General features: G+C 65.0%; 55 protein-coding genes, 2 tRNA genes and 1 riboswitch (2 of these 58 only partly in view). Of the genes, 24 read left to right on the forward strand and 33 right to left on the reverse strand.

The window, feature by feature from the left end:
- From AB7Z56_RS01295 to AB7Z56_RS01325, 7 genes are all read right to left on the reverse strand, one after another.
- Positions 1 to 999, reverse strand: the 5' portion of a protein-coding gene (locus AB7Z56_RS01295) for an ammonium transporter (RefSeq protein ID WP_063980294.1). 450 nt of this gene lie to the left of the window's left edge; the window shows 999 of its 1449 coding nt (coding positions 1-999); it begins with the start codon at positions 997 to 999; its stop codon lies beyond the left edge, outside the window.
- Positions 1000 to 1036: 37 nt separating this feature from the next.
- Positions 1037 to 1375, reverse strand: coding sequence for a P-II family nitrogen regulator (locus AB7Z56_RS01300; protein ID WP_008142813.1), 339 nt, complete (start codon positions 1373 to 1375; stop codon positions 1037 to 1039).
- 392 nt (positions 1376 to 1767) lie between these two features.
- Positions 1768 to 2370 (reverse strand): ATP-dependent Clp protease proteolytic subunit, encoded by a 603-nt coding sequence (locus AB7Z56_RS01305; RefSeq protein ID WP_038932646.1) that lies wholly within the window; start codon positions 2368 to 2370, stop codon positions 1768 to 1770.
- A gap of 42 nt (positions 2371 to 2412) precedes the next feature.
- Positions 2413 to 2769, reverse strand: a complete 357-nt coding sequence (locus AB7Z56_RS01310) for an SRPBCC family protein (protein ID WP_063980295.1) — start codon at positions 2767 to 2769, stop codon at positions 2413 to 2415.
- Positions 2766 to 3080, reverse strand: a complete 315-nt coding sequence (locus tag AB7Z56_RS01315) for an ArsR/SmtB family transcription factor (protein WP_014490770.1) — start codon at positions 3078 to 3080, stop codon at positions 2766 to 2768. Before AB7Z56_RS01315 ends, AB7Z56_RS01310 begins: the two co-directional genes overlap by 4 nt.
- A 43-nt stretch (positions 3081 to 3123) precedes the next feature.
- On the reverse strand, positions 3124 to 4425 hold the full coding sequence (locus tag AB7Z56_RS01320) for an ammonium transporter (RefSeq protein ID WP_063980296.1): 1302 nt from the start codon (positions 4423 to 4425) through the stop codon (positions 3124 to 3126).
- Between the two features lie 133 nt (positions 4426 to 4558).
- Positions 4559 to 4897: a P-II family nitrogen regulator gene (locus AB7Z56_RS01325; protein ID WP_008142802.1), complete on the reverse strand. Its 339-nt coding sequence runs from the start codon at positions 4895 to 4897 to the stop codon at positions 4559 to 4561.
- A 239-nt stretch (positions 4898 to 5136) separates the two neighbouring features.
- On the opposite strand from AB7Z56_RS01325, the gene AB7Z56_RS01330 reads away from it, so the two are divergent.
- On the forward strand, positions 5137 to 6048 hold the full coding sequence (locus AB7Z56_RS01330; RefSeq protein ID WP_063980297.1) for a DUF4339 domain-containing protein: 912 nt from the start codon (positions 5137 to 5139) through the stop codon (positions 6046 to 6048).
- 37 nt (positions 6049 to 6085) lie between these two features.
- Here AB7Z56_RS01330 and tesB read toward each other — a convergent pair whose 3' ends face one another.
- Entirely contained in the window at positions 6086 to 6949 is an 864-nt protein-coding gene (gene tesB / locus AB7Z56_RS01335; protein WP_063985977.1) for an acyl-CoA thioesterase II, read from the reverse strand.
- A gap of 216 nt (positions 6950 to 7165) precedes the next feature.
- Between tesB and AB7Z56_RS01340 the strand changes: the two genes are divergently transcribed.
- Positions 7166 to 8386, forward strand: coding sequence for a ubiquinone biosynthesis hydroxylase (locus tag AB7Z56_RS01340; RefSeq protein ID WP_063980298.1), 1221 nt, complete (start codon positions 7166 to 7168; stop codon positions 8384 to 8386).
- A 138-nt stretch (positions 8387 to 8524) separates the two neighbouring features.
- Here the strand turns inward: AB7Z56_RS01340 and AB7Z56_RS01345 are convergent, their stop codons facing one another.
- Positions 8525 to 8722 carry a Trm112 family protein gene (locus AB7Z56_RS01345; protein ID WP_011083431.1) on the reverse strand — a complete coding sequence of 66 codons (198 nt, stop codon included), beginning with the start codon at positions 8720 to 8722 and terminating at the stop codon, positions 8525 to 8527.
- 122 nt (positions 8723 to 8844) lie between these two features.
- Positions 8845 to 9375 (reverse strand): TetR/AcrR family transcriptional regulator, encoded by a 531-nt coding sequence (locus AB7Z56_RS01350; RefSeq protein WP_063980299.1) that lies wholly within the window; start codon positions 9373 to 9375, stop codon positions 8845 to 8847.
- 106 nt (positions 9376 to 9481) lie between these two features.
- Between AB7Z56_RS01350 and AB7Z56_RS01355 the strand changes: the two genes are divergently transcribed.
- The 3 genes from AB7Z56_RS01355 (at position 9482) to AB7Z56_RS01365 (ending at position 10965) form a co-directional block, all read left to right on the forward strand.
- A complete protein-coding gene (locus tag AB7Z56_RS01355; RefSeq protein WP_063980300.1) occupies positions 9482 to 9832 on the forward strand; it encodes a hypothetical protein in 351 nt (116 codons plus the stop codon).
- Between the two features lie 216 nt (positions 9833 to 10048).
- Positions 10049 to 10327 (forward strand): PepSY domain-containing protein, encoded by a 279-nt coding sequence (locus AB7Z56_RS01360; RefSeq protein ID WP_028150199.1) that lies wholly within the window; start codon positions 10049 to 10051, stop codon positions 10325 to 10327.
- Between the two features lie 44 nt (positions 10328 to 10371).
- Positions 10372 to 10965, forward strand: a complete 594-nt coding sequence (locus AB7Z56_RS01365; protein ID WP_084794915.1) for a cytochrome b/b6 domain-containing protein — start codon at positions 10372 to 10374, stop codon at positions 10963 to 10965.
- A gap of 168 nt (positions 10966 to 11133) precedes the next feature.
- On the opposite strand, the gene AB7Z56_RS01370 is transcribed toward AB7Z56_RS01365, so the two are convergent.
- Together AB7Z56_RS01370 and trxA are read right to left on the reverse strand one after the other, a co-directional pair.
- Entirely contained in the window at positions 11134 to 11811 is a 678-nt protein-coding gene (locus AB7Z56_RS01370) for an LON peptidase substrate-binding domain-containing protein (RefSeq protein ID WP_063980301.1), read from the reverse strand.
- A gap of 103 nt (positions 11812 to 11914) precedes the next feature.
- Positions 11915 to 12838 (reverse strand): thioredoxin, encoded by a 924-nt coding sequence (gene trxA, locus AB7Z56_RS01375; protein WP_063980302.1) that lies wholly within the window; start codon positions 12836 to 12838, stop codon positions 11915 to 11917.
- A gap of 274 nt (positions 12839 to 13112) precedes the next feature.
- Between trxA and AB7Z56_RS01380 the strand changes: the two genes are divergently transcribed.
- From AB7Z56_RS01380 to AB7Z56_RS01395, 4 genes are all read left to right on the forward strand, one after another.
- A tRNA-Gly gene (locus AB7Z56_RS01380) sits at positions 13113 to 13187 on the forward strand.
- 76 nt (positions 13188 to 13263) lie between these two features.
- On the forward strand, positions 13264 to 14250 hold the full coding sequence (locus AB7Z56_RS01385) for an NAD-dependent epimerase/dehydratase family protein (protein WP_063980303.1): 987 nt from the start codon (positions 13264 to 13266) through the stop codon (positions 14248 to 14250).
- A gap of 381 nt (positions 14251 to 14631) precedes the next feature.
- Positions 14632 to 15912 (forward strand): PQQ-dependent sugar dehydrogenase, encoded by a 1281-nt coding sequence (locus tag AB7Z56_RS01390; RefSeq protein ID WP_166104978.1) that lies wholly within the window; start codon positions 14632 to 14634, stop codon positions 15910 to 15912.
- A gap of 202 nt (positions 15913 to 16114) precedes the next feature.
- On the forward strand, positions 16115 to 16708 hold the full coding sequence (locus AB7Z56_RS01395; RefSeq protein ID WP_063980305.1) for a c-type cytochrome: 594 nt from the start codon (positions 16115 to 16117) through the stop codon (positions 16706 to 16708).
- 80 nt (positions 16709 to 16788) lie between these two features.
- On the opposite strand, the gene panE is transcribed toward AB7Z56_RS01395, so the two are convergent.
- The 4 genes from panE to AB7Z56_RS01415 form a co-directional block, all read right to left on the reverse strand.
- Positions 16789 to 17712: a 2-dehydropantoate 2-reductase gene (panE, locus tag AB7Z56_RS01400; protein WP_063980306.1), complete on the reverse strand. Its 924-nt coding sequence runs from the start codon at positions 17710 to 17712 to the stop codon at positions 16789 to 16791.
- A 122-nt stretch (positions 17713 to 17834) separates the two neighbouring features.
- Positions 17835 to 18443 (reverse strand): 2-hydroxychromene-2-carboxylate isomerase, encoded by a 609-nt coding sequence (locus tag AB7Z56_RS01405; protein WP_441256140.1) that lies wholly within the window; start codon positions 18441 to 18443, stop codon positions 17835 to 17837.
- Positions 18444 to 18550: 107 nt separating this feature from the next.
- On the reverse strand, positions 18551 to 19900 hold the full coding sequence (locus AB7Z56_RS01410) for an MATE family efflux transporter (RefSeq protein ID WP_187387856.1): 1350 nt from the start codon (positions 19898 to 19900) through the stop codon (positions 18551 to 18553).
- Positions 19901 to 19989: 89 nt separating this feature from the next.
- On the reverse strand, positions 19990 to 20571 hold the full coding sequence (locus tag AB7Z56_RS01415) for a DUF2239 family protein (RefSeq protein ID WP_063980309.1): 582 nt from the start codon (positions 20569 to 20571) through the stop codon (positions 19990 to 19992).
- A gap of 165 nt (positions 20572 to 20736) precedes the next feature.
- Here AB7Z56_RS01415 and AB7Z56_RS01420 point away from each other — a divergent pair, with 165 nt between their 5' ends.
- Positions 20737 to 21402 (forward strand): glutathione S-transferase family protein, encoded by a 666-nt coding sequence (locus AB7Z56_RS01420; RefSeq protein ID WP_063980310.1) that lies wholly within the window; start codon positions 20737 to 20739, stop codon positions 21400 to 21402.
- Positions 21403 to 21435: 33 nt separating this feature from the next.
- On the opposite strand, the gene AB7Z56_RS01425 is transcribed toward AB7Z56_RS01420, so the two are convergent.
- Both AB7Z56_RS01425 and ggt read right to left on the reverse strand, forming a co-directional pair.
- On the reverse strand, positions 21436 to 22731 hold the full coding sequence (locus tag AB7Z56_RS01425) for an MFS transporter (RefSeq protein WP_063980311.1): 1296 nt from the start codon (positions 22729 to 22731) through the stop codon (positions 21436 to 21438).
- Positions 22732 to 22828: 97 nt separating this feature from the next.
- On the reverse strand, positions 22829 to 24580 hold the full coding sequence (gene ggt / locus AB7Z56_RS01430; protein WP_231143752.1) for a gamma-glutamyltransferase: 1752 nt from the start codon (positions 24578 to 24580) through the stop codon (positions 22829 to 22831).
- A gap of 100 nt (positions 24581 to 24680) precedes the next feature.
- Here ggt and AB7Z56_RS01435 point away from each other — a divergent pair, with 100 nt between their 5' ends.
- Positions 24681 to 26066 carry an MFS transporter gene (locus AB7Z56_RS01435; RefSeq protein ID WP_063980313.1) on the forward strand — a complete coding sequence of 462 codons (1386 nt, stop codon included), beginning with the start codon at positions 24681 to 24683 and terminating at the stop codon, positions 26064 to 26066.
- 99 nt (positions 26067 to 26165) lie between these two features.
- On the opposite strand, the gene purH is transcribed toward AB7Z56_RS01435, so the two are convergent.
- The 3 genes from purH to AB7Z56_RS01450 form a co-directional block, all read right to left on the reverse strand.
- Positions 26166 to 27758, reverse strand: coding sequence for a bifunctional phosphoribosylaminoimidazolecarboxamide formyltransferase/IMP cyclohydrolase (purH, locus tag AB7Z56_RS01440; RefSeq protein ID WP_283017910.1), 1593 nt, complete (start codon positions 27756 to 27758; stop codon positions 26166 to 26168).
- 25 nt (positions 27759 to 27783) lie between these two features.
- Positions 27784 to 27865, reverse strand: a riboswitch (ZMP/ZTP riboswitch).
- A 59-nt stretch (positions 27866 to 27924) separates the two neighbouring features.
- Entirely contained in the window at positions 27925 to 29643 is a 1719-nt protein-coding gene (locus AB7Z56_RS01445; RefSeq protein ID WP_231145448.1) for a heparinase II/III family protein, read from the reverse strand.
- A gap of 155 nt (positions 29644 to 29798) precedes the next feature.
- The gene (locus AB7Z56_RS01450; RefSeq protein ID WP_063980316.1) at positions 29799 to 31145 is read right to left on the reverse strand and encodes an RsmB/NOP family class I SAM-dependent RNA methyltransferase; all 1347 of its coding nucleotides are present in this window, start codon (positions 31143 to 31145) and stop codon (positions 29799 to 29801) included.
- Positions 31146 to 31332: 187 nt separating this feature from the next.
- On the opposite strand from AB7Z56_RS01450, the gene AB7Z56_RS01455 reads away from it, so the two are divergent.
- Both AB7Z56_RS01455 and AB7Z56_RS01460 read left to right on the forward strand, forming a co-directional pair.
- The gene (locus tag AB7Z56_RS01455; RefSeq protein WP_063980317.1) at positions 31333 to 31530 is read left to right on the forward strand and encodes a DUF1674 domain-containing protein; all 198 of its coding nucleotides are present in this window, start codon (positions 31333 to 31335) and stop codon (positions 31528 to 31530) included.
- A gap of 56 nt (positions 31531 to 31586) precedes the next feature.
- Positions 31587 to 32174 carry a thermonuclease family protein gene (locus AB7Z56_RS01460; RefSeq protein ID WP_084794916.1) on the forward strand — a complete coding sequence of 196 codons (588 nt, stop codon included), beginning with the start codon at positions 31587 to 31589 and terminating at the stop codon, positions 32172 to 32174.
- 54 nt (positions 32175 to 32228) lie between these two features.
- Here the strand turns inward: AB7Z56_RS01460 and AB7Z56_RS01465 are convergent, their stop codons facing one another.
- Entirely contained in the window at positions 32229 to 32744 is a 516-nt protein-coding gene (locus AB7Z56_RS01465; RefSeq protein WP_063985979.1) for a L,D-transpeptidase, read from the reverse strand.
- Positions 32745 to 33157: 413 nt separating this feature from the next.
- Entirely contained in the window at positions 33158 to 35104 is a 1947-nt protein-coding gene (gene acs, locus AB7Z56_RS01470; protein WP_441256141.1) for an acetate--CoA ligase, read from the reverse strand.
- Positions 35105 to 35514: 410 nt separating this feature from the next.
- Here acs and AB7Z56_RS01475 point away from each other — a divergent pair, with 410 nt between their 5' ends.
- A complete protein-coding gene (locus AB7Z56_RS01475; RefSeq protein WP_063980320.1) occupies positions 35515 to 36684 on the forward strand; it encodes a DNA topoisomerase IB in 1170 nt (389 codons plus the stop codon).
- A 108-nt stretch (positions 36685 to 36792) separates the two neighbouring features.
- Here AB7Z56_RS01475 and AB7Z56_RS01480 read toward each other — a convergent pair whose 3' ends face one another.
- Positions 36793 to 37248, reverse strand: a complete 456-nt coding sequence (locus tag AB7Z56_RS01480; RefSeq protein WP_063980321.1) for an SRPBCC family protein — start codon at positions 37246 to 37248, stop codon at positions 36793 to 36795.
- A gap of 102 nt (positions 37249 to 37350) precedes the next feature.
- On the opposite strand from AB7Z56_RS01480, the gene AB7Z56_RS01485 reads away from it, so the two are divergent.
- Positions 37351 to 38445, forward strand: coding sequence for an adenylate/guanylate cyclase domain-containing protein (locus tag AB7Z56_RS01485; protein ID WP_283018948.1), 1095 nt, complete (start codon positions 37351 to 37353; stop codon positions 38443 to 38445).
- Between the two features lie 115 nt (positions 38446 to 38560).
- Here AB7Z56_RS01485 and AB7Z56_RS01490 read toward each other — a convergent pair whose 3' ends face one another.
- The 3 genes from AB7Z56_RS01490 to tsaD all read right to left on the reverse strand — a co-directional run bounded on the left by AB7Z56_RS01490 (position 38561) and on the right by tsaD (position 41147).
- Positions 38561 to 38974 carry an EVE domain-containing protein gene (locus AB7Z56_RS01490; RefSeq protein ID WP_063985980.1) on the reverse strand — a complete coding sequence of 138 codons (414 nt, stop codon included), beginning with the start codon at positions 38972 to 38974 and terminating at the stop codon, positions 38561 to 38563.
- 116 nt (positions 38975 to 39090) lie between these two features.
- Complete coding sequence (locus tag AB7Z56_RS01495; protein WP_063980323.1) at positions 39091 to 40071, reverse strand: NAD(P)H-dependent glycerol-3-phosphate dehydrogenase; 981 nt, start codon at positions 40069 to 40071, stop codon at positions 39091 to 39093.
- 2 nt (positions 40072 to 40073) lie between these two features.
- Positions 40074 to 41147 carry a tRNA (adenosine(37)-N6)-threonylcarbamoyltransferase complex transferase subunit TsaD gene (gene tsaD, locus AB7Z56_RS01500; RefSeq protein ID WP_063980324.1) on the reverse strand — a complete coding sequence of 358 codons (1074 nt, stop codon included), beginning with the start codon at positions 41145 to 41147 and terminating at the stop codon, positions 40074 to 40076.
- A 151-nt stretch (positions 41148 to 41298) separates the two neighbouring features.
- On the opposite strand from tsaD, the gene AB7Z56_RS01505 reads away from it, so the two are divergent.
- The 4 genes from AB7Z56_RS01505 (at position 41299) to AB7Z56_RS01520 (ending at position 45350) form a co-directional block, all read left to right on the forward strand.
- Positions 41299 to 42060 (forward strand): uroporphyrinogen-III synthase, encoded by a 762-nt coding sequence (locus AB7Z56_RS01505; RefSeq protein ID WP_063980325.1) that lies wholly within the window; start codon positions 41299 to 41301, stop codon positions 42058 to 42060.
- Positions 42061 to 42125: 65 nt separating this feature from the next.
- A complete protein-coding gene (locus tag AB7Z56_RS01510; protein ID WP_354124615.1) occupies positions 42126 to 43361 on the forward strand; it encodes a hypothetical protein in 1236 nt (411 codons plus the stop codon).
- Between the two features lie 37 nt (positions 43362 to 43398).
- Positions 43399 to 45174: a heme biosynthesis HemY N-terminal domain-containing protein gene (locus AB7Z56_RS01515; RefSeq protein ID WP_063980327.1), complete on the forward strand. Its 1776-nt coding sequence runs from the start codon at positions 43399 to 43401 to the stop codon at positions 45172 to 45174.
- Between the two features lie 100 nt (positions 45175 to 45274).
- A tRNA-Thr gene (locus tag AB7Z56_RS01520) sits at positions 45275 to 45350 on the forward strand.
- Between the two features lie 43 nt (positions 45351 to 45393).
- Here the strand turns inward: AB7Z56_RS01520 and AB7Z56_RS01525 are convergent.
- The 4 genes from AB7Z56_RS01525 to AB7Z56_RS01540 all read right to left on the reverse strand — a co-directional run bounded on the left by AB7Z56_RS01525 (position 45394) and on the right by AB7Z56_RS01540 (position 47922).
- The gene (locus tag AB7Z56_RS01525) at positions 45394 to 46578 is read right to left on the reverse strand and encodes an integrase core domain-containing protein (RefSeq protein ID WP_441256142.1); all 1185 of its coding nucleotides are present in this window, start codon (positions 46576 to 46578) and stop codon (positions 45394 to 45396) included.
- Positions 46579 to 46736: 158 nt separating this feature from the next.
- Entirely contained in the window at positions 46737 to 47240 is a 504-nt protein-coding gene (locus AB7Z56_RS01530; RefSeq protein WP_354122526.1) for a class I SAM-dependent methyltransferase, read from the reverse strand.
- A 48-nt stretch (positions 47241 to 47288) separates the two neighbouring features.
- The gene (locus AB7Z56_RS01535; protein ID WP_187387858.1) at positions 47289 to 47471 is read right to left on the reverse strand and encodes a hypothetical protein; all 183 of its coding nucleotides are present in this window, start codon (positions 47469 to 47471) and stop codon (positions 47289 to 47291) included.
- Positions 47472 to 47493: 22 nt separating this feature from the next.
- On the reverse strand, positions 47494 to 47922 hold the full coding sequence (locus AB7Z56_RS01540; protein ID WP_441256143.1) for a hypothetical protein: 429 nt from the start codon (positions 47920 to 47922) through the stop codon (positions 47494 to 47496).
- 445 nt (positions 47923 to 48367) lie between these two features.
- Between AB7Z56_RS01540 and AB7Z56_RS01545 the strand changes: the two genes are divergently transcribed.
- The gene (locus AB7Z56_RS01545) at positions 48368 to 48733 is read left to right on the forward strand and encodes a hypothetical protein (RefSeq protein WP_063980331.1); all 366 of its coding nucleotides are present in this window, start codon (positions 48368 to 48370) and stop codon (positions 48731 to 48733) included.
- A 74-nt stretch (positions 48734 to 48807) separates the two neighbouring features.
- Here AB7Z56_RS01545 and AB7Z56_RS01550 read toward each other — a convergent pair whose 3' ends face one another.
- Positions 48808 to 49863 (reverse strand): polysaccharide deacetylase family protein, encoded by a 1056-nt coding sequence (locus AB7Z56_RS01550; protein WP_063980332.1) that lies wholly within the window; start codon positions 49861 to 49863, stop codon positions 48808 to 48810.
- 253 nt (positions 49864 to 50116) lie between these two features.
- On the opposite strand from AB7Z56_RS01550, the gene AB7Z56_RS01555 reads away from it, so the two are divergent.
- Entirely contained in the window at positions 50117 to 50440 is a 324-nt protein-coding gene (locus AB7Z56_RS01555) for a hypothetical protein (protein WP_063980333.1), read from the forward strand.
- A 162-nt stretch (positions 50441 to 50602) separates the two neighbouring features.
- Complete coding sequence (locus AB7Z56_RS01560; RefSeq protein WP_063980334.1) at positions 50603 to 50818, forward strand: hypothetical protein; 216 nt, start codon at positions 50603 to 50605, stop codon at positions 50816 to 50818.
- A 100-nt stretch (positions 50819 to 50918) separates the two neighbouring features.
- Here the strand turns inward: AB7Z56_RS01560 and AB7Z56_RS01565 are convergent, their stop codons facing one another.
- Entirely contained in the window at positions 50919 to 52607 is a 1689-nt protein-coding gene (locus AB7Z56_RS01565) for an MFS transporter (RefSeq protein WP_063980335.1), read from the reverse strand.
- A 148-nt stretch (positions 52608 to 52755) separates the two neighbouring features.
- Between AB7Z56_RS01565 and AB7Z56_RS01570 the strand changes: the two genes are divergently transcribed.
- Together AB7Z56_RS01570 and AB7Z56_RS01575 are read left to right on the forward strand one after the other, a co-directional pair.
- Positions 52756 to 54126 carry a hypothetical protein gene (locus AB7Z56_RS01570; RefSeq protein ID WP_063980336.1) on the forward strand — a complete coding sequence of 457 codons (1371 nt, stop codon included), beginning with the start codon at positions 52756 to 52758 and terminating at the stop codon, positions 54124 to 54126.
- 34 nt (positions 54127 to 54160) lie between these two features.
- Positions 54161 to 54822, forward strand: the 5' end (the start) of a protein-coding gene (locus AB7Z56_RS01575; RefSeq protein ID WP_063980337.1) for a cytochrome P450. 706 nt of this gene lie beyond the right edge of the window; the window shows 662 of its 1368 coding nt (coding positions 1-662); it begins with the start codon at positions 54161 to 54163; the stop codon falls past the right edge of the window.

A 54822-nucleotide genomic window follows, 5' to 3' on the forward strand; every position in this document is an offset into this window, starting at 1 on the left:
GACAGCGCCGGAGATGACGCCGAGCACCGACGGGTGACCCTTCACGATCCACTCCGCGAACATCCACGACAGCGCGGCGGCCGCGGTGGCGACGAAGGAGTTGGTCATGGCGAGGGCTGCGCCGCCGTTGGCTTCGAGGTTGGAGCCGGCGTTGAAGCCGAACCAGCCGACCCAGAGCAGCGAGGCGCCGATCATCGACATGGTCAGCGAGTGCGGAGCCATCAGCTCCTTGCCGTAGCCGACGCGCTTGCCGATCAGCAGAGCGCCGACGAGACCTGCGATGCCGGCGTTGATGTGCACCACGGTGCCGCCAGCGAAGTCGATCGCGCCCTTCTTGAAGATCCAGCCGGCGTCGGCGTTGATCTCGTCGAGCTTGGCCTGCGCCGCGGTCTTCGCAGCCGCATCAGTGGCAGCAGCGAGTGCCTTGGCAGCGTCCTGGATCATGTCCGGGCCGGGCCAGTACCAGACCATGTGCGCGATCGGGAAGTAGATCAGCGTGACCCAGAGCGGGATGAAGAGCGCGATTGCCGCGAACTTCATGCGCTCGGCGAAGGCGCCGACGATGAGGGCCGGCGTGATCGCCGCGAAGGTCATCTGGAAGCACATATAGATGAGCTCCGAGATGTTGGCGTCGACCGAGAAGGTCGCGGCCTTCGAGTCGGTGGTGACGCCCATCATGAAGGCCTTGGAGAAGCCGCCGATGAAGTCGGAGCCGCCGGTGAAGGTGAGGCTGTAGCCGTACACGGCCCAGATTACCGTGACGACGCAGACGGTGTAGAACACCTGCATCAGCACGGAGAGCATGTTCTTGGAACGGACAAGACCGCCGTAGAACAGCGCGAGGCCGGGGATCGTCATCAACAGCACGAGCACTGTCGATGTCAGCATCCAGGCGTTGTCTCCCTTGTTGACCGTTGGCTCGGCATAGGCCGCGGTCGCAGCGAACATGCCGACTGCGAGAGCCGCCAATCCCGCGCCATAGGGACGCTTAAACGTCATTTTATTCACTCCTGATTGGTAAAGGTTGAGCGCGAAATCAAAGGGCCGCGGCATCGGCCTCGCCGGTGCGGATGCGAACCGCATGGTCGAGGTTGATGACGAAGATCTTGCCGTCGCCGATCTGCCCGGTTTTCGCGGCGGACGTGATGGCGTCGATGGTCTTGTCGACCTGGTCGGAGGCGACAGCGACCTCGATCTTGATCTTGGGCAGGAAGCTCACGGCGTATTCGGCACCGCGATAGATTTCCGTATGGCCTTTCTGGCGGCCATATCCCTTGACTTCCGTCACCGTGAGACCGTGAACGCCGATGGCGGTCAGGGCGTCACGGACTTCTTCCAGCTTGAATGGCTTGATAATCGCCATAACAATTTTCATGGGTCCTATCCCCGCTTGGCCCGGTCCGGACGTGGCCGGGCGTTTCTCGACTGGTTCGCCACGAGGGAGAAGTTCACTACGCGGGCACAGCCAGCACCCTTAGAATCAAATGCCGTGCCAGATCGGGCGCGTTGCCTAACGGACTATGAAAACGGGTGTTTTCGCGTTTGACGCGTGCTGCGGTGCAGTGCGCTAATACGTCGCGCTCAAAACGTGGTCACGCCTGATCAAAAAGCGGGCACGACAGGCTGTCGACACAATTGCTGCTCACGTGTCGGGCAGCAAGAAGGTATTTTATTACAGAAGGGGCCCGGCAAAGGGCCCCGCCGCCCTGCGAAATATCGAACCGGCCCTCGGCGTGCTCACGGGATGCGCGCAACCGGCCTGAATCGTCAGGCGGCCTCGCGCTCCGCAAAGACCCGGTCGATCAATCCCCACTCGACCCCCTGCTGCGCGGTCATGAAGTGGTCGCGGTCCAGGGTCCGTTCCACCTCCGCCTCGGTGCGCCCGCAATGCTGCGCGTAGAGCCGGGTGATGCGCCGCTTGGTCTCCTGCATTTCGTTGGCATGGATCAGGATGTCGGACGCCTGGCCCTGGAAGCCGCCGAGCGGCTGATGCACGTGAAGGCTCGCATTGGGCAGCGCGGCGCGGTGACCTGGCTCGCCGGCCATCAGCAGGAACGAGCCCATCGAGCGCGCGGTGCCCATGCACAGCGTATGAACCGGCGCCTTGATGAACTGCATGGTGTCGTACATGGCGAGACCAGAGGTGACCACGCCGCCATAGGAGTTGATGTAGAGATTGATCGGCCTGTTCGGATTCTCCGCCTCCAGGAACAACAATTGCGCGCACACCAGTCCGGACATCGCATCATTGACCTCGCCGTTGAGGAAGATGATGCGCTCGCGCAGGAGCCGCGAATAGATGTCGAAGGATCGCTCGCCGCGGGCGGATTGCTCGACAACCATAGGGACGAGCTGAAGCATGTCGCGCATTGGCGACCTCCATGTTTGCAGGTGACGAAGTCTTGTTGGTGTTTAAGCCGCCGCGCGCATCAGGCAGCAATTGCTGTTGGCCGGCTGCGGCAGCTTTGTTCGCTCTTCGCAGGCTTGCTGGATGATGCGGAAGCGCGTGCCGCCGTCCTCGTTCGGCTCGATCCGGAAGATGACGTGGCTCTCGCGAAACGGCGGCTCTGAATCGCGAAGCCGGTAGCGCACCTCTTCGCCTGCGATCGTTGATTCAGGCTCGGCGCCTGCAAGGTCGCAATCCGGCAACCAGCGCTCGCGCAAGGCCGGAATGGTGACGGCGCGCCAGACCTTTGCTGGCGGCGCGTCGAATTCATATTCGAGCACCAGTTTTGCGTCGGAGGGATCAGGTTTCGCTGCGTCGCTCATTGATCCATGTCCTTGAGGAGATCGGCGAGTGCTTCCATGCGCTTCGGCCAGTAGGCACGGTAGCGCGCAAGCCATGTGCCGATGGCCACGATTCCGTCCGGGTCGACTTCGTAGTTCACGAAGCGGCCCTGCCGCTGTTCGCGTACGAGGCCTGCCGCGCGCAGCACCGAAAGATGCTGCGACATCGCCGGCTGGCTGATCTCCAAACCGTCGCGCAAAGCGCTGGCATTCAGGCTTCCGCCGGCGAGCTTCTCAAAGACCTTTCGGCGCGTCGGGTCGGCCAGTGCCTTGAAGATGTCGGCTTCGATCATGCCAATACATAAGCATGTGCTTATGTGTCGCGCAAGCCCCCGATTACTGAAGCGCTTCTCCGTGCTGCGAAATATCCAGTCCCTCCAGCTCGTGCTCACGGGATACGCGCAAGGGCACGAACAGGGAGACCAGCTTGAGCAGGACGAAACTCACGCCGGCCGCCCAGACGAAGGTGACGGCGACCCCGTAGAGCTGGATCAGCAATTGCTGCGGATGGCCCTCGATCAGGCCGGCGGTGCCGCCGATCGCGGAAGTCGCGAACACGCCGGCCAGCAGCGTGCCGGTCAGGCCGCCGATGCCGTGGACGCCGAACACGTCGAGGGAATCGTCATAGTTGAAGCGGTGCTTGAGCCAGGTGCAGGCCCAGTAGCAGACGGCGCCGGCGACAATACCGATGACGATGCCATGCCAGGGCGCGACGAAGCCCGAAGCCGGCGTGATCGTGCCGAGCCCGGCGACCGCGCCGGAGATCATGCCGAGCACCGACGGCTTGCGCCGGGTCGACCATTCGATCGCGCCCCAGGTCAGCGCGCCGGAGCAGGCCGCAAGATGCGTCGCGATGATCGCCAGCACCGCGCGCGAATTGGCTGCGCCCGCCGAGCCGCCGTTGAAGCCGAACCAGCCGACCCACAACAGGCCGGTGCCCATCACCGCGAGCGACAGATCGAACGGCGACAGATTTTCGGTGCCGTAGCCGTGGCGGCGGCCCATCACCTTGGCGGCGACGAGGCCGGCGGTGCCGGCCGACAGATGCACGACGAGGCCGCCGGCGAAATCCAGCACGCCCATGCTGGCGAGGAAGCCGCCGCCCCACACCCAATGCGCCAGCGGAATGTAGACGAAAATGAACCAGGCGACCGAGAACACCAGATAGGCGGAGAATCGCATCCGGTCGGCGACCGAGCCCGCGACCAGCGCCACCGTGATGATGGCAAAGGTCATCTGGTACAGCATGAACAGCGCTTCCGGGATCGTCTTCGCCGCCGGGTTGACGCTGTCCATCGTCATGCCCGCGAGGAACCAGCGGTCGAGCGTTCCGATCCAAGGCCCGTCGCCGACGAAGCAGAGCGAATAGCCGAACGCCACCCAGAGGATCGAGATCATCGTCACCGCGGCGAGGCTCTGCGCCATGGTGGCGAGCACGTTCTTCTTGCGCACCATGCCGGAATAGAACAGCGCCAAGCCGGGGATCGTCATCATCAGCACCAGCGCGGTGGCGACGATCATCCAGGCGGTGTCGGCGGTGTTGATCTCAGAGCCCGCGGCGTATGCGGGCGCCGCAACGAACGTCACAAATCCGAGCGGCGCAGCCATAGCAGCTGCGCGGCGCAACAATCCCGCCATGTCATTCCCCCCGGCATCAATTGGCGTCGCACGCTGTGGCGTCGTTGCCCGGTGCGATCGAAGAAGGATCAAAGCGTTTTCGAGCGAAGTGGATACCGGTTCGCGTGAAGAAAACGCGTCAAAACAAAAAGCCTTAAAGCGCGTCGCTGTCGGTTTCGCCGGTGCGGATGCGCAGCGCGTGGTCGATCGGCGTGACGAAGATCTTGCCGTCGCCGATCTGCCCGGTGCGCGCCGTCGCGGTGATCACGGCGACCGCCTTGTCGGCGACGTCGGAGGCGACCGCGATCTCGATCCGCAGCTTCGGCAGGAAGTTCACGACATATTCCGCGCCGCGATAGATCTCGGTATGACCCTTCTGGCGGCCGTAGCCTTTCACCTCGGTCACGGTCATGCCGTGGACGCCGATCGCGGTCAGCGCCTGGCGGACTTCATCGAGCTTGAAGGGTTTGATGATCGCGACGACGAGTTTCATGGTCAGGCCTATTCCCCGGGGATGCGCCACGCCGTATGTCCCCGGCGCAGCGTCAATCTGGCATCTTTCCGGGCAAATGGCATAAAAAACTTGCAGACTGAAGCGGAAAAACGTTTGGCCATGTGAACCGCCGCCTCTGTACAGGGCATCCGTTCATCCTTCACAATGCGTTTTTGGCATGGATGCGGTGAACCGAAGCGTCCCGGCCGGTACAAAAGTATGTTTGAGGGGGACGCTTCATGGCGAGTTGGTTCTACGCATCCGAGGGCAAGCAACAGGGACCCTATCCGGAAGGGCAATTCCGCGACCTGGTCGCGCAGGGAGTTGTGCGCCCGGATACGCTGGTGTGGTCCGAGGGCATGGCCGGCTGGCAGAAGGCCGCCGAAATTCCCGGCCTGATCGGCGGTGGCGGTGCGCCCCCGATGATGCCGGCCGGCGGTCCGCCGATGATGGGCTCCGGTGGTTACGCTGGCGCCGGCTACGCTGGTGGTGGCGGTGGCAGCGGAGGAGCGCTGTCGGTCGATTTCGGCATCCTCGAGTTCACCTGGCGCAGCATCGTGATGCTGATCGGCATGTGCCTCATCATTCCGGTGCCGTGGGTGTTCGTCTGGTACACGAAATGGATCGTGTCCTGCGTGAAGGTGCCCGGCCGGCCCAATCTCAGCTTCACCGGCAATGCGATGACGCTGGTGCCCTGGTTCTTCGGCTTCATCGTCCTGGCGATCGCGATCGGCGTCATCGGCAGTGCGCTGCTCAGCAATCTGCTGTTCATCGCGCAGATCGTGCTCTACTGGCTGCTGATCAAATGGATGGTCGCGAACCTCGCCTCCAACGAGCAGCCGCTCGGGCTCAGCTTCTCCGGCTCAGCTTGGGCCTATATCGGCTGGAATCTGTTGTTCGCGATCTCGATCATCACGATCATCGGCTGGGCCTGGGTCGCCGCGGCGCAGATGCGCTGGTTCTGCCGCAGCATCGAAGGCACGCGCCGTGAGATCGTGTTCAAGGGCAGCGGTCTCGGCATTCTCTGGCGCGGCATCGTCGCCGCGATCCTGTCCAGCCTCATCATCCCGATCCCGTGGGTGTATCGCTGGATCATGAACTGGTTCGCGTCGCAGACCGAGCTCGCTCCGCGCGGGTCGCTCGGAGCTTGATCGCAAATCCCAGGCGCGACGAACTCGCGCCTGGGCGCTAGGACTTCCGCTCGCGCACAGAACCTTCCTGCGCGACGGAGGCGACCAGCGTGCCGTCGGGCTTGAAGATCGAGCCGCGGGTCAAGCCGCGGCCGCCGCGTGCGTTCGGCGAATCCTGCGCGTAGAGCAGCCATTCGTCGGCGCGAAACGGGCGATGAAACCACATCGCGTGGTCGAGGCTCGCGGGCATCATGCGCTTGTCGAACAGCGTGCGGCCGTAGCGCGCCATGATCGCGTCGAGCAGCGAAAAATCCGAGGCATAGGCCAGCGCGCACATGTGCAGCGCCGGATCGTCCGGCAGCTTTGCCGCGGTCCTGATCCAGACGTGAATGCGGCCGTCCTCGATCTTCTGGCCGAAATAACGGCCGAGCTCGACCGGGCGCAGCTCGATCGGACGATCGGACTCGTAGTAGCGGCGGATGAACTCCGGCATCTCCTTGAACATCGGCTGCTTCGCCACCTCCTCCGCCGTCAGCTTTTCCGGCGGCGGCACGTCGGGCATCTTGTCCTGATGATCGAACGCGCTCTCCTCGTCGGTGTGGAACGACACCATGATCGAGAAGATCGCGTTGCCGTGCTGGATCGCGGTGACGCGGCGGGTCGAATAGCTCTTGCCGTCGCGCAGGCGCTCGACCTGGTAGATGATCGGGATCTGCGGATCGCCCGGCAGGATGAAATAGCAATGCAGCGAATGCGGCAGCCGGCCCTCGACCGTGCGGCAGGCCGCAACCATCGCCTGCCCGATCACCTGGCCGCCGAACACCCGCTGCCAGCCCGTCTTCGGGCTGTTGCCGCGGAACAGATTCACCTCGAGCTGTTCGAGGTCGAGAATCGAGATCAGGTCGATCAGGCCTTTGGACATGATGGTGCTTTCGAAGCATCTCGTCATTCCCGGGCATCGCGACAGCGATGACCCCGGAATCCCGAGCCGATAACCTCTGGATTCCGGGTTCGCGCTTTTGCGCGCCCCGGAATGACGGAATGAGGCAGTTCCGCCCTTGTTTCACCGCACTGTTTCGCCCACCTCAAGTCTGCTAGCAAGGCCTGGAAAAGCCGAAGTGTGAACCAGGAATTTGGTATGCCGGTACAGGGTAGCATTGTCATTGGTGGCGGCGCGTTTGCCGGCCTCGCGCTGGCCCTGGCGCTGCGCCAGGGGCTCGGGCCCGAGATTCCCGTCATCGTCGCCGACCCCGCGCTCGCGACCCGTCCGAGCCGCGACCCGCGCGCGACCGCGATCGTGGCCGCCTGCCGCCGCCTGTTCGAGGCCATCGGCGCCTGGGACGCCGTCAGGGGCGAGGCGCAGCCGATCCTCGACATGGTCGTCACCGATTCAAAGCTGGAAGACGCCACCCGTCCGGTTTTTCTGAACTTTGCCGGCGATGTCGCGCCGGGCGAACCGTTTGCGCATATGGTCGAGAACCGCCGTTTGATCGACGCGCTGGTGGTGCGGGCCGAAGCCGAGGGCATCGATCTCCGCGCCACGACGGTCGCGTCTTATGACGCGCGCCCGGAAGGCGTCGACGTGACGCTTGGCGACGGCAGCGTGATTGCGGCAAGCCTGCTGGTCGCCGCCGATGGCGCGCGGTCGAAACTGCGCGAGCGCGCCGGTATCGTCACCCATGGCTGGGAGTACGATCAATCCGGCATCGTCGTCACCGTCGGCCATGAGCGCGATCACGACGGCCGCGCCGAGGAGCACTTCCTGCCCGCGGGTCCCTTCGCGATTCTGCCGCTCTCCGGAAAACGATCCTCGCTGGTGTGGACCGAGCGCCGCAGCGAGGCCGCGCGCATCATCGCGTTGAGCGACGAGGAGTTCCACGGCGAGCTCGAGCGCCGGTTCGGCCTGCATCTCGGCGAGGTCAAGGCGCTCGACAAGCCGCGTGCGTTCCCGCTGTCCTATTTCGTGGCGCGCTCCTTCATCGCCGAGCGTCTCGCGCTGGTCGGCGATTCCGCGCATGTCATCCATCCGATCGCGGGCCAGGGCCTCAACATGGGGCTGAAGGATGTCGCAGCACTGGCCGAAGTCGTGGTCGATGCCGCGCGGCTCGGCATGGATCTCGGCGGCGTCGACGTGCTCGAACGTTATCAGCGCTGGCGCCGCTTCGACACCATGGCGATGGGCGTTGCCACCAACTCGCTGAACTTCCTGTTCTCCAACCAGTCGACGCTGCTGCGCACGGTGCGCGACATCGGCCTCGGCCTCGTCGACCGCGCCCCGCCGCTGAAGAACCTCTTCATCCGCCAGGCCGCTGGTTTGACCGGTGAGATCCCGCGGTTGCTGAAAGGTGAGGCGTTGTAGCAATCGCGCAAGCTCTAACTCCTCATCCTGAGGAGCGCGCTTGCGCGCGTCTCGAAGGATGAAGGCCGAGGTGAGAGAGCCGGGCTTTCATGGTTCGAGACGGCGCTATCGCGCCTCCTCACCATGAGGGCCGCCTGATCAATCGATCTTGCGCGCCTCTTCCGGCAGCATGATCGGGATGCCGTCGCGGATCGGGTAGGCCAGCTTGGCGCTGCGCGAGATCAGCTCCTGCTTTGCGGAATCGAACTCCAGCGGACCCTTGGTCAGCGGGCAGACCAGGATCTCCAGCAATTTGGGATCGACGCTGGTTTCGGGGCGTTCGGTGGGCGCGTTCATTGGGGTCTCCGAAGATCGCTTGCCTCTAGCACAGAAAATCGCGGCCGCCCATTGCGCCACCAGAGCGTTTTCGAGCGAAGTGGGTACCGGCTCGCATAAAGAAAACGCGTCAAAACAAGAATCTAGGCAGAGACCATCCGCATGATCTCGTCGAGCAGGCCCTGGAGCCGTGCCGCCGGTACCGGCGTGCCCGACAAGGCAAAGCCCAGGAATGTCCAGTACAGGATCTGCGCGCGGGCCTGCGCCTTCGCCGGCTCAAGGCCCCGCATCGCAAGCAGCGTCTCGATATAGTCGATCCTGCGGCGGTCGATCGCGCGGACCGCGCCTTGCGCGGCCGTATCGAACGCCGCCCAGCTGCGCACGGCGCGCTCCAGGTCGAGCCGCGCGCCAAAGGATCTCCGCAGCAGCGCCTTCAGCGGCTCGTCGCCGGCGGCCTCGACGTCGGCGATGATCTGTTCGGCCGCGATCTCGCGCCAGCGCTTCAGGACTTCGGCGTGGAACGCGCCGAGATCGGCGAAATGCCAATAGAAGCTGCCGCGCGAGACGCCCATCGCCTTTGCGAGCCGATCGGCTTTCAGGGCCGTGAAGCCGTTCTTGGCCAGCGCCTTCAGGCCCTGTTTGATCCAGTCGTCGGCGGAGAGTTGTTCGGTCATGACCGGTTCCGGAAATTGGCCATACACTAGTGTATTGACAGGCGGCGGGCCAGCGCCTATCTCACTATACACAACTGTATGGACGAAGCTTCAGGGAGCTGTGCCGATGCGTGATCTCTTGCTCCAGTGCTCCGGCGTCGTGGCCATTGCCGTGGCCCTCATCCATGGTGTTCTCGGCGAGACCAAGGTCTTTGCCCGCGCCCGCATCGAGCCGGAACGGCTCCGCACCCTAATTCGCCTGGTCTGGCAGGCCTCGACCGTCGCCTGGATCGGTGGTGGTGTGCTCCTGATCGCGGCGCCCTGGATGGACTCGGAGCTGGCGCGCCGCTGGATCGTCATCACCATGGTCTGTGTGTTCGGTTTCTCGGCTGTCGCCAACGCGTGGGCCACGCGCGGCCGGCATTTCGGCTGGATGGCGCTCAGTGCCGTCGTTGCGATGGCGGTTGCCGGCTATTGAGGTGCCGCGCCCAGAATGCCGGCCGTCAAACCGTGAGGCGTAAGGCCGCAGCGGCCGCTCAAATGCCTGCTGCCTACGGAGCCAACTGATCTTTTCCGGATCGTTAGAATAACTCTAAAGCCATCCGCGTCCAAACCGGATTGACTTCATCATCGCCTTTGCTTCCCTCGCTCCCGCTTCGCGCCACGCGCGCACACGACAGAGGAGGAGACGTTCGTGAAGGTCATTCGTGTTGTTGCAATTGCACTGACGGTCGGCATGGGTATGAGCTCGGCGGCCATGGCCGACGGGTTCAAGGATTGCACCAAGCTCGACAAGGCGTCGTGGAAGCCGGCCGCCGAAGCCGAAGCCAAGGCCAAGGCGCTGGGTTACGAAGTGCGGCGCTCCAAGATCGAAGGCTCGTGCTATGAGGTCTACGGCGTCAAGGAAGGCAAGCTCTACGAGCTGTTCTACAGCCCGGAAGATCTTAGCCTGAAGAAGACGGTTGCCAAGTAAGGTTTCAAGCAAGGGCTTGAGCAAGGCTTGAGGATAGTCACGGCTTGATCGACGAAGCGGTGCCAGAAACGCGCGGGGCGTCCGACGGGACCCCCGCGGATCGAACGGCTTCGCGGACGGTCGCAGTCTGGGACCTCCCGCTACGCCTCTGGCACTGGGCCCTCGCGGTCAGCATCTTGGCCGCGTGGTTCACGCCCTCCGTCTACGATACCCTTCACCGCATCGTCGGCTATACGGTGCTCGGGCTTCTCGCCTTCCGCCTGGTCTGGGGTTTTTGGGGAAGCCGCTATTCGCGCTTCCGCATGGTCGGCGTCCGGCTTCGGGTCGCGCCACACTATCTCTGGAATCTACGCCGCGGCATGACCGGCCGCTATATCGGCCTCAATCCAGCCGGCACCTTGATGCTGGTAGCGCTGCTGCTGGCGATCGCCATCTCGGCCATCACGGGGGCGATGTCGGTGACCGTCACCTTCTTCGGCCTGTGGTGGGTCGAGGATACCCACGCGATTGCATCCGACGCCGTCATCGTGCTGGCCGTGGTACACGTGCTGGGCGTCGTGCTGATGGGGCTTCTCCAGCGCGAGAACCTGATCCGCGCGATGTTCACCGGACGCAAGCGCATCCGCCATCATCAATAGGGTTTTTGAGGCGGCGCTCTCTCCTTGTCATGGCCGGGCTTGTCCCGGCCATCCACGTTCTTTTGTGCCTCTCAGACGTGGATGCCCGGGTCATCGGCGAGCGAAGCGACGCCGTCCTTCGGACGGCTATGCCCGGGCATGACGGAGCGTGACGCGGCAGCGCGCCCCTCACTGCAATGGCGGATCGCCGCTGGTGCGCTTCTTGGCGAGATCCATCTCGGTCACCGCGATCAGGATTTCGGCGCGGGTCTTCAAATCCGGCGCCTCCAGCATGGCCTGCTTTTCCGCGGGGCCATAGGGCGACATCATCGCCAGCGCGTTGACGAGCGCTTCGTTAGGCGCGCTCTCGACGCCTTCCCAGTCGACCTTGAGATTGTTGGCCTTCAGGAAATCCGCCAGCACGGTCAGCAGCGCCTCGCGATCGACCTCGTCCTCGCCCATGCGCGCGGTGAAGTCGTCGACGAAGGTGAAGAAGTCCACCTTGCACTGGCGGTAGGCGGTCAGCACTTCGAGCTCCTTGACCACCTTGAAGCGCGAGACGCCGGTGAGCTCGAGGAGGTAGCGGCCGTCGCCGGATTCGGCGAGCTGGGTGATGCGGCCGACGCAGCCGACGCGGAACAGCGCCGGCCTGTCGGAATTCTTCGGCGAGTGCGCGATGTCGGGCTGGATCATGCCGATCAGGCGATGGCCGTCGCGCAAGGAATCGTCGACCATCGAAAGGTAACGCGGCTCGAAGATGTTGAGCGGCATCTGGCCGCGCGGGAGCAAGAGCGCGCCCGGCAGCGGAAATACCGGAATGATCTCCGGCAGGTCGGCGGGGCCGCGATATTCGATGTTGATCGGCATCTGGACCCCGCTAGACCGCTAGAGCATGATCCGGACCCGGAGGGCCGCGTTAGCGCAAAGTGTGAAGCGGCTTTCCGACAAGATCATGCTCCAACAATAACCCTTACGAAAACAGGATCGTCGACAAGCGCTTTCGTCCCTCGACGGTAGCATCATCCGTGCCACCCCACGCCTCGAAGAATTGCACGAGCTGCTTGCGGGCGCCGTCGTCGTTCCACTTGCGGTCGCGCTTGATGATCGCCAGCAACTGCTCGGTGGCCGCCGCCCGGTTGCCTTGCGCATTCAGCGCGGTCGCAAGGTCGAAGCGTGCCTGATGATCGAGCGGGTTTGCGGCGACTTTCTGTTCCAGCTCGGCCACCGGCCCCAGCTGCTCCGCCTGCTCGGCGAGATCGATCGCGGTCTGCACGGCCTTCACGGCGGGGTCGTTGCGCTTGGATTCCGGCACCATCGCCAGCGTCTGCTTGGCCTGCTCCATCGCGCCGGAGACGGCGTAGCATTTCGCGAGTCCGGCAAGGGCCGCGATGTTGGTCGAATCGTGCTGCAGCACCTCGGCATAGATCTGCGCCGCGGCGGCGGCGTCCCCCTCGGCGAGCACCGCCTCGGCCTCTTGCAGGATCTCGGCGATATTGGGCTCGCCCGGCGCCGTCACGCCCTTGGTCACCTTTTCGATGAAGGCGTTGACCTGGCTCTCCGGCACTGCGCCCATGAAGCCGTCGGCCGGCTGGCCGTTGACGAAGGCGATCACGGCCGGGATCGACTGGATGCCCATCTGGCCCGGGATCGCCGGATGCTGGTCGATGTTCATCTTGACCAGCTTGACCTTGCCCTTGGCCGCCTTGACCGCCTTTTCCAATACGGGCGTGAGCTGCTTGCAGGGGCCGCACCACTCCGCCCAGAAGTCGATCAGCACCGGCTGGCGCTTCGATTCCTCGATGACGTCCTTCACGAAGGTCTGGGTGGTGGTGTCCTTGATCAAATCGGCCGCGGCCGCGCCCGCCGCTCCGTTACCCTGGTCGATGATCGTCACGGGATCCCCTCGTCTGATGTCTGGAATGGCGGCTCTTTAGCACGTCGCCAAATCATATGCTTCGTTGTCGGCTCCTAGATTGGGCCGAATGGGCCGAATTTCAATCCATCAGGGCCGATTCGCCGGTTCCGGGACGTTTTCGGGCGATTTGGCCGCGTTCGGGGTCCATATGGCCCTTCAATTGCGAATCTATGCTGCCGGTAGCTGTTGCATTCGCCGTCCGCTTTTGGCATACGACAGCCGTTGCCGGCGCGTCATGCGACCGACACAGGATGCGGGTGTAGCTCAGTGGTAGAGCACGACCTTGCCAAGGTCGGGGTCGAGGGTTCGAGCCCCTTCGCCCGCTCCAATTTTTCCCAACGCATCCAGCCAAACCGGGTCGGGCCGTGGTTTTCCACGCCGCTGGCGGCTGTATTGGGTCTCAAATGACAATTCTGGTCACGGGCAGCGCGGGCCACCTTGGGGAGGCCGTTCTCCGTATGCTCCGGGGACGCAGTTTCCCCGCGCGTGGAATCGATCTGAAGCCATCGCCCTTCACCGATGCCGTCGGCTCGATCGTCGATCCCGATTTCGTGCGGCGCCAGATGGAGGGCGTCACCGCCGTGATCCACACCGCGACGCTGCACAAGCCGCATGTGGCGACCCACGGCAAGCAGGATTTTGTCGACACCAACGTCACCGGCACGCTCAATCTGCTCGAGGCGGCCCTAGCCGCTGGCGTGCGCAGCTTCGTCTTCACCAGCACCACCAGCGCATTCGGCTCGCAGCTTCGACCCGGAGCCGGACAGGCTGCGGTGTGGGTCACCGAGGATCTGGCGCCGGTGCCGAAGAACATCTACGGCACGACCAAGCTGATGGCCGAGACTCTGTGCGAGCTGTTCTTTCGCGAGCGCGGCCTGCCCGTCGTGATCTTGAGGACCTCGCGCTTCTTCCCTGAGGACGATGACGATCCCGCGATGCGCTCGGCTTACCCGCTGGACAACGCACAGGCCAACGAGCTGCTCTATAGACGGCTGGATATAGCGGACGCGGTGAGCGCCCATCTCCTCGGCGTCGAGCGCGCGCCGAAGATCGGTTTTGCCCGTTACATCATCTCCGCGACGAGCCCGTTCGAGCCCCGTCATCTCGCGGCGCTCGCGCGCGACGCGGCCGGTGTCGTGCGCGAGCTCTACCCGGATTGCGCGCAGCTCTATGCGGCGCGCGGATGGCGGCTATTCCCCGAGATCGACCGCGTCTATGTCAACGACCGTGCGCGGCACGAGCTGGGCTGGCGGCCCGAATTCGACTTCGCGCATGTCCTGAACAGCCTGCGCGATGGGACGGATTTTCGCAGCACGCTGGCACGCGAGATCGGGTCGAAAGGCTATCACGACACGGTATTCGACGACGGACCCTATCCCGTCGCCTCGTAATCGCCGTCTTTGCCGTTTTGCTCGACGCATCAAATGTCTGCCCGGCGTCACCGGGAGCAGACCGGGGTGAGCCGTTCTACTGTGCATGGGGTTGTTTTCGCAATTTTGTGCGACCGCTCTTCCTGCTGCCTGCAAATCAGTCACGCACCATTTTTTGATTCCGCGTTGCAGCGAGACCGTGATCGTCGCCGTGCAAATCTTCGTGGCGTTCAGTCTCAATTTCTATTGAGTCTGACTGCAGTGCTCCCGACGCGCTTCTCACCGTCCGCAGATGTGCTAACCTTTTTGCGTCTGTCGTCCTGACAGACTCCGAACTTCGCCTCTCGACTAGCAAAACAAAATAACGTGCAGCCCTGACGGCTGCCTTAGGGGAGTGACGTGATGAAATTCCATCAATCCGTCTTTCAATCCGTCCTGGCGCTTGCAGCGGTTGCCCTTCTCGCGGGGACAAGCGCAGTCAGCGCGCAACAGCAGGACAAGAACCGCCAGCTGAAGAAATACGAATCCGGCACCAAGGAGTTCTGGACCCATCCGCCGGACGACTGGTTCCTCGGCGACGAGACCGAGGCGCAGAAGGGCCTCGCGCCGCCATCAGGCCCGCCGACCGGCGCGTCGGAGGCCGAGCTCGCCGCGATGATGAAGAAGATCAAGCTGCCGGCCGGCTTCAAGATCGAAGTCTATGCGCCCGGCGTTCTCGCCGCGCGGCAGATGGCCTGGGGTGACAAGGGCACGCTGTTCGTTGGCTCGTTCGGCCTCGGCAACGTCTATGCCATCAAGGACAACAACGGAAAGAAAGAGGTCAAGACCATCCTGAAGGGGCTGAACATGCCCACCGGTCTCGCCTTTAGGGATGGCGCGCTCTACGTCATCGCGGTCGACAAGCTGATCCGTTACGACAACGCCGAAGCCAATCTCGACAAGCTCGGCGACGGCAAGGTCGTCTATGACGACATGCCCTCCTATGCCGCGCATGGCTGGAAGTACATCGCGGTCGACAAGGAAGGCTGGTTCTACCTGCCGTTCGGACCGCCCTTCAACGTCGGCGTGCCCCCGACTAGTGTCTCGCAGATCCGCCGCGTCGATCCCAAGACCGGCAACGCCGAGATCTACGCGCTCGGCGTTCGCAACTCGGTCGGCGGGGACGTCGATCCGCGCACCGGCAAATACTGGTTCACCGAGAACGCGCGCGACTGGATCAGCGACGATCTGCCCTCAGACAAGCTGAACATGATCTCGAAGATCGGCGAGCATTTCGGCTATCCCTACTGCCACCAGGGCGACCTGCTGGATACGAAGTTCGCGATGGGTCACAAGTGCTCCGAGTTCACGCCGCCCGTGCTGAACCTCGGCGCGCATGTCGCTCCGCTCGGTATGAAGTTCTATACCGGCGATCAATTCCCCGCCGAGTACAAGAATAACATCCTGATCGCCGAGCATGGCTCCTGGAATCGTCACAAGTACCAGGGCGGCAATATCACGCGCGTGATCGTCGGCCCCGACGGCAAGAACGCCAAGAAGGAGGTGTTCGCCTCCGGCTGGATCGAGGGCGACCAGGGCTATCTCGGCCGTCCCAACGACATCATCCTCGCCAAGGATGGCTCGATCCTCGTCGCCGACGACTGGGCCGGCGCGATCTATCGCATCAGCTACAGCAAGAAGTAGCGTAGGACGACACGAGGCTGCGACCGGATGACGGTCGCAGCCTCGTTTGTTTGTGACAGGCTTGCAGCGGAACGCGTTCGTCATGCCCGGACTTGATCCGGGCATCCATCAAACGAGAAACCTCTTTGCAAACAGGATGGATTGCCGGGCCTACGCCAAGCAGGCGGGTCAAGCCCGGCAATGACAGTCGGAGAAATCAACCATGCGAGCCGTTCGGTTTGGAATTCTGTCTGTGACGCTTTCGCTAGCAGCACTTGCATTCGTCCGAGCCGAGGCGGCCGATAATGCCGCGATCCAGGAGAAGGCCGCCGTCTGCTCCGGCTGTCACGGCGAGAACGGCATTTCGCAGACGGAGAACATCCCCTCGCTGGCCGGCCAGCCCGATCAATTCATCCAGTGGCAGCTCGTGTTCTTCCGCGCCGGCTCGCGCAAGAACGACCAGATGCAGCCGATCGCCGAGGAGATCACCAACGAGGACATCCGCAATTTCGGCGCCTATTTCGCGCAGATGACGCCGCCGAAGGCCGCGGAAGACGGGGATCCGGACCTGTCGAAAAAAGGCGCGCAAGTCGCCGTCGGCCGCCGCTGCGCCTCGTGCCATACGGATAGCTTCGCCGGCACCAAGGCGGTTGCGCGGCTCGCCGGCCAGCGCGAGGAATACCTCGTCAAGGCGCTGCACGACTACAAGAGCAGCCAGCGCGTCGGCGGCGGTGGTGCTGCGATGGCCGATGTCGCCTATCACATGAGCGATGAGGAAATCACCGCCGTCTCGCACTATCTCGCGTATTTCAAGTAACGCGGAGTCGTTGCGGCAAGCGCCGCTGTCGTCCCGGGGCTCGCGCTCTGCGCGCCCCGGGACGACAGCGGAGCTTGGAGCTACCCCGCCCGCTGCCTCTCATACGCCTTCAGATGCGTATACGCGATGCGCAGCTTCGGCACCGGCACCTTGGCGGCGTCGGCGCGCGCGATGAGATCGCCGACGACGTGATCGGCCTCGACCGGCAGGCCCGCCTTGATGTCGCGGAACATGGATGCCGTCATCGGCGATCCCTCGGTGGTGAGGTTGCCCTTCACGCGCTCGAAGAACGGGCCGCCCGGCGTGTAGCCCGACGCGGTGGCGATCGCGCTGGTCTCGTCCAGCATGCCGAGCAAAAAGTCCCTGCCGCCGGGGGCCGCGAGGATGTTGCCGACGGAGGTGCGCATCAGGCTGGTGCTTGCGGCGAGCGAAGACAGGAACACCCACTTCTCCCACATGTCCTGCATGATGTTCTGGCTGGCGGCGGCGCCATTGATGCCGCTCTTGAAGGCCTCGTCGATCGCCTTGACCCGGTCCGAGAGCTTGCCGTCGCGCTCGCCGTAACTGAGCGACTGCATCGGCTGGAGCTGCACCACTTCGCGCTTCTCGTTCAGGGTCGCCGCGATGGCGCAGAGGCCGCCGAGCACGCGCTCCTTGCCGAATTTTTCGTCGAGCGTGTCGAGATGCTTCATGCCGTTGAGCATGGGGATGATCGCCGTATCAGGCCCGACCGCGGCCGCGAACGAGTTGATGGCGTCGTCGAGGTCGAACGCCTTGCAGCTCAAGAGCACGACGTCGAACTTTTCCTTGAGCGCGTCGGCCTGAACGGTCGGCGGATTCTTCAGCGTCACGTCGCCGTTCGGGCTCTTGATGACGAGGCCGGCGCTCGCGAGCTCGCTGGCGCGCCGCGGCCGGACCAGGAAGGTGACGTCGCGGCCGGCCTGTAACAGCCTGCCACCAAAATAGCCGCCGATGGCGCCGGCGCCGACCACGAGGATACGCATGGGAGAACTCCGTTTTATTCCTGGCTTTATACTTGGCTTTATTTTTGGCGGATGGCGAACAGGAAGTAGCGAATAGCAGGCGCGATTTCCACTCGCTATTCGCTAGGCGCCATTCGCGCGCTTCACTTTTCCGACACCATCTCCTCGACCTCGCGCAGCTGCTCCTTGCCGAAGAACATCTCGTTACCGACGAAGAAGGTCGGCGAGCCGAACGCACCGCGGGCAACGGCGTCCTCGGTGTTCTTGATCAGCTTGCCCTTGACCTCTGGCTCCTGGGCACGCGCGAACAGTTTTTGGGCATCGAGGCCGGAGGACGCCAGCGCCTTCGCCGCGACTTCCGGGTCGTCCATCTTCTTCGGCTCGCGCCACATGTGGTGGAAGGCGGCCTCGACATACTTTTCGAACACGCCCTCCGCCTGTGCCGCGATCGCCGTGCGCATCAGGTTCAGCGTGTTGACCGGGAAGAACGGATTCATGACATAGGGCTGGACCTTGAAGCGCTTGACGAAGCGCTCGGTCTCGACCGCCTGGAATTCGCGCTTGTTCTTGATGCCGGCGAGCGTCTCGGCCGGCGACTTGTTGTTGGTCGACTTGAAGATGCCGCCGAGCAGGATCGGCACGTACTCGAATTTGACGCCGATGCGCTGCTCGATCGCCGGGATCGCGAGATGACTGAGATAGGCGTTCGGGCTGCCGAAATCGAACAGGAATTGCGGGGCTGTGCGGGTCAAAATCGTTCTCCCTGACCTGGCTTTTGATCTGGCTTTTCATCCATTGTGGCGCAGGGCGCGCCACGGGTCCACCGTTTAATGATGGCCATAATATCTTGATGATCCGGTCAGATCAGACGCTGGATCGCGCGCCTGCGCCACACCGTGAGGTAATAGCCCATCTGCAAAACGAACATGGCGCAGAACACGATCGGATAGGCGGCCCACACACCTTTCAGGCCGATCGTGCGGCTCAGGATCACAGCGGCCGGCAGCTCGATTGCGACAATGGCGAAGATCGAGAGCAGCATTGGCGTCAAGGCGACGCCGGCCGCGCGCATGGCTCCGGAAAACACGGTGGCCAAGCCGAACGGCACCGAGCTCCACAGTGCGATGTGAAGCAGTCCCCCGGCGAGGTCGAGTACGGCACTGTCGGTGATGAAGAGGCCGAGCACGGCCCGCGGCGCCAGATAGATCAGCCCCACCAGCCCGCCGGTCAGGACAATGTTGAACAGGAGGCCGGTGCGCACGATGCCATCGAGCAGCGCCCTGTTGCCGCCGCCGATGGCCTGCGCGCCGAGGATCGAGACCGCGATCGAAATCGACATTGCCGTGAACTGCGTGTAGCCCATCACCTGGTTGACTGCGCCATACGCGGCGGTGGCATCCGATCCAAAGCCATTGACGAGCCCGAGCAGCACCAGCTCGGCGACTGCCATCACCACCATGCCGACCGCGCTCGGCAGTCCGATGCCGAGGATCTTTCCGAGCACGGCACGATTGAGCCGCAGATGACGCAGCAGCGCGGCATCCGGTGCCAGTGCATGCTTCGTCCGCAGCAGATAGACGGCCAGTGCGATGAGTGTCAGTGCGTTGGAAATCGCTGCCGCCCAGGCCGGACTGGTGATTCCGGCGGCAGGTATCCCGAACGCGCCGCGGATCAGCATCGGCGTCAGGATCAGTCCGATGGTGGTCGACAAGGCCAACGCCAGCAGCGGCGTCACGGCATCACCGACGCCGCGGATCATCGCCGTCATCAGCAGGAAGACGAAGCCGAGCGGCATGGTGAGCAGCATGATGCGCGCATAGGCACTCGCCTGGTCGAGGATGTCCGGAGGCGTCGCGAGCATCGTCATTAATTGCCGGCTGAAGAAGCCGCCGACCAATGCAACCGAAAGCGAGAGCAGCAGGCCGATCGCGAGCGTCGTGCCGACGACGATCCTGATCCTGCCATGCTCGCCAGCGCCAAAGGCCTGGCCGATCAGCACAGTGGCGCCGGTGCTCAGGCCCATGACGAAGGCGAACAGGAAGAACATCACCGGGAAGAACGCCGACACCGCTGCGAGCGCGTCGACGCCGATCATCTGGCCGAGATAGACGTTGCTGACGGTCCCGAACAGCGATTGCAGCGCGTTGCTCAGCACCAGCGGCGCGAGGAAGCGGAGGAATGTCGTCCAGAGCGGCTTTGGCGCGGACATGGATAGGCCTTTCATCGGGGCGTGCGAAGCCGTTGCCGCGCGATGCGCGCGCGGCTCGGCCGTCGATGGGGTGAGAGAAAGTGCTGCGCCTAAGCGCGGTCGCTGTAGGCGAGCTTGACGATGTGGTCGCGGACGTCGACCGGCCAGTCGGCGATCAGTCCGGTGAAGCGCCGCCGGTCGTCCGCGAACAGGGCGCGCGACGCTTCTTCGAACTGCGGCAGATTACCCGCCATGGTCAACATGAAGTGATAGGCCGCATCGCGCGCCTGCCGCTCGCGGTCCTTGTCGCCGCTTACGCGTCTTGCCTCGTCGACGAGCTTTCGCAGCGCGACCGAGGCGCCGCCCGGCTGGGCTCCGAGCCACTCCCAGTGCCGCGGCAGCAGCGTCACCTCGCGCGCGACCACGCCGAGCTTCGGCCGGCCGCGCCCGCGCGGCTCGCTCGGTGGCGCGGACTCCTCGACCGGTGGCGGGACAAGCTTTGCCACCCGCGCCAGCACCTCGCGATCCCCGCCGCGCAGATCGAAGTCGATCGGTCGGCCCGTGCTGTCCTCGAAGATGATGATGGGCTCGTCCGGCGGTGGCGTGATCCGCTTGACGACCAGCGCGATCTCTCCCGCTGGCCCGGACGCCAGGCGGCGATGGCCCTGGAACGCAGTGAAAGTCCGTTGCATTGAAATCATTGCCATATTGATGACGTTGGCCTTTTAATATCCGGGTAAATTGCTGACGTCAATATACCCGGGTGAAATTATCCGTCTGGATGGCTCGACATTGTGTTCCCGGGCTGGCACGAACGGCGCGGCCGACCGACCACGCCTAGCCTGGGGACCTCAACGATGCTGACCGTTCACCACCTCAACAATTCCCGCTCGCAGCGGGTGCTGTGGCTGCTCGAGGAGTTGGGCGTGCCCTACGAGATCGTGCGCTATCAGCGCCAGCCGGATATGCGCGCGCCGAAGGAGCTGCGCGCCATCCATCCGCTCGGCAAGTCGCCCGTCATCACCGACAACGGCAACACCATCGCCGAGTCAGGCGCGATCATCGAATATCTCATTGCGACCTACGGCAACGGCCGGCTGATTCCGCCGCCGAACACGCCGGAGCGGCTGCGCTTCACTTATTGGCTGCACTATGCGGAGGGCTCGGCGATGCAGCCGCTGCTGCTCAAGCTGCTGTTCACGCTGATGCCGAAGCGCGCACCCGCGCTGCTTCGCCCACTGGTGCGCAAGGTCTCGAACCAGGCGCTCACCGCGCTGGTCAATCCGCAGCTCAAGCAGCACATGGATTATTGGGAAGGCGAGCTCGGCAAGAGCGAGTGGTTCGCCGGCAGCGAGTTCACCGCCGCCGATATCCAGATGAGCTTCCCGCTCGAAGCCGCGCAAGCGCGTGGCGGGCTCGAGCTCGGCCATCCAAAGGCGATGGCATTCCTGGAGCGCATCCACGCGCGGTCGGCCTACGCCAGAGCGCTGGAAAAGGGCGGGCCGTACCAGGTGGGACGGTAAGGTTCCTCACCGCCCCGGGGTGATAACGCCGGACTAGTCCGCGTGCAGCACGCGCCCGCGCGTCTCCGGCAGCGCGAAGGCGGCAATGAAGAACAGCACGTAAGCCACCACCGCGAACATCGCGATCGCATTTGCGAGCGACGTCGTCGCCGAGAGCGCGCCGACCAGGAACGGAAACAGCGCGCCGATGCCGCGGCCGAAATTGTAGCAGAAGCCCTGGCCGGAGCCGCGCAGCCGCGTCGGATAGAGCTCGGTCAGGAACGCGCCGATCCCTGAGAAATAGCCCGAGGCGAAGAAGCCCAGCGGGAAGCCGAGCACCCACAGGATCTCGTTGGTGAGCGGCAGCTGCGTGTAGAGCAGCACCACGGCCATGGCGCCGATCGAGAAGATCAGGAACAGATTGCGCCTGCCGATGCGATCCGCGAGCCAGGCCCCGACGAGATAGCCGATGAAAGAGCCGATGATCAGCGTCGAGAGATAGCCGGTCGAACCGACGATCGACAGATGCCGCTCCTTGGTCAGGAACTGCGGCACCCAGAAGGTGACGGCGTAGTAGCCGCCCTGGCAGCCCGTCGCCATCAGCGAGGCCAGGATCGTGGTCTTCAGGATCGGGCCGGAGAAGATTTCCCAGAGCGCCGGACGATCGCCGCTCGCGGCCTGTTTTGCGCGGGCCTCGGCCGCGATCTCCGGCTCGGTGACGGAGCGGCGGATGTAGAACACCAGCAGCGCCGGCAGTGCGCCGATCACGAACATCCAGCGCCACGCCGTCTCCGGCGGCAAAGCCGAGAACAGGATTGCCTGCGACAGCACGGCGAGACCCCAGCCGACCGCCCAGCCCGACTGCACCGAACCGACTGCGCGTCCGCGATATTGCGGCCGGATCGCCTCGCCCATCAGCACGGCGCCCGCCGCCCACTCGCCGCCGAAGCCGAGGCCGAGCACGGCGCGTGCGATCAGGAGCTGGTCGAAATTCTGCACGACCGCGCAGACCAGCGAGAAGAACGAGAACCAGATGATGGTGATCTGGAGCGTCCTGACACGTCCGATATGATCGGAGAGATAGCCGCCGAGCCAGCCGCCGATTGCGGAGGCCAGCAGTGTCACGGTGCCGGCGAGTCCGGCCGAGGCCGCATCGACCTTCCACAGCGCGATGATGGTGCCGATCACCAGCGGATAGATCATGAAGTCCATGCCGTCGAGCGCCCAGCCCGCGGCGCAGGCCCAGAACGTCCGCCGCTCCGGCGCGTTCATGTCGCGATAGAAGGCGAGAAGGCTGGTGTCTTCGATCTCCGCGCGCTCAATGCGCTGGGTCGGATCGGCTGTGCTCATGTGCGTTTCCCCGGCGGTTCCTTAAAGCTGCGCGGTGGTAGCACGCAGGGCAGCCCGCGCAAGCAGGCGCGCGCTGCCGTGCCATGCAACGGCGAGACTACTGTCCCGCGGCTTCCGCGCCGCGGGTACGCGGATCCGGCGCGCCGAGTGGACCGTTCGGCGTCACCAGAATCGAATTGGCCGAGGTCTGTCCCATCGGCTCGACGATGAGGTGATCCATCGCCTTCAGCTCGAACAGCACATCGCCGGGAAAGCCGCTCTCGATACGCACCTCGTCCGGCAGCCATTGGTGATGCAGCCGCGGCGCAGCGACGGCGGCGGCCACATCCATCTTGTAGTCGAGCACGTTGACGATGACCTGGAGCACGGTCGAGATGATGCGGCTGCCGCCGGGCGAGCCCGTCACCAGCACCGGCTTGCCGTCCTTGAGCACGATGGTCGGGGACATCGAGGACAACGGCCGCTTGCCGGGTCCGGGCAGATTGGGCTCGAAACCGACGAGGCCGTAGGCGTTGGAAGCGCCGACCGCGGCGGTGAAATCGTCGAGCTCGTTGTTGAGCAGCACGCCGGTTCCGTCGGCAACCAGGCCGACGCCATAGCTGAAATTCAGCGTGGTGGTGTTGCTGACGGCATTGCCGCCGGCGTCGACGACGGAAAAGTGCGTGGTGTTGGTGCCCTCGCGCGGCGCGGGAGGGGCGGAGACGAGCTGCTTCGACGGCGTGGCGCGCTCCGTGGAGATGCCGGCGCGCAGCTTGGCGGCGTAGTCCTTTGCAGTGAGCGTGTCGATCGGCGCATTGACGAAGGCGGGATCGCCGAGATAGCGCGCACGATCCGCATAGGCGCGCTTCATGGCTTCGATCAGCAGATGCAGCGAGGCCGGCGACCCCTGTTTCAGATCGGCCAGCTGAAAGCCCTCGAGGATGTTGAGCGTCTCCACCAGCACCACGCCGCCGGAGGAAGGCAGCGGCATCGAGACAATGTCGTAGCCGCGATAGGTGCCGTGCGCCGGGGCACGGATCATCGCCTGATAGGATTTCAGATCGGCCGGCGTCATGATGCCGCCGGCGTCAGTCACGGCCTTGGCGAGCTTGTCCGCGACCGGTCCCTCATAGAAGCCGCGCGGCCCCTGTGCGGCGACGGCCGACAGCGTTTCGGCGAGATCGCTCTGCACCAGCCTGTCGCCTTCGCCGAGCGGTGTGCCGTCGGGGCGCGAGAAGATCCTGGCCGACGACGGCCAGCGCGCCAGCCGCCGGTGCCAACCCGGCAGCGTGTCGGCAAGGTCGTCGGTGACGACAAAACCGTCGCGGGCGAGCCCAATCGCGGGCTCGAGCAGCTGTGCCAGCGTGAACCGGCCCGAGCCGTATTTTTCCAAGGCCAGCACAAGACCTGCGACGGTGCCGGGCACGCCGACGCCGAGCGCGGAATCCCGCGACTTCGCGGCATCGGGCTTGCCGTCAGCGCCGAGGAATATCTGCGGGGTGGTCGCAGCCGGCGCGGTCTCGCGATAGTCGATCGTGATGTCCTCGTTGCGCTCGGCCGAATGGATCACCATGAATCCGCCGCCGCCGATATTGCCGGCGCGCGGATACGTTACGGCCATCGCAAAGCCGGTGGCGACCGCGGCATCGACCGCGTTGCCGCCGCGGCGCAGGATGTCGGCGCCGACTTGCGCCGATATCTTTTCCTGCGCCACCACCATGCCGTGCTCGGACGGAACGGCGTGCACCGTGTCGAGCGCGGGTGGGACATAGGCTCGCCGCGCATCCTGTGCGGTGGCAGACGAAAAACCAAACGCCAGAGTGGCAATGAAGGCGAAAAATGTCCGCCGTGTCGGATATGACGACATCATCAAGCTTCCGTCGCGGCCTCAGGCCAGTTCCCACGCGTCGCTTCAATGCTATACGCTTTGCCCCAACAGAGGCAAAACTGTTCGTGATGGGGACTGGAATATGACGACGATCGCCTCGGATGCGCGCTTGGCCGGCGCGCAGCGGACCTATCCGCCGCGCGCCGCTGTTATCAGCTGGATCTTCTTCGATTGGGCCGCGCAGCCTTATTTCACGCTGATCACGACCTTTGTTTTCGCACCCTATTTCGCCACCAGCATTGCGCCAGATGCCGCCACCGGCCAGTCGTTGTGGGGCTTTGCGATGGCGGCCGCAGGCCTCGCGATCGCGCTGATGTCGCCGGTGCTCGGCGCCATTGCCGATGCCTCGGGCCGCAGGAAGCCGTGGATCGCGGGATTCGGTACACTGCTGGTGCTGGCGGCCTGCACGCTGTGGATCGGCAAGCCCGGCGATCCCACCATCATTGCGCCGCTGCTCACCGCGGTCGCGCTCGCTAGCGTCGGCGCGGAATTCGCCACCGTCTTCAACAACGCGATGATGCCGACCCTGGTGCCGCCTGAGCGGATCGGCCGGCTCTCCGGCACCGGCTGGGCCACGGGTTACATCGGCGGCATCGTCAGCCTCGTCATCGTGCTCGGCTTCCTCGCCGCCAATCCCGAGACCGGCCGCACGTTGCTCGGCTTCAAGCCGCTGTTCGGGCTCGATCCGGTCAGCCATCAGGGCGACCGCATCGTGGGACCGCTGACCGGGCTGTGGTTCATCATCTTCGTGACGCCATTGTTCCTGTTCACGCCGGATTATCCGGCGAAGCATCCGGTGCGCGAGGCGCTGCGCGAGGGATTGTCGGATCTCAAGCAATCGATTAAGGGCCTGCCGCAGCGGAAATCGCTCGCGGCATTCCTGCTCGCCAACATGATCTACACCGACGGCCTGGTGTCGCTGTTCGCGTTCGGCGGCATCTATGCCGCCGGCACCTTCGGCTGGCACACGATCCAGATCGGCACCTTCGGCATCATGCTCGCGATTGCCGGCGCCCTTGGCGCATGGCTTGGTGGCAAGCTCGACGATGGTCTCGGGCCGAAGCGCGTCATCGCAGGCAGCCTGCTTGTTCTGTTGCTGGCGGTGGCGGCGATTCTTCTGGTCGACAAGGACAGCGTCCTGTTCGTCAAGGTTGCGCCGCCTCTTCCGGGCGCGCCCCTGTTCTCGAGCGCGGCCGAGCGCGCTTATCTCGTTTTGGGTTGTCTCATCGGCGCTGCCGGCGGCCCGCTTCAAGCCGCCTCGCGCACGCTGCTGATCCGTCTCGCGCCGAAGGATCGCATCGCGCAGTATTTCGGCCTGTTCGCGCTGACGGGGAAGGTAACGTCCTTCATCGGCCCGCTGCTGATCGGCATGATCACCGCGGTGACGGCGAGCCAGAAGGCCGGCATGGCCGTGCTGGTGGTGTTTTTCGTCGCGGGGCTGGGGTTGTTGATGCGGGTGCGAGATTAGTGGCGTAGCCCGGATGGAGCGAAGCGCAATCCGGGGCCGCTGTTGCTGAGACGTGAGACCCGGATTTCGCTACGCTCCATCCGGGCTACGCAAATCGCGTTAGTGCCGGAAGTGCCGCGTGCCCGTGAACACCATGGCGATGCCGTGCTCGTCGGCGGCCTTGATCACCTCGTCGTCGCGCATGGAGCCGCCGGGCTGCACCACGGCGGTGGCGCCGGCCTCGATGCAGGCGAGCATGCCGTCGGCGAACGGGAAGAACGCATCCGACGCCACCACCGAGCCCTTGGTGAGCGGCTCTGCGAGCTTGAGCTCATTCGCCGCGTCCTGCGCCTTGCGCGCCGCGATCCGCGCCGAATCCACCCGGCTCATCTGGCCCGCGCCGATGCCGACGGTGGCGAGATCCTTGGCGTAGATGATGGTGTTGGACTTGACGTGCTTTGCGACCCGGAACGCGAATTTCAGATCGCGCATCTCGGCGTCGGTGGGCGCACGTTTGGTCACGACCTTGAAGGTCATGTCGTCGACCACCGCGTTGTCGCGGCTTTGCACGAGGAGGCCGCCGGCCACCGTCTTGGCGGTGAGGCCAGGCGCGCGCGGATCGGGCAGGCTGCCGGCGAGCAGCAGGCGCAGATTCTTGCGCGCGCCGATGATCGCGATCGCCTCCTCGCTGGCGTCGGGCGCGATGATCACCTCGGTGAAGATCTTTGTGATCTCGCGCGCGGTCTCGGCGTCGAGCGCGCGGTTCATCGCGATGATGCCGCCGAACGCCGAAGTGGAATCGCATGCGAGCGCCTTGCGATAGGCGCTGACGAGATCGGAGCCTTCGGCCACGCCGCACGGATTGGCGTGCTTGACGATGACGCAGGCCGCGGTGCGCTTGGCGTCGAACTCGCCGATGCACTCGTAGGCCGCATCGGTGTCGTTGATGTTGTTGTAGGAGAGCTCCTTGCCCTGGAGCTGGCGCGCGGTCGAGACGCCCGGCCGCTTGTCGGGCGTCGCATAGAACGCCGCGGTCTGGTGCGGGTTCTCGCCATAGCGCAGCGACTGGATCAGTCTGCCGCCGAAGGCGCGGAAATCGGGCGCGTCGATCTCGAGCTGGCGGTTGAACCAGTTCGAGATCGCGGCGTCATAAGCTCCGGTGCGCGCATAGGCCTTTGCGGCAAGCCGCCGGCGCAGTTTCAACGTCGTCGATCCGTTGTTGGCGGCGAGCTCGTCGAGCACGGCCTTGTAGTCCTCGGCCTCGACCACGACGGCGACGTCGTCATGGTTCTTCGCCGCGGCGCGGATCATCGCGGGGCCGCCGATGTCGATGTTCTCGATGCAATCCTCGAAGCCCGCGCCTTTGTCGACGGTCGCTTCGAACGGATACAGGTTGACGACCAGGAGATCGATCGGCGCGATGCCGTGCGCCTTCATCGCCTCCGCATGTTCCTTGTTGTCGCGGATCGCGAGCAGGCCGCCATGCACCTTCGGATGCAGCGTCTTGACGCGGCCGTCCATCATCTCGGGGAAGCCGGTGAGGTCGGAAACGTCCTTCACCTTGAGGCCGGCCGCGGCGATCGCCTTGGCGGTGCCGCCGGTCGAGACCAGCTCGACATCGTGCGCGGCAAGCGCCTTTGCGAACTCGATCAGGCCGGTCTTGTCGGAGACGGAGAGAAGAGCACGGGTGACGCGGCGGGGATGGTCAGTCATGAGCAAGATCCTCTGTCTTAAGGAGTGTCTATGCCCAGGCGCGCGGCTTCTATATCTCGCGCTTCCCGATGGTGCTCCATCCAAGGTCGCCAGTCGCGCGAGCGAGGGCTCGATAGCAGCTTTCGGCCGTTTTCACAACGATGAGATGGGGCCGAATCGTGCGCGTTTACAGCGGAAGTTCCGGCTCGCGCCGGGCGTTGCGGCGGGCATTGGTGACCGCAGGCGATGCAGTGGAGCGGACGAAGCTCCAGCGGATCGACGGCGCCTGCCGCGCATCCTGCCGGATCACGATCTGCGCGGTGCGGCGCGGGCCGTCATTGCCGGCCAGGAACACGCTGTCCTCGAGGTCGACCTTGTCGTCGAGCGCCTCGAAGGTCCAGACGTCGCGGTTCGGCAGCACCAGCATGACGCCACGGGCATCCGACAGCCGGCTCGCCTTCACCGCCGGATGCAGATGGAAGCGCAGCGCGAAATCGGCATCCGCGCCCTTGAAGCGTCCGCCCTGCGGCGGCGACAGCGTGTCCTCGCCGTCGATGCGTGCGCCGTCATTGGCGATCATCAGCACACGGCGATGGATCGCGCCGAACTTCGCGAGATAGCCGTCATGCGAGGTCGTGAGCAGCGTGCCGTTCTGAACGGTCTCGCGATAGCTCTCGACCTCGACGGGGCCGCTGGTGACGGGTGAACCGTGCAGGAGGCGCTTCATCGCCGACATCTCGACGAACTGGCATGAGGACGTCTCGTGATAGGTCAGCGTCGAATGCGCCGCGGTGCCGCGTGCGAACGGCCGCCAATTGTCGCGGCCCGTGGTCGGCATGCCGCAATTGGTGACGATGCGGCTGATGCCGGAAGACAATTCGAACGACAGGCAGCCGGCATGGGCGTCGTGGCTGACGCCGGCCGGCGGCGGCGGACCGGTGTCGATGATCAGCGTGGTCTGGCCGGCGTCGAGGCGCTGGAAGCCGGTATGCGGCATGTTCGCCATCGGCGCGCCGTGGGTGTCGTCATAGGCGAGCAGCGTGGCGAGCAGGTCCGAGGGCGTCGCGCTCATGCCGTTGAACAGCGCGAAATTGCCGTCGCCGTGCCGGAAGAAGCGCAGCATCGGCATCATGCGGTCGATCGCGTTGAGCAGCGCCGGCGGCGGCGCGATGTTGCGCGCGGCAAAGGTCTGCCGCAGCGGCAACAGGTCGATCAGGAGCTCGATCAGCGCGCCCGGATTGCGGGAGATGTGGCCGCCGTCGGGCAGGATCTGCCGCTGCAACTCGTCCGAGAGCTTTTTCGAGGCACTGCGGATCTGTCCCGCCTGGTTGGCAAGGCACAGCGCCGCGTAGCACAGTGCGATCAGCACCTGGAGCTTCGGCACCCCGTCGGGCATGTTGACCATGGTGTAGCGCAGGAGGCGGATCTCCCGCGCCAGCGCCCGCAGATAGCGGCGGTAGAATTTGTTGTCGGTGTCGTTGAGCACCAGCGGCGCCTGCGACAGCAGCGAGATCACACGCCGCGCCAGCACGTCGGCACGCCGCGCGACGGCGCGGCGCTTGTTGGCGGGGTTGGCGATCCAGTCCTCGACCAGCGCGCGCGCATTGGCGCGCGTCAGCGCGGTGTCGGCGGCGCGCAGATGGCGCAGCCAGCCGAAGCCGAGCAGCGCGACCTCCCAGTCTTCCGACGGCGGTTCGAGATCGAAGATCGAGCGGCCGTGGCAATTGACGATCTTGCCGGCGAAGACGAAGCGGCCGGCATAGATCTCAGCGGCGCGGGTCGCATCCGCGGTGCGCAGGTCATGCGGCGCGATGATCAGCCGGTCGGTACGGCCGGGCCAGACCCGCGATAGCGCAACGGAACCGCCGCTCGCGCGCGCGAGCATGTTCCGCGCGAAGCGGTTCATCACCAGCGTCGAGATACGTCTGCGTTGAGCGACCGACACGCCTTGCCTTGAAGGGGGAGAGGATGAACGACGAATCCTTCTTAATCCCAAAATCGGACGTCTGACACCACCTTGAAGCGTCGCGAATCAGCGCTGGCGCAAAAACCGGTGCAAAATCAGGATTTAACGAGCCGGGCTGCGTAGAAACCGTCGAGCCCGCCGAGCTTGGGATCGGCGTTCGGCAGGTGGCTGGGCAGCGTGCGCAGGTCGCCTTCCGTGGTGATGATCTCGCTGAGCCCCGAGACCTCGGAAGCTTCGATCGGCACGCGGCGCAGGCCGCCCTCCGTGGCCAGCAGCGCCGCGATCGCCTGCTCGCCCTCTTCGGGTTCCAGCGAACAGGTGCAGTAGACCAGCGTCCCGCCCGGCTTGAGCAGCGAGACGGATTTCTTCAGCAGCCGCTGCTGGAGCGCGGTCAGGGCGGCGACGTCGGATTCCTGCCGGAGCCAGGCGACGTCGGGATGGCGGCGGATCGTGCCGGTCGATGTGCAGGGCGCATCGATCAGGATGCCGTCAAAACCCTCGGCAGGGCCGGCCCATTCCACGGCGTCGGCGACGACAGTCTCGGCCTGGAGCGACAGCCGCGTCAGATTCTCGCGCAGACGCGCCACCCGGGCGGGTGAGCGGTCGATCGCCGTGACATGCGCGCCGGCCTGTGCCAGTTGCGCGGTCTTGCCGCCCGGGGCGGCGCAGAGATCGGCAATGGACTTGCCTTTGATGTCGCCAAATAGCCGAGCCGGCAACGCGGCGGCGGCATCCTGCACCCACCATTGCCCCTCGGTGAAGCCGGGCAGCATGGTCACGGCGCCGTGCAGCACCGTGCGCACCGATCCGGTCGGCAGCACTTCACCGTGCAGCCGGCTCGCCCATTGCGCGGCGTCTGATTTCACGGTGAGGTCGAGCGAGGGCTCGTGGCCGAGCGCCAACGCCATGTCTCTTGCGGTCGCCTCGCCGTAATGCGCGCTCCAGCGCGCGAGCAGCCAGGGCGGCAGGTCCAGCGATTGCGTGGCAACTTCATCCACCAGCGCCTTGCCCTCGCGCGCGCAGCGGCGCAGCACGGCATTGACGAGGCCGGCATAACGCGCGGCACGCCGGTCGGACTGGACGAGGCGGACGGAAAGATCGACCGCGGCGTGATCGGGCACGTCCATCCAGAGGATCTGGGCGGCGCCGATCAGGAGCGCGCTCTGCGCGCGCGGCGCTTCGGACGGAATGCCCTTGTCGAGCAAGCGGGACAGCACATGGCCGAGCGTGCCGAGCCGACGCAGTACGGTCGCGACCAGGCGGCGCATCAGCGCGCGGTCGCGGTCGGCGAGCGTCTTCAATCCGGGATGGGCACCGCTGCCGTCGAGCTGATCGTCAAGCGTGCGGTGCTTGTGCAGCACGCCGTCGACGATGTCAGCGGCGATCCGCCGCGCCGCGAGACCGGGCACTTCGGACGGAGGAGCGAAACGTTGAGATGGCATGCGGCTTAAGGTTCTTGGCGAGCGGCAGTTCCGCCGCAATGGGCGCATGCCTCGAGAGACCTATCTTTGGCATGCGAATATGCCAAATGTAAGAATGGCCTCTCGCGTTTACAGCCCACCATGACCATCTCAGCAATGCGTTATTGGACGTCGCACACCCCGTGATCCTGCGCTAGGAACCGCCGAGATGAGTGACCAGCCCCCCGTTTCCGATCGCAAGCCGCTCCCGCCGGCCGCCCAGCGCGCGCTGGCCGAGGCGGAAGCGCGCCGGCAGGCTGCTGCTGCCCACGCCGCGGCGGCGCCGAAGGAATTGCAGGGACCGAAGGGACCTGAGCCCACCCGCTACGGCGATTGGGAGCGCAAAGGTATCGCCTCGGACTTTTGAGGCTGTCTTTTGAGGCTATCTTGCCGGATCGCCCGACTCAGCCCTAGCGTGCGCGGATGCCGCGCTTCGATCCTAGCCATCCATACCGGCCCTCATACAGTGGTTCGCCGTTCGGCCGTCACTTCTCGGGGCTGTTGCCGTGGATGTTCGTGGTCGGAATCGTGGTGGCCGTCGTGCTTACGTTCCGGCACGGGATGAACTGGCCCTTCCCGCATGCGATCGACGGTCAATCGCGAGATGCCCAGATCATTTTGCAGCAGGCCAATCCGGACATCCGTCAGCCGGTCGACGTCATTCGCACGATCGACGGCGATACCTTTCTCGCTCGCGTGCACCAGCGCGACGGACGCGTTCTCGTTGCGCGCGTTCGCCTGCGCGGTATCGATGCGCCGGAGATGAAGGCATCCTGCCAGGATGAATTGGACAAGGCTCAAGCGGCGACCGGCGCCCTGCGCGATTTGCTCGGCCAGGGCGGCGTGACGATCACCAATCTCGGCCCCGACAAATACGGCCGTGTTCTCGCCAATGTCGCGACAAGGCGAACTGCGGACGTATCTGCCGCGTTGCTCGCGGGCGGTTACGCGCGGAGCTACAATGGCGGCCATCGCGACGGCTGGTGCGCGCGCGGCTGGCGCTTCTGGTAACAAAAGGCCGCGTCGATGGACGCGGCTCTTTCAATTCTGTTACGAGTTTGGAGATCAGCGCGTCACGACCACCGTCGTGCCAACCGAGACGCGGCTGTAGAGATCGGTGATGTCGTCGTTGAGCATGCGGATGCAGCCATAGGAGACGAAGCCGCCGACCGAGCCCGGCACATTGGTGCCGTGGATGGCATACTCGCCGCCGGCCAGCGTCATCGCGGCGACGCCCATCGGGTTATGCGGTGAGCCGCCCGGGATCACGTCGGGAAGCTGCGGCTTGTCGCGCTTCACTTCGGCGGGCGGCGACCAGGCCGGATTGCGATACTTGCCGTCGATGCGGGTGGTGCCGGCCCACTGCTTGCCGGACTTGCCGACGCCGACCGGGTAGCGCACGGCGTGGCCGTCATCGAGGATGAGATAGAGCCGCCGCTCGTTGGTTTTGACCACGATGGTACCGGGTGAATAGTTGGCGACGTGCGTCCCAACCATTTCCGGCCGCGCCTCTGCGGCCGTCGACATCAAGACCCCTGCCCCGATGGTGGCGGCGAGCGCCACAGCAATCCTTACCGACATCAATTTTTCCTCTGCCCCGAACGGATCGTCCAAAACTACGCAGCACCGGCAATTGCCCGCTTACCCGGATATTCTTAATCGCGCCTGTTAACCGGATGGTTTCCACGCGCGGCCGCCAAGGGCCCGCCAGCACGCGGAACAAAGAAAATGTTCGAAATAAAGTAAATGACAAGAAAACAACACTTGGCTGGAAAGACGCGGGCGCGGCGCCGCGCGCCCTGACAAGTGCGTGAGGGTGTGAATGGCTGTTGTTTCGAGGGGGGCTCTGTGTCCCGGACGCGCCACAGCGCCTTGGCGCTGCTGCGCAGAGCCGGGACCCAGGAGGCCACGCGCTCTGCCGTTGGATCGGCCCCCGGCTCTGCAGCGCACCGTTGAAGAAGCGCTGCGCTGACTCCGGGGCACGAGAGCGTGGCTTACGCCGACTTCTTGTTCTGCCGGTTCTTGACGAGATCGTCGACGACGGCCGGATCGGCGAGCGTCGAGGTATCGCCGAGGCTGCCCGGCTCGTCCTCGGCGATCTTGCGCAGGATGCGGCGCATGATCTTGCCGGAGCGGGTCTTGGGCAGGCCGGGCGAGAACTGGATCTGGTCGGGCGCGGCGATCGGGCCGATCTCCTTGCGCACCCAGGTGACGAGCTCCTTGCGCAATTCGTCGGTCGGCTCGACGCCGGCCATCAGGGTGACATAGGCGTAGATGCCCTGGCCCTTGATGTCGTGCGGGTAACCGACCACGGCGGCTTCCGACACCTTCTCATGCGCGACCAGCGCGCTCTCGACTTCCGCGGTGCCCATGCGGTGGCCGGAGACGTTGATGACGTCGTCGACGCGGCCGGTGATCCAGTAATAGCCGTCGGCGTCGCGCCGGCAGCCGTCGCCGGTGAAATACTTGCCCTTGTAGGTCGAGAAATAGGTCTGCTCGAAGCGGGCGTGATCGCCATAGACCGTGCGCATCTGGCCCGGCCATGATCGCGTCAGGCAGAGATTGCCTGATGTCTCGCCGTCCAGCACCTTGCCGTCGGCATCGACGATCTCAGGCACGACGCCGAAGAACGGCTGCGTCGCCGAGCCCGGCTTCAGCTTGGTCGCGCCCGGCAGCGGCGTGATCAAGATGCCGCCGGTCTCGGTCTGCCACCAGGTGTCGACGATCGGGCAGCGGTCGTCGCCGACGACGCGGTGATACCACTCCCAGGCTTCGGGATTGATCGGCTCGCCGACCGAGCCAAGCAGCCGGAGGCTTGCGCGCGACGTCTTCTTCACGGGCTCGTCGCCGCTCTGCATCAGCGCGCGGATCGCGGTCGGTGCGGTGTAGAAGATGTTGACCTTGTGCTTGTCGATCACGTTCCAGAAACGGGAATTGTCCGGATAATTCGGCACGCCTTCGAACATCAGCGTGGTCGCACCGTTCGCCAGCGGCCCATAGAGGATATAGCTGTGTCCGGTGACCCAGCCGACGTCGGCGGTGCACCAGTAGATGTCGCCGTCGTGATAGTCGAAGACGTATTGATGCGTCATCGCGGCGAATACGAGATAGCCGCCCGAGGTGTGCAGCACGCCCTTGGGCTGGCCGGTCGAGCCCGACGTATAGAGGATGAACAGCGGATCCTCGGCGTGCATGTGCTCGGCCCGGCATTCCGTCGTCACCATCTTGGCGGCGTCGTGATACCAGAGATCGCGCGACGGATTCATCTCGACCGTGCCGCCGGTGCGCTTGACAACGACGACCCAGTCGACGCCATCGGCCTTGGCGAGCGCTGCATCGACATTGGCCTTCAGCGGCACCTTCTTGCCGCCGCGCAGACCTTCGTCGGCAGTGATGATCACCTTGGACTGGCAGTCGTTGATGCGCTGGGCGAGGCTGTCGGGCGAGAAGCCCGCGAACACCACGGAGTGGATTGCGCCGATCCGCGCGCAGGCCAGCATCGCGTAGGCCGCTTCGGGAATCATCGGCAGGTAGATGGTGATGCGGTCGCCCTTCTTGACGTTGCGGGTGCGCAGGATGTTGGCCATCCGGCAGACCTCGTCGTGCAGCTCCTTGTAGGTGATGTGCCGGGATTGCGAGGGATCGTCGCCCTCCCAGATGATCGCGGTCTGGTTGGCGCGCTTGTGCAGGTGCCGGTCGATGCAATTATGGGCGACGTTGAGGATGCCGTCCTCGAACCATTTGATCGAGATGTTGCCGGGGGCAAAGGAGACGTTCTCGATCTTCGTCGGCGCGTGCATCCAGTCGATACGCTTGGCCTGCTCGGCCCAGAAGGCGTTCGGGTCCGCGATCGAGCGGGCGTACATGTCCTTGTACCTGGCTTGGTCGATCCAGGCGCGCTTGGCCCATTCCGCGGGGACGTCGTAGGTCTTCTCGGACATGCTTCCCTCCAGATACGGCAAGCCGAGCCCAGGCGACTGGCGAGCCGACGTCATCGTTGAACCGATTATGCGTCCGCCTAACCGGACCCGACAAGGAGCACAAGCTGGACCTTCGGCGAGCGGCCAGCCATGCGGAAGATCAACGCCGCCTGGCGCGACTGTCGCAGATCTGAAACAGGCCGGCGCGGCTTTCCAGGTCTTTACCAAATCGCCGGAAGAGGCCCGTGCAGGGCGCCCATGCGCCGCAGGAGGTATTTAGAAACCGTCTGTCACTGATTCGGGACTCGCAATGCGGTTCGGAACACCCTAAATGGCCAACCCGGGTCCAACGAGACCGTCCAAGAGACCCTTGGAACAAAAATCAGAACAGCGGCATTGACCGATAACAGACAGGGCTAAGGCTTAAGACTATGATGGATCAGCAGAATCTCGGGACGATGCGGCTCGCTTCGGCCGATCCTGCTGCTGTCGCGCTGGCGAAAGCCCTCGGACAATGGCCGAAACCGGCCGGTTCCGCCCGTCTCAGCCCGAAAAAGGTCTTCGACACCGCGCCTGCGACCTCGGTTGAGGCGATCGCCAAGGAGCTGGGCCTGCGGCTCGGCGACCAGAACGAGCTGACCATCCGGCGCATCAAGCGCGGCAAGGGCTATTCCTTCGTCCGTCCCAACGGCGCGCATATCCGCGACGCCCGCACTATCCGCCGGCTGCACGCCATGGCGGTGCCGCCGGCCTATCGCCAGGTGCGCTACTCCGCCGATCCGAGCTCGCATCTCCAGGCGGTGGGACGCGATGCCGCGGGCCGGCTGCAATACCGCTACCACGCCGATTGGGAAAAGGTCCGCGAGCACCGCAAGGCGCACCGGCTGGAAAAGCTTGTTGGCGCGCTGCCAAAGATCCGGCGCAAGGTCTCCGCGTTCCTGTCGGGCGACGAGCCGACGCGTGAATTCGCACTCTCGGCCGTGATTGAGCTGATCGCGCGCACCGCGATCCGTCCCGGCAACGAATCCTATGCCCGCCTCAACGGCACCCGCGGTGCCACCACGATGCTGAAGTCGAACGTTACGCTCGAGGACGACTCCTTCGTGCTGACGTTCAAGGCCAAGGGCGGCAAGGCGGTGCGGAAAGAGTGCGACGCTGCGAAGCTGGTGCGCGCCATCGGCATTCTGAACGGCGTTCCCGGCAAGCGCATGTTCCAGTATCGCGACGCCTACGGCATCGTGCGCGCGGTCAGCACCACGCAGGTGAACGCGTTTCTGCGCGAGATCGCCGGCATCAAGATTTCGCTGAAGGATTTTCGCACGCTGATGGCGTCCGCAGTCGTGGTGGAATCGCTGTCGCGGATCACGCCGGCGACCAGCCAGCGCGGCCGCAAGAAGCAGGTGCTGGACGCGATCCGCGCCGCTGCCGACAAGCTCTCCAACACGCCGGCCATCTGCCGCAAGAGCTACGTCCACGACACCATCGTCACCGCCTTCGAGGACGGCATCCTCGAACGCTTCGCCGCGACCATGAAGGGCCAGCGTTCACAGGCCAGGCGCGAGCAACTTTTGCAGCAGGTGGTGGCGACCGCGGCGGTTTAAGCGGGAGTGCCGTAGGGTGGGCAAAGGCGCGAAGCGCCGTGCCCACCATTCTCACGACATTGTTGATAGGCCGCGTGGGCACGCTTCGCTTTGCCCACCCTACGAGAGCTACATCTTGTCTGAGATACCCTTGTCCGGACCGGGATCGCGGCCCGCGGCTGCGCTCGTGAGCCGGCCCAGATAATGCGCCCATCCTTTCGCGTGCGCGGCGGCCTGTTCCTCGGTCGGGAGCCCGCTATGGGTCATGCGCAGCAGCGTGCCGCCGTCGCGCTCGATCAGGTCGATCTCGATCAGGCTCGAGCCGGGCGGCACTTCCTGACCGCCCTCCCAGCCGAACGTGTAGGCCAGACGATGCACCGGCACGACCTCGCGGAAGGTGCCGCGGCCGACGCCGCCACGCGGGCCGATGCCCTTGAGGAGATAGAGCCCGCCAGGGTGCGGCTCCGTGGTCGCGTCGGAGCCCATCCAGCTCAGGATTTTCTCGGGGTCGGTCAAATAGGCGAAGACGGTGGCGCGGGGGGCTGCGATCTGGGTTTCGCGTCGCACTACGAACGGCTCGGTCATCGGCGATCATCCCTGGGCTGACACTGGCCACATGGCGGCGGTGGAGCGGTGCGTCAAGGATTGCCCGTGACAAAGACGGGCCACCTTCGCCATCATCGGGCCATGCAACTCTCCCGGACCCTCGCCTGGCTCGTCGATGCCGCCTCGGACTGCCCCGGGGCCGACCGTCTGCTCGCGGAACTCGGCGCTCATCTGGTCGCCGACGGTGTGCCGCTTGCGGCAGGCAGCCTGACGTTGGAGGTGCCGCATCCGCTGATCGCGAAGCGGACCTGGCTGTGGCGCGCGGAGAACGGCCGGGTCATCGAGGCGCTCGGCTTCGCACCAAGTGGGCTGGCGCCCGACCCGCCCGATGATGCCGGCCGCCGCTGGCTGCGCGACATCGCGGGCGGCGAGGTGCACGAAGAGGTGGTCGGGCGACAGGATGGGCCGCAGCTCGGCTGGATCGGGCCGCGTCCGTTCACCGCAGACGAGATCGAGCAATTGCGCCAGGCTGCGCGTTTCGCCGCGACGCCGCTTGCCGTACTCGCCGCGCGCGCCACGTTGCGCGCGCCGCTCGATGCCTATCTCGGCAAGCGCAGCGCGGAGCGGGTGCTGGCGGCGCCGCTGCGGCGCGATCTCGGCGAGACCATTCAAGCCGCGCTGCTCTATGCGGATCTGCGCAACTTCACGACCTTGTCGGAAACCACACCGCCGGCCGACGTCATCGCAGCGCTCGACGCCTGGTTCGATCGCATCGCCGGTGCCGTTCATGCCTTCGGCGGCGAGGTGCTGAAATTCATCGGCGACGGCGTGCTCGCAATCTTCCCGGTGGTCGAGGCCTCACCGCGCCGCGCCTGCGACGCCGCCCTGCGTGCCGCAGGCGCAGCCGAAGCCGGCATGGCGTATCTCAACGGGGAGCGCGGCGCTCAAGGACTGCCGCCGCTTGCGTTCGGAGCGGCCCTTCATCTCGGCGAAATACTCTGGGGCAATATCGGCGCCGCCAACAGGCTCGATTTCACGGCGATCGGTCCCGCCGTCAATCTCGCCAGCCGGCTCGAGGGATTGTGCAAGCCCTTGGAACGGACCGTCCTGGTATCGGGGGCGCTTGCCGCGGAGACGGACACGCCTCTCGTCGCGCTCGGATCGCATCCGCTGCGCGGCATCGCTTCGCCATGCGAGGTGTTTACGCTACCGGCGACGCAAGCCCGGATATCGTAGCCCCGACGGAGCGAAGCGCAGTGCGCTCTTGCGCGCCGTGCCCACCATCTCACGGCAAGCTCCGGTTTCGATTGGTGGGCACGCTACGCTTTGCCCACCCTACCGTTGAAGTCGATTACATCCCGCCCATCTTGCAGACGAGCTTCCACTCTTCCGCCGTCACCGGCTGCACCGACAGGCGCGAATATTTCACCAGCGCCATATCAGCGAGCTTCTTGTCCGCCTTGATCGCGGCCATCGTCACCGGCGTCTTCAAGGGCTTGTCGGCTTTGATATCGACGCAAACGAATTTCTCGGTCTTGTCGGTCGGGTCGGGGTAGGCCTCCTTGATGATCTCGGCGATGCCGACGATCTCCTTGCCCTCGTTGGAATGATAGAAGAACGCCTTGTCGCCCTTCTTCATGTTCACGAGGTTTATGCGCGCGGTGTAATTGCGCACGCCGGTCCAGGCCTCGCCCTTGGCGCCTTTCGCCACCTGCTGGTCCCAGGACCATACCGACGGTTCGGATTTCACCAGCCAGTAGTTCATCGCGCGTCCTATCCGTTCGTCATGGCCGGGCTTGTCCCGGCCATCCACGTCTCTGCCACCAATTCAATATCAAGACGTGGATGCCCGCGACAAGCGCGGGCATGACGAGAAAGACGTCATTCCTCTGCCTTGAAGGGGCGCGTCAACAGCCCCGAGATCGCGGCGTCGATCGTGCTCCGGCCGCTCAGGATCGAAGCGACCGCTTCTGATACCGGCATCTCGATGTTGTGCGAAGCTGCGAGTTCGATCAACACAGGTGCGGTGAACTCGCCCTCGGCAAGCTTGCCCGCGGGAGGCTGCTCGCCGCGGCCCAGCGCAAGGCCGTGCGCGAGATTGCGCGATTGCGGGCTCGAGCAGGTCAGGATCAGATCGCCGAGGCCGGACAGGCCCGTGAGCGTCTCGCCGCGCGCGCCGAGGGCACGGCCGAGGCGCGTGAGTTCGGCAAAGCCGCGGGTCGTCAGCGCAGCCTGGGCGGAGGCGCCGAGCTTGCGCCCGACCGCGATGCCAACCGCGATCGCCAACACGTTCTTGGCCGCACCGCCGATCTCGACGCCGCGGACATCTGTCGTGTGATAGGGCCGGAAGGTCGCCGAGCCCAGCGCCTGCACCAGCGCGCTCGCCAGCGCTTCATCCTTCGCCGCCAGCGTCACCGCGGTCGGCAAGCCGCGCGCGACGTCGTCGGCAAAGCTCGGGCCCGACAGGATCGCCGGCGGCGCGTGAGGTGCGGCTTCCGCGATGACGTCGGTCATGAATTTATGGGTGCCGTGCTCGATGCCTTTGGCGCAGGCGACGATCGGCACCGGCTTTGTCAGATGCGAGGCGAGCATGTTGACTGCGCCGCGCAAATGCTGTGCGGGCGTCGCGATCAGCACCATGTCCGCGCGCGCGGCCTCCGCAAGCTCGTGCGTCACGACGATCTCCGGCGCCAGCCGCACGCCGGGCAGCCGCGGATTGTCGCGGGTCGAGGCGATTCGCGCGGCATGTTCGCTGTTGCGCGCCCAGAGCGTCACGTTCCGCCCGGCGCGCGCCGCGACCGTCGCCAGTGCCGTGCCCCATGCGCCCGCACCAATCACCGCGACGGACCGGAACGCCGTCATAGCTAGAATCCCGCCCGCGTGTTGCCGTAACCGGCCGGCGCCGTGGCGTTGGCATCGAGCAGCCAGCGTGCGCGGGGTTGGGCTTCCATCGTGTCGATCATGCCGAGCGCCAGGCGCTCGGCGCCGGCCCAGGCGATCATCGCGCCGTTATCGGTGCAGAGCGCGGGCGGCGGCATGATCAGTTGCGTCCCGGCCTGCCGCGCGACGTCATGCAGGGCGCCGCGGATCGCCTGATTGGCCGCGACGCCGCCGGCGGCGACGAGGGCATGCGGAGCGCCGAACTGCTCGCGGAAAAGCCTCAGGCCGACGCTCAGCCGGTCGGCGGTCGAGTCGAGCACTGCGGCTTGAAAACTCGCGCAGAGATCGCTGATATCCTGCGGCGCGATCTCGGTTAACCGGCTCGCCTCGTTGCGCACCGCCGTCTTCAATCCCGACAGCGAGAAATTGGCATCGGGCCGTCCCTGCATCGGGCGCGGGAAGGCGAAGCGCGTGGTATCGCCGGTTGCCGCCGCGCGTTCGACCTGTGGCCCGCCCGGATAGGGCAGGCCCAGCATCTTCGCGACCTTGTCGAAAGCTTCGCCCATCGCGTCGTCGACGGTGGTGCCGAGCCGTACATATTGGCCGACCCCGGTGACGGCGACGATCTGGGTATGCCCGCCCGAGGCGAGGAACAGGCAGTAGGGAAATTCAATTCCGTCGGTGAGGCGCGGCGTCAGTGCATGCGCCTCGAGGTGGTTGACCGCGACCAGCGGCGTGTCGTGCACCATCGCGATCGCCTTGGCGGTGGTGAGGCCGACGATGACGCCGCCGATCAGCCCCGGCCCCGCCGCGGCGGCGACACCGTTGAGCTGCGCATAGTCGATGCCGGCCTCGTGCATGGCCCGGTCGATGATGCCGTCGAGGACGTCGACATGCGCGCGTGCGGCAATCTCCGGCACCACGCCGCCGAAGCGGGCATGCTCCTCGATCTGGGACCGCACGATGTTGGACAGGATCTTGCCGCTGCCGTCGGGCGCGCGCTCGATCACGGCCGCGGCGGTCTCGTCGCAGGTGGTTTCGATGCCCAGTACCAGCATTGGCGAATTGTTATCCAATTTGCGCCCTTGCGCTCATCCGTAAAGCAGAGTTCTGGTACGTCCGGTAGCATTCCGGGGTCCACTTGCGCAATCGTCACGCGCAGCCGCCTTCGTGAATGCGTCACCGCCACGCGGTTCGGGAACACAAGCGATGTCCATTCTTGTCACACGGCCGCATCCCGACAATGAGGCAACGGCGGAAAATTTGAGGGCGCGGGGTCATGTGGTGCTGCTCGCCCCGATGCTCAAGTTCGAGCCGGTCGCCTTCCATGACGAGAGTGAGGCCGACTACGGCGCCATCATCGTCACGTCGGCCAACGCGATCCGCGCCGTCGCGCCGCAATTGCAGGATCTTGGCTTAAAGAACCTTGGCCTTTTGGAGCTGCCGCTGTTTGCGGTCGGCGAGCACACGGCTGCTGCGGCGCGCGACGCCGGCTTCGCCGAGGTGATCGTCGCCGGCGGCGATGCCGCGGCCTTGCGCGACAAGGTGATGCAGAGCGCGCGCGAGAAGCTGCTGAAGAAGAAAAGCACGCTGCTCTATCTCGCGGGCGCGGATCTGTCGCGCGATCTCGGCGGCGAGCTTGGCGCGGAGGGCTTCAGCGTGGTGACGCAGACCACCTATCGCATGACTCCGGTCAAGATCCTGCCGCGCGATGTCTGCGATGGCTTTGCCGCACATGGGATCGAGGCGGTGCTGCACTACTCCCGCCGCAGCGCGCGGGCCTTCCTGGATGCGGCACGGGACGAAGGCGTCGAAATCTCGGCGCTGGCGATCCCGCAATGCTGCCTGTCCGAGACGGTCGCCAGCGTGCTGCGCGATGCCGGCGCGTCGCAGGTTCTGGGGGCTGCGACGCCGGACGAAAATGCCCTATTTGATACCTTGGAGCGTGCTTTGCGGACCCGTTTGGCGTAAGAGGTCGGGCCGAATCCGACGCGATCGGGTCCGTTCAGGGCATTTGAGTGTGAGGAACCGTCACGATGGCCGACGACAAGCCTGAAGACGCAGGATTGGCTCCCGAGTCAGGCCGTGCCAAGCGCACCCCGCCCACCATCGACCTTGAGGCAACCGAAATCTCGACCCAGCCGCAGCCAACGGCGGCCGCCGAACCGGAGGTTCAGCCAACGCCGGAGCAGGCCACGCCAGAGCAGGCCACGGTCGAAGAGTCCAAATCCGAAGAGGCCAGGCCCGACCCGGAGCCCGCGCATGCGGAGGCCGCGGTTGCTTCCGCTCCCGCGTCGGCGCCGGTTTCGCCCTGGGTCATTGCGCCGTTCTCCGGCGCGGTCGCAGCCGCAATCGTGATTGCCGTCGGCTGGATGCTGGGCTGGCCCGCCGTGGAGGCGCCGCCGGCCGCGCCGCAAGTCACGAGCGCGACGGTCGACGCGCTCAGCGGACGTGTCGCCGCGGTCGAAGCCAAGGCGGGCAAGCCCGCCGCCGATCCGGCCACGGTGGCGCGGATCGATGCACTGGAGAAATCCGCAAATGCCTTGCGCAGTGACATCGCCAATCTGCGCGCACAGTCCGACAAGACCGCCAACGACGCGAAATCGGCACCGCGCGCTGCAGCGCCCGATCTTGCCGCGCTCAGCGACCGCATTGCGCAGCTGGAGCGCGCCAGCAAGACGGAGCGCGCCGAGCTCGCACAGCAGGGCGAGAAGATTGCCGACAACAAGGCGACGAATGACAAGCCCCTGCGCCATGTCGTGGCGGCGGCTCTGCTCGACGTCGCGGTTCGGCATGGCGATCCCTACGAATCGCAATTGGCCACGGCGCGGTCGCTCGCGGCCAAGCCCGATATGCTGAAGCCGCTCGACACCTTTGCGTCGTCAGGCATTCCGACGCCGGTCGCGCTGAGCCGCGAATTGCTCAACATCGTGCCCAAGCTCTCGCCGCCGGCGGAAGCCCCGGCCGCCGGTGCCGGCATCGTCGAGCGCCTCCAGGCGGGGGCCTCGAAACTCGTTCGTATCGAGCGCACCGACGGCGTCGGCAATGATCGCGGCGCCATCGTCGCACGGGTGACGGCGGCGGCGCTTCGCAACGATTTCGCGGAAGCGCGGCGCGAGCTGAAGACGCTGCCCGAGGCCGATCGTGCACCGGCACAGGCCTGGCTCGACAAGGCCGATGCGCGCGACGCCGCGCTCGGCGCCTCCCGCAAATTCGCCGACGATGCCATGGCGGATCTCGCCAAGCCCGATCTGGTCAAGCCTGCTCAGTAAAGGTTCGCGCAATAATCAGCGCGTAATAGGGATCGCCATGCTTCGCATCGTCCTCTTCCTCGTCCTGATCGCGCTGGCGGCGGCCGGCGCGGCCTGGGTTGCCGATCAGCCCGGTGATCTCGTCCTGACCGCGGGCGGTTTCCGCGCGTCAACGACGCTTCCGAGGTTCGTGTTTCTGCTCGGCGTCTTTGCGGCGGCGGTCGTGCTGGTCTGGAGCATCGTGACGATGATCTGGCGCGCGCCGGGACGCCTGCGCCGCCGCCGTCACGAGAAACGCCATGCGCGCGGCCGCCATGCCATCACCCACGGCCTGCTCGCGATCGGTCATGGCGATACCGCCCTCGCCCGCCGCCACGCCGATACCGCGCGGCGGCTGGCCGCGAACGATCCGCTCGCACTGCTGCTGCACGCGCAGTCGGCCCAGCTCGAAGGCAATCGCGACGAGGCCCAGCGCGTCTTCCGCGTCATGGCTGAGCGCGAGGATACCCGGCTGCTCGGCCTGCGCGGCCTGTTCATCGAGGCGCAGCGTGCCGACGATGCGGTCGGCGCCGTGATGATCGCGGAGGAGGCGATCAAGCTGTCGCCGTCCTCGACCTGGGCCTCGCACGCGGTGCTCGGCTTCCGCTGCGCGCGCGGCGATTGGAGCGGCGCACTCGCGATCCTCGATTCGAATCTGTCCGCGGGCCTGATCGACAAGGCGGCCTATCGTCGCCAGCGCGGCGTGCTGCTCACGGCCCGCGCGCTGGAATTGGAAACCATGGACCGCGACGTGGCGCGCGAGAGCGTGATGGAGGCCATCAAGCTCGCGCCGACGCTGGTGCCGGCCGCGGTACTTGCGGCGAAGTTCGAGAGCGAAGCGCATCAGGTGCGCCGCTCCATGAAGCTGGTCGAGGCCGCGTGGCTCGCCAATCCGCATCCGGATCTCGCTGACGCCTACGCGCATGTGAAGCTCGGCGATTCTGCGCGGCAGCGCTTGCAGCGGGTCGAGACGCTGGCGGCCAAGACGCCCGCCGACAAGGCGGGCCATGTCGAGGGCCAGCTCGCGATCGCGCGCGCCGCGATCGACGCCTCCGAGTTCGCGCGTGCGCGCGCGGTGCTGGCACCCTACGTCAATGATCCGACCCAGCGCGTCGCGCTGCTGATGGCCGAGCTCGAGCGCACCGAGCACGGCGACGGCGGCCGTGCCCGCGCCTGGACCTTGCGCGCGGTGCGCGCCCGTCACGATCCGGCCTGGACCGCGGACGGCTATGTCAGCGACCGCTGGCGTCCGGTCTCGCCGGTCACCGGCCGTCTCGATGCCTTCCAGTGGCAAACGCCGGTCGCGAGCCTGCCCTCCGACAAGGGCGCCACCATCGAATCCTCGGCCTTCGAGGAAGCCATGCTGGCCGCCCCGCCGCCGAAGCGGGTGACGGCAGCCCCGAGCGAAGCCCCGGTGGAACCGCCCGCGGCTGCACCGGATCCGGTCCCCGCCGCACAGGACAATTCGCCCCCTGAGGCCAAGGAAACGACCGGGGAGGCCGCCAAAGAAGAGCCTGCGGTCACGCCGGCTGCCGAGCCGGTCAATCCCGCCCCTGAGGCGGCCGAATCATCGCCGGAGGCGGCAACGCCGGTGTTCCGGACCCGCGCCGACCTCGGCAAGCCTGCGCCGGCCCCGATCCAGGCCGTCATCCCGATAGTCCGCGCCCCCGATGATCCCGGGATTGATGACGAGGGTCCGAGCGATGAATTTGCGGAACAAATCGGCACGCCCAGAACCCATGCAAAGGCCCAGGCCGGCGGCTGGCGCGGATTCTGGTCCCGCTGGGGCGCGTGAGGCACATTTCGAAGCCCGCTCCACCTTGCCAATTCGGGCCATGCCCGATATCAGGAGCGCGCGTATCGGGACCTGCATTGCGCGGGTCCCGGTAGGGTTCGCCGCAATAGCTCAGTTGGTAGAGCACGTCATTCGTAATGACGGGGTCGGGGGTTCGAATCCCTCTTGCGGCACCATTTATCACTTGTCCGGCCCGAAGACATGGGTAACGGAACGTACCTAAGACATGGGTGACAGCCTCGTGCCGAATGGGTTGTCGAGAGGTTGCAGGGTTTTCTGCTCCAGGTCGAAGTATCCCAGATCATAGTGCATGAAGCTGACGAGCCAAATGCCCTCGTCGACCTCCTTGATGCCGAGCTTTTGGCCCGCCAGCACGGTTGAGATGTTGATCCGCTTGCGGTGCAGGCAAAGGCGGCCGCACGCGGTTACAAGAACCTCGCGATCGTGGAACGGATAGGTCAGCTCCGGCAGGCCGGCATAGGAACGCGCTGAGGCGACGTAGAGCTCGGCAGGGCACTTCATGTCGAGGGCCTCGTGCGGACGTTCGGAGTTGAACTCGCGAACGAAGGCATCGAAGCGTTCCTGCTGCTGCAGGCTGTTGCCGCCCGGCGGCCGGGTGGTTTCCTTTTTGAGGGTGAGGTGCATGCGCTCATGACGTCCGTTCTGTTGCGGGTGACCCGGCTTGATGCGTTCGATCGCAATACCAAGTCGGAGCCACCACACCGAGAGCTTGGAGAGGTTGAACAAGGCGTTGGGACTGGCGAAGGGCACGCCGTTGTCGGAGCGAATGGCGAGCGGCAGGCCGCGCTCGAGGAACAGACGCTCGAAGGCTGTAATTACGGGGTCTTCACGCGTTGAATCGAGCGCTTCGCACAACAACAGGAAGCGCGAGGCATGGTCGGTGACGGTGAGCGGATAGCAGTAGCGGCCATTGCCGAGCCTGAACTCGCCCTTGAAATCGGTGCACCACAAATCATTGGGTCCGTTACCCGTGGACAGCGGCGTGCCGCGCGCGCGGTGGCGCGGCCCGCCGCCACGCTTGACCAGGCCATGGCGATCGAGCACCGCATGGATGGTGCTTTTGGCGGGAATCCTGACATCGCCATCGAGCCGCCGGACCAGCAATTCGCGGATCTTGCGCGCGCCCCAGTGCGGTTTCTCGGCCTTGAGGCGGACAATCAGGCCCTCGATTTGCTCCGGGAGCTGATTGGCATAGCGCACCGGCCGCCTGGACCGATCGCTCAGGGCGGCCAGCCCATACTCTTTGTAGCGATCGAAAATCTTGTAGCCGGTCTTTCGGGATACACCGAACTCCCGGCACACATCCGTCATGGCTTCCCCATCCAGAAGCCTGGCCACAAAGCGAAGGCGTTCTTCCATGACCGAACTCGCTTTCCACGGCATCCACACCTCCCGCAGAACAAAAGCGGAAAGTGTAACCCATGTGTCCGGTACGTTTTGTCACCTATGTCTCGGGCCGCTCAACTCTGATTTTCCGTTGTTTTCCGCGCCGTTGTTTCATCCTCCGAAGCAGCCTCGCCGCGAGACGGCGTGCCATCGCCTCAGACTTTGCGCAGGCTTTCGATTTCCCACAGCGCCAGTTGCCGCCGGTCGAACGGTGGGGCGTAGTCGTCCAGCACCTTGATCGGCGGCGGGAAGTTGTAGGGCGGAGCGCTCAGATCGATGGAGAAGAAGTCACCCGTGCGGATCGCACGATTTCGGCCCGCCGGGTAAGTGGTCGTCAGGAGATACTTGATGTTGGATCGACGAATGTTGTCGATTGCTTGAAAAATCATCTCTTCGGACAGATGAATGAAGCAATCGCGGCAGAGCAGCAGGTCAGCTTCCGGGAGCGGATCGTTGCAGAGATCGATCCGGAGGAACGTGCGATCTGGGCGACTGTATTGGTCAGCCGTTCGCGCAATCAGTTCCGGAACGATGTCTCCTCCAATGTAGCGAGAAATTGGAAGTTCGATCTTCGACAACCAATGAAAATCACCACAAGGCAAATCGAGCAGGGTACGGATCCCGAGGTCGCCAACCAGACCAGGAAGGCTTTCTCGCACCCTCTGGGTATTGTGCAGCGTGGATCCGCCGCCGGAAGCGGTTTCCTTTTAGCCCCAGACGTTGCGACGATAGATCTCGCCGAACACCTCGCCAGGCGTTCCACGGAGATTGCGCACCATCTGCGTGCGCAACCAGATCAGCGCGGGCTCCGGTAACGTCTGGCGCGCGATGTCGATAGCCGTCGAGAAAAAGGCCGTCTGACGTAACCAGTCTGCAAACTTGTCAAACACATCGCCCCCGTATTGTCGCAAGCTAGACCCGCGCGAACCTGAATTGTTGCGTGCCGCGCTCGGTGGGATCCGGGCTCCGCTCAGTGATGCGAAATCCCTCATGAGCCTGGATGAATGCTTGCTCGGAGATCCAGTTGCGCTCGTATCTGACGAGCTTCTCCTTGGAGGCGAGCGACGATCCTGGACCGTTGTCGCTCAGGTACGAGGTCTGAACCTCTCGCCGGGTCTCTTCGCTGATCGGAACGCGGTACCATGCCAACATTGCCGGCCGAACCGAGCACAGCGTTCTGACGGTTTCCAATGCATCCGGGACGTACTGTATGGTCCCATTCGAGTGGATGAGATCGACAGTGCCGAGCCAGTCGGCGGCCTGGTCGATGCGCTCGAAAAACATCAGCCTATCGGTGCCAAGCTCCTTGGCGCGCTGCACCATTGCTGGCGTCTCAACCACCGCCCATCGAATGTCCGGGCATTGCCGGCGCGCCACCTTGTAATGCAGGCCGGCGCCTCCGCCGAAATCCAGAACCGTGTTTATGCCCGCGACCAGCGGCCAGTCGCTGTCCGGGTTGTAGTTGATTGTCTTAGGAAAATCGTTTCAACCAGTTCCGGGTTCTCGTACCCCTGAATAACCTCTCGCGGCGGCAGCAGCTTACGCTTCACTCGCTTGATGAAGGTCACAACGGGCGGACTCGGCACGCCTTTTGATACGTGTCGAGCGTCTGCCACAATCAGAAATATTTGGAAACAATCGTCAAACGCGACATGACGTTGCGGGTTGATCGCCGCGGATGCTGATCGCGGGTTCAAGACCGAGCGCAGTCTACGTGATGACAGTCACATAACGCAGATCAGATCTCCCCTAATTTCCCGGTCACGCAAACACGGGGAGATTTCACATGCGCAAGATCATTCTGGTTGCCGCCATGGTCCTGGCTTCTGCATCTGCCCATGCCGCCGACCGCAGCCTGTCGCTGGCCACGGCGACGGCCGCTCCGCAGGCCACCACGACCATCGCCCCGATGACACAAATCAGCGAAGTCGCGCCAGCCACGGAAGCTCCGAAATACGTCGATCGTCCGCCGGCAGTCTCGGCCCCTGCTCCCGCCGCGGCGACGGCTCCTGCCGTGACCGCGACAACGACGACCTCAGCGCCGGCGGCGACTGCCACGAAGACCGCAAAGGCGGGCAAGCCGAAGCACAAGCGCACGTGGACCGAAGGCCGCATCATCAGCGAGCTGCACCGCCACGGCATCTACTGGTAAGGCCGCGACCCGCTGCAAAAGCAAATGGCCGGGCAAGAGCCCGGCCATGCGCGTATTGAGGAAGCGGTTCGGGCTTACTGCGACACCGTCTGCACCACGCTCGTTATCGGACGCGCGCTCGAGGTCGGTACCTTCAGGTCCTTCAGCAGCGCCTCGTCATATTCCGGCAGCGTCTGGAGCGTCGCCTTGGCCTTCATCTGCACGACCTTGTATCCGCCAGCCTTCAGCCGCGCGAGCAGCGCCGGCATCGCTTCGCCGGTGTGCTTCTGGAAGTCGTGCATCAGGATGATGCCCTTGCCGAGCTTGTCGAGCTTGGTCATCACGTTGTCGACGATCTTCTCCGGCGTGGCACCTTTCCTGAAGTCGAAGGAGTCGATGTCGGTCGAGAACATCGCGACATTGCGGGTGCCGAAATAGCTCACCATCGCCGGATTGTGCTGAAGCTGAGGGAAGCGGAAGAACGGTGCCGGATTGGTGCCGAGCGCGAACCTCACCGCGCTGAAGCCCTTCTCGACCTCGTCCTTGACCTGTTGCTCCGTCATCTTCTTGCTGTTCAGGTTGACATGCGACCACGTGTGCGTGCCGACCGTGTGGCCCTGGGCCAGCACCTGGCGCAGGATTTCGGGATGATAGGTCGCGTGCTTGCCGACCGAGAAGAAAAGACCCTTGGTGCATTCATCCCCGAGCGCCTTCAGCACCGCGGGCGTGTTGACCGGCCACGGACCGTCGTCGAAGGTCAGCACGACCTCCTTGTCGGTGAGGAAGTCGAACTGCTTGAAATGCTCGAAGCCGAAGCCGGGTCCGCCGGTGGTGTCGATCTCGACCACGCGGGCAACGCCCAGCGCGTTCGGATTGGCACAGGTCGACCGCTGCTGCACCGGCATGGCCGGAGCGGGCGCAGGCGCCGCTGCCTGAGCAACTGCCGTCGGCCTGGCCGCGATCGCCGCGGTGGTCTCGACGTCATCCTTGGCGGCGAGCTTCGCCTGTGCCGGCAATTGATCGGCGGCACGGGCGGCCGTTGTTTTGGGGGCGCCCTGATCGGCGCGCGCGGAATAATAAAACCAACCGCCGACGGCGATCACGACCGCCGCAACTACACTGGCCAGCATCAGGCCCAACGCATTACGCATCGCTATTCTTTCCAATTACGCAACCAACCCTGCGGAATCTCCCGCGCGACGAGCCATTAATGCGAAGGAACAGTTAACGTGACACCAACACGACGGCGTTTGCGCCGGATTTTCAGCGAGGTGCGCCATGTGACGGAGGTCACAGATGGATGGCCACCCGTGACCGTCATCACAGTGGAAACTGTTTTGCCGGAGCATCGTAGTTCCCACCAACAACGGGCCCCGCTTCCAGCGGCGCCAATGGGAGCTTCAAATGACCAAATCTTCTTCGGCCAAGTCTTTCTCTGCGAAATTGCTGACGAGTAGGATCCGCGACACCAGCCTGGCTCTGGGCTTTGCCGCGATCGTCTCGATCGTCGCGACGACCGCGAGCTTCGCCTTCTCGGCCGAGGCGCAGCAGCAGTGCACCGGCGATGCCTTCCGCCTGTGCTCCTCGGAAATCCCCAACGTCCCGAAGATCACGGCGTGCATGATGAAGCATCGCTCTGATCTGAGCGCCGGCTGCCGCGCGGTGATGGACAAGGACCTCGCAAAGGGCGCCTCACGCAAGGTCGCTGACGCCCAGGACAAGCAGTAGGACAACGCGCAACGGCGATCGTTGTTGGCTCCCCTCGCGATGTGCTCCCGGCGTCAAGCCGGGGCCACGCGCGCCAGTCCCGCTCGGCAATAAAGCCGTTGCGGCTCCAGGATCGTCGCACTAGCTTCGCCCGCACATCCTTGGGGTAAGAGGCATTACGCGATGACCAGATTTCTTTTCATTGTTTCTTTGATTCTGTGCGCATCGAGCGCCTCAGCGCAACAGCAGCCCGGCCACGATGCCTGCGCGCGCGATGTGACGCGCTTCTGCCGTGCCGTGATGAACAATGGCGATGGCGCCGTGCTCGCTTGCCTCAAGCAGAACCGTACCCGCCTCAGCAAAGCCTGCGACAAGGTGTTGACGGATCACGGGCAGTAAGACGTGCCGTCGCAGCCCGGCTGAGCGAAATCCGGGGTCTGCCCGCGCGGTGAGATCGTCCCGGATTGCGCTTCGCGCCATCCGGGCTACAGGCCAAAACCTACGTGCTGCTTCCCGCCGCGCTCGCGACCACCGGCAGCACCTCGGCGCCGGCACGATCCGGCGTCTCTTCCTTCCAGCGCACCGAGCCGAACGGACGCTCCAGCATGCGGCGGATCCGCACCGGATCGGGGCCGATGTGGAAATCGATCGCCTGTTGATGCAACGCGCGTTCGGACTGCGTCGAGCGGTTGCGCTGGCGCAAGTAATCGAGCCAGGTCGGACAGTGGTAGCGCTCGGTCCACAATTCGGGGTCGGCGATGTCGCGCGCGATCGACCAGCCATAGGCGCCGTTGCGCTGCCGGGAGAGCTGCACGTCCTGCATCACATTGTGGAAGGCGCGTGCATTCTCTTGGCTCACCCTATATTCGATCTCGACCACCAGCGGCCCGCTGCGCGCCGTGAGCGACAGTTTGACTTCCGGATCGGCGAGCACGTCCGCGTCCTCGTTGCGGGCGCCGACGCGCGGCATCGCCAGCCAAATGCCCAGCACCGGCGAGATCAGCATCAGGCTGGCGGCCGTCAGCAGCGCGACCTCGACGCCGGCATAATCGGTGAGATGGCCCCAGCCCCAGGCGCCGATCGCAATGCCGCCGGATATCGAGGCCTGGAACGCCGCGAGCGAACGGCCCGCGACCCAGCGCGGCGCCGAGAGCTGCACGCCGATGTTGAACAGCGCGACCGCCGCCATCCAGACCGCACCGGCGAGCACAAGCGCCGCCGCCGTCAACACCGGCTCCGTGCTCACGGCGAGCGCGGCCATCGCAAATGCCATCGAGATGGTGCAGGCGCGGATCGCCGCTTCACCGCTCATGCGCTTGCGCAATTCATGGATGTTGAGCGCACCGACGACGGCGCCCATGCCGAAGGCACCCAGCATGATGCCGTAGGTCTGCGCGCCGCCATGCAGCAAATCGCGCGCGATCAGCGGCATCAGGGCCATGATGGCGCCGCCGATCAGGCCCATCACCAGCGTGCGCAACAGCACGATCTTGATCGGCGGCGAATTGGTGATGTAGCGGAAGCCCGAGACCATCGCGCGGTTGAGCTTCTCCCGCGGCAGGCGCGAGGGCTCGGTGTTGCGCCGCCAGAGCAGCAGCACCACCAGCAGCGGCAGATAGAGGATCGCGTTGCAGGCAAACGCGGCCACCGCGCCGAGCGAGGCGACGATGACGCCGCCGACCGCGGGACCGAAGCTGCGTGCAATATTGTAGCTGATGCCGTTCAGTGCGACGGCTGACGGCAGTGATTCGGGCGGCACCTGCTCGCTGACCGAGGATTGCCACGCCGGCCCGAACAGCGCATTGCCGCTGCCCACCACGAAGCAGAACACGAGCAGCGTTTCCGGGGTGATCAGCTTGAGCCAGGCCAGCACCGTCAGCGCAGTCGCGCCGATCAGCGCGATCGCGAGCGAAATCAAGGTCACGATGCGCCGGTCATACATGTCGGCGATGGCGCCGGCCGGCATCGAGATCAGCATGATCGGCAGCATCAGCGCGGTCTGCACCAGCGCCACCTTGTCGGCCGAGGCCGCCATCTGCGTCATCGCCCAGGCCGCGCCCACGCCCTGGATCAAGAGGCCAAGATTGGAGAGCAGGCTGGCGAGCCAGATGCGCCGGAACACGGTGTACCGCAGGGGTGCGGCGATGCCGTCGCCGGCGAATTTCTGACGGTTCGGCTGCTCGGTCATATCCCCTTCCATATGGGCTGGCAGAAGTGGTCTTGGAATGGTCTTTGGGTGATTCCGGCAAGTCCAGTGATGCCTGCGAAAGTCCTTCGCTGTCCAGTGGTTAGGCCGCTATAAGCGGCACAAAGACATGGTTTTTCCGGAGAAACATATGAAGCTGTCGCGACGGTCGATCCTGCTGGGAGTAGGCAGCTTGCCTTTCGCGGTTGCGAGCTTGCGGACAGGCGCGCTGGCCCAGACCGTGCCCGCGGCTCAGACTGCCGAGGTGCCGCCGGTCCTGTTCGTCCACGGCAATGGCGAGTACGACGCGCTCTGGATGACGACCTTGTGGCGAATGGAATCCAACGGCGTCGCGCGCGATCGCATGATGGCGATCAACTTCACTGATCCCAATGCGCGGAGCGACGACAAGGTCGAGCAAGCGGGGCGCTCCTCGACCGAGGACCAGCGCCGCGAACTCGCGGCGGCCATCGCGGAATTGAAGCGCCGCGCCGGCGCGGCCCGCGTGGCGCTGGTCGGCAGCTCGCGCGGTGGCTATGCGATTCGCAACGTCATCAGGAACGGCGGTGCCGGCGATGTCAGCCATGCCGTGCTGTGCGGCACACCCAATCACGGCGTGTTCGCGACCGATGACCAGCCGAACAACGAGTTCAACGGCCGCGGCACATTTCTGCGCGGTCTCAACGAGGGCGAGAGCGAGGTGACGCCGGGTGTTGCCTTCCTTACGCTGCGCAGCGACGGCATGGACAAATACGCCCAGGCGGATGGCCGCTTCATCGGCAAGCCCGGCACGCCGACCGGTGTTACCGTCGAAGGGCCGGAGTTGAAGGGCGCCACCAATCTCGTGCTCGGCGCGCTCGACCATCGCGAAGTGGCGTTTCACCCGCGCGCCTTCCGCGAGATCTACAAATTCATTGCCGGCCGCGAGCCCGCGCGCATCGCGATTGTGCCGGAGCAGAGCGTCAGTTTGAGCGGCCTTGTGACCGGTACGCCAGGCGGCGTGTCGACCAATCGCCCGGTGGCAGGTGCAACCGTCGATGTCTTCCGCGTTGATCCTGATACCGGGGAGCGCAAAGGCAGCGCGGTGCACAGCGCGAAGACCGGCGCCGACGGCCGCTGGGGTCCGGCGCAGGTCGAGCCTTCCTGGTTCCTCGAATTCGTCCTGACATCGCCGGACGCGCCGACGACGCATATCTACCGCACGCCCTTCCCGCGCTCGTCCGATGTCGTGCATCTGCGTGCCGCGCGCCCGCTCGGGCCGGCGGACAAGGATGCCGGCGCCGTCGTGATCATGTCACGCCCGCGCGGCTATTTCGGCCTGCCGCGGGACGTGGTGCTGCTCGACGGCAAGGAGCCGGCCGACGTCAAGCCGGGTGTGCCCACGGATTCGGCAGCAACCTTGCGGCTCCCGGCCGCGGAGGCCGGGCGTAACGTCGTGGCCCAGTTCGGCGAAGAACGAATTGTGGCGCGTGCCTGGCCCGCCTCCGAGAACAGGATTGCGATTGCCGAGCTGACTTACTAGCTATTGGCTTGGGTCATATCTGCGGGAGAGAGCCATGAACATCGCCAGTGTGCGTCGGCCCATCATCCCTCCGACCCCGCCGCGTGCGCCCGACGACATGTCGTTTCTCGGCCGGGTCGCGGTCCTCAAGCAGAACATGATCGCGACCTGGGGCCAGCGTGCCTACGAAGAAGAGGTCATCAAGGGCCGCTTTTTCCTCCACAACAGCTTCATTCTGAATCAGCCGAATGCAATTCGGCATGTCCTGCTCAGCAATTATGAAAACTACACGCGCACGCCGGCGGGGATCCGCATGCTGCGTCCGGTGCTCGGCGAAGGAGTTCTGATCGCGGAAGGCCACGCCTGGGCGCATCAGCGCCGTACGCTCGCGCCGGCCTTCACGCCGCGTGCGACCGCAAATCTCGTCCCGCATATGACCGCGGTGCTCGACGAGACCATCACAAAGCTCGATGCGCGAACAAGCGAGCCGGTCGATCTGCGCGAGACGATGCAGCGTATGACGCTGGAGATCGCCGGACGCACGATGTTCTCGTTCGGCATGGACCGTCACGGCCCGACCTTGCGCAACTTCGTCATGGAATACGGCGCGCGGCTCGGACGGCCCTATTTCCTCGACATGCTGCTGCCGGTGTCCTGGCCGACCCCGATGGATTTTGCCCGCGCGCGCTTCCGCAAGCGTTGGACCGAATTCGTCGC

The organism is Bradyrhizobium sp. 482_C4_N1_8, assembly GCF_052075965.1.
Classification (GTDB): Bacteria; Pseudomonadota; Alphaproteobacteria; order Rhizobiales; family Xanthobacteraceae; genus Bradyrhizobium; species Bradyrhizobium barranii.

Excerpts from the sequence above, each read along its gene's own strand:
- purH (WP_283017910.1), bottom strand. The coding sequence starts at position 27,758 with ATGACTGACCATCCCCGCCGCGTCACCCGTGCTCTTCTCTCCGTCTCC.
- AB7Z56_RS01555 (WP_063980333.1), top strand. The coding sequence starts at position 50,117 with ATGACCAAATCTTCTTCGGCCAAGTCTTTCTCTGCGAAATTGCTGACG.
- AB7Z56_RS01450 (WP_063980316.1), bottom strand. The coding sequence starts at position 31,145 with ATGCCATCTCAACGTTTCGCTCCTCCGTCCGAAGTGCCCGGTCTCGCG.
- AB7Z56_RS01390 (WP_166104978.1), top strand. The coding sequence starts at position 14,632 with ATGAAATTCCATCAATCCGTCTTTCAATCCGTCCTGGCGCTTGCAGCG.
- AB7Z56_RS01340 (WP_063980298.1), top strand. The coding sequence starts at position 7,166 with ATGCCGGTACAGGGTAGCATTGTCATTGGTGGCGGCGCGTTTGCCGGC.
- AB7Z56_RS01510 (WP_354124615.1), top strand. The coding sequence starts at position 42,126 with ATGGCCGACGACAAGCCTGAAGACGCAGGATTGGCTCCCGAGTCAGGC.
- ggt (WP_231143752.1), bottom strand. The coding sequence starts at position 24,580 with ATGATGTCGTCATATCCGACACGGCGGACATTTTTCGCCTTCATTGCC.
- AB7Z56_RS01495 (WP_063980323.1), bottom strand. The coding sequence starts at position 40,071 with ATGACGGCGTTCCGGTCCGTCGCGGTGATTGGTGCGGGCGCATGGGGC.
- AB7Z56_RS01395 (WP_063980305.1), top strand. The coding sequence starts at position 16,115 with ATGCGAGCCGTTCGGTTTGGAATTCTGTCTGTGACGCTTTCGCTAGCA.
- AB7Z56_RS01310 (WP_063980295.1), bottom strand. The coding sequence starts at position 2,769 with ATGAGCGACGCAGCGAAACCTGATCCCTCCGACGCAAAACTGGTGCTC.
- AB7Z56_RS01445 (WP_231145448.1), bottom strand. The coding sequence starts at position 29,643 with ATGAACCGCTTCGCGCGGAACATGCTCGCGCGCGCGAGCGGCGGTTCC.
- AB7Z56_RS01325 (WP_008142802.1), bottom strand. The coding sequence starts at position 4,897 with ATGAAACTCGTCGTCGCGATCATCAAACCCTTCAAGCTCGATGAAGTC.
- AB7Z56_RS01545 (WP_063980331.1), top strand. The coding sequence starts at position 48,368 with ATGCGCAAGATCATTCTGGTTGCCGCCATGGTCCTGGCTTCTGCATCT.
- AB7Z56_RS01355 (WP_063980300.1), top strand. The coding sequence starts at position 9,482 with ATGCGTGATCTCTTGCTCCAGTGCTCCGGCGTCGTGGCCATTGCCGTG.
- AB7Z56_RS01465 (WP_063985979.1), bottom strand. The coding sequence starts at position 32,744 with ATGTCGGTAAGGATTGCTGTGGCGCTCGCCGCCACCATCGGGGCAGGG.
- AB7Z56_RS01480 (WP_063980321.1), bottom strand. The coding sequence starts at position 37,248 with ATGACCGAGCCGTTCGTAGTGCGACGCGAAACCCAGATCGCAGCCCCC.
- AB7Z56_RS01515 (WP_063980327.1), top strand. The coding sequence starts at position 43,399 with ATGCTTCGCATCGTCCTCTTCCTCGTCCTGATCGCGCTGGCGGCGGCC.
- AB7Z56_RS01315 (WP_014490770.1), bottom strand. The coding sequence starts at position 3,080 with ATGATCGAAGCCGACATCTTCAAGGCACTGGCCGACCCGACGCGCCGA.
- tsaD (WP_063980324.1), bottom strand. The coding sequence starts at position 41,147 with ATGCTGGTACTGGGCATCGAAACCACCTGCGACGAGACCGCCGCGGCC.
- AB7Z56_RS01305 (WP_038932646.1), bottom strand. The coding sequence starts at position 2,370 with ATGCGCGACATGCTTCAGCTCGTCCCTATGGTTGTCGAGCAATCCGCC.
- acs (WP_441256141.1), bottom strand. The coding sequence starts at position 35,104 with ATGTCCGAGAAGACCTACGACGTCCCCGCGGAATGGGCCAAGCGCGCC.
- AB7Z56_RS01505 (WP_063980325.1), top strand. The coding sequence starts at position 41,299 with ATGTCCATTCTTGTCACACGGCCGCATCCCGACAATGAGGCAACGGCG.
- AB7Z56_RS01570 (WP_063980336.1), top strand. The coding sequence starts at position 52,756 with ATGAAGCTGTCGCGACGGTCGATCCTGCTGGGAGTAGGCAGCTTGCCT.
- AB7Z56_RS01475 (WP_063980320.1), top strand. The coding sequence starts at position 35,515 with ATGATGGATCAGCAGAATCTCGGGACGATGCGGCTCGCTTCGGCCGAT.
- AB7Z56_RS01525 (WP_441256142.1), bottom strand. The coding sequence starts at position 46,578 with ATGCCGTGGAAAGCGAGTTCGGTCATGGAAGAACGCCTTCGCTTTGTG.
- AB7Z56_RS01485 (WP_283018948.1), top strand. The coding sequence starts at position 37,351 with ATGCAACTCTCCCGGACCCTCGCCTGGCTCGTCGATGCCGCCTCGGAC.
- AB7Z56_RS01565 (WP_063980335.1), bottom strand. The coding sequence starts at position 52,607 with ATGACCGAGCAGCCGAACCGTCAGAAATTCGCCGGCGACGGCATCGCC.
- AB7Z56_RS01425 (WP_063980311.1), bottom strand. The coding sequence starts at position 22,731 with ATGAGCACAGCCGATCCGACCCAGCGCATTGAGCGCGCGGAGATCGAA.
- AB7Z56_RS01385 (WP_063980303.1), top strand. The coding sequence starts at position 13,264 with ATGACAATTCTGGTCACGGGCAGCGCGGGCCACCTTGGGGAGGCCGTT.
- AB7Z56_RS01345 (WP_011083431.1), bottom strand. The coding sequence starts at position 8,722 with ATGAACGCGCCCACCGAACGCCCCGAAACCAGCGTCGATCCCAAATTG.
- AB7Z56_RS01490 (WP_063985980.1), bottom strand. The coding sequence starts at position 38,974 with ATGAACTACTGGCTGGTGAAATCCGAACCGTCGGTATGGTCCTGGGAC.
- AB7Z56_RS01330 (WP_063980297.1), top strand. The coding sequence starts at position 5,137 with ATGGCGAGTTGGTTCTACGCATCCGAGGGCAAGCAACAGGGACCCTAT.
- AB7Z56_RS01460 (WP_084794916.1), top strand. The coding sequence starts at position 31,587 with ATGCCGCGCTTCGATCCTAGCCATCCATACCGGCCCTCATACAGTGGT.
- AB7Z56_RS01435 (WP_063980313.1), top strand. The coding sequence starts at position 24,681 with ATGACGACGATCGCCTCGGATGCGCGCTTGGCCGGCGCGCAGCGGACC.
- AB7Z56_RS01560 (WP_063980334.1), top strand. The coding sequence starts at position 50,603 with ATGACCAGATTTCTTTTCATTGTTTCTTTGATTCTGTGCGCATCGAGC.
- AB7Z56_RS01415 (WP_063980309.1), bottom strand. The coding sequence starts at position 20,571 with ATGCAACGGACTTTCACTGCGTTCCAGGGCCATCGCCGCCTGGCGTCC.
- AB7Z56_RS01455 (WP_063980317.1), top strand. The coding sequence starts at position 31,333 with ATGAGTGACCAGCCCCCCGTTTCCGATCGCAAGCCGCTCCCGCCGGCC.
- AB7Z56_RS01350 (WP_063980299.1), bottom strand. The coding sequence starts at position 9,375 with ATGACCGAACAACTCTCCGCCGACGACTGGATCAAACAGGGCCTGAAG.
- AB7Z56_RS01410 (WP_187387856.1), bottom strand. The coding sequence starts at position 19,900 with ATGTCCGCGCCAAAGCCGCTCTGGACGACATTCCTCCGCTTCCTCGCG.
- tesB (WP_063985977.1), bottom strand. The coding sequence starts at position 6,949 with ATGTCCAAAGGCCTGATCGACCTGATCTCGATTCTCGACCTCGAACAG.
- AB7Z56_RS01420 (WP_063980310.1), top strand. The coding sequence starts at position 20,737 with ATGCTGACCGTTCACCACCTCAACAATTCCCGCTCGCAGCGGGTGCTG.
- AB7Z56_RS01370 (WP_063980301.1), bottom strand. The coding sequence starts at position 11,811 with ATGCCGATCAACATCGAATATCGCGGCCCCGCCGACCTGCCGGAGATC.
- panE (WP_063980306.1), bottom strand. The coding sequence starts at position 17,712 with ATGCGTATCCTCGTGGTCGGCGCCGGCGCCATCGGCGGCTATTTTGGT.
- AB7Z56_RS01550 (WP_063980332.1), bottom strand. The coding sequence starts at position 49,863 with ATGCGTAATGCGTTGGGCCTGATGCTGGCCAGTGTAGTTGCGGCGGTC.
- AB7Z56_RS01320 (WP_063980296.1), bottom strand. The coding sequence starts at position 4,425 with ATGGCGGGATTGTTGCGCCGCGCAGCTGCTATGGCTGCGCCGCTCGGA.
- AB7Z56_RS01300 (WP_008142813.1), bottom strand. The coding sequence starts at position 1,375 with ATGAAAATTGTTATGGCGATTATCAAGCCATTCAAGCTGGAAGAAGTC.